The sequence below is a fragment of the Enterobacter sp. MGH 37 genome (genome assembly GCF_000534515.1).
GTDB lineage: Bacteria > Pseudomonadota > Gammaproteobacteria > Enterobacterales > Enterobacteriaceae > Enterobacter > Enterobacter kobei.
Map to the genome: position 1 here is coordinate 57,672 of NZ_KI973205.1, position 55,941 is coordinate 113,612.

The window sequence follows — 55,941 nt, forward strand, 5'->3', positions numbered from 1 at the left end:
ACGCAGCGTAAAGCATAAAAAAAGGCCCGCATGTGCGGGCCTTCTTCGTAAACCGTGCCGATTACAGGCTGGATACGTTCTCAGACAGGTATTTTGCTACGCCGTCTGGGGAAGCAGCCATACCTTCTTTACCTTTTTCCCACTGAGCCGGGCACACTTCGCCGTGCTCTTCGTGGAACTGCAGCGCGTCAACCATGCGCAGCATTTCGTCGATGTTACGACCCAGCGGCAGATCGTTCACTACCTGGTGACGAACGATGCCGTTTGCGTCGATCAGGAAAGAACCGCGCAGTGCAACGCCAGCGTCCGGATGTTCGATACCGTAAGCCTGCTGGATTTCGCGTTTGATGTCCGCAACCATTGCGTATTTCACCGCACCGATGCCGCCTTTGTCGACAGGGGTGTTACGCCATGCGTTGTGTACAAATTCAGAGTCGAAGGAGACGCCAACCACTTCCACGCCACGCTTCTGGAATTCTTCATAACGTTTGTCGAAGGCGATCAGCTCAGACGGGCAAACGAAGGTGAAGTCCATTGGCCAGAAGAACAGAACGGTCGCTTTACCGTTGGTGTGCTGTTTGAAGTTGAAGTTTTCAACGATTTCACCGTTGCCCAGAACTGCTGCAGCTGTAAAATCCGGAGCCGGACGAGTTACCAGAACCATATGATTCTCCTGTAGATACTAAGGTTATTTGGAACGCAACGCGAGCCAGTATAGAGAGTGTTCATGGATAAGACAAAGAGGTGGTGACAATCGTTCCGCCAGCTTTTACCTATCAATGTAAATCTGTCACAGCTGTTTGTTTTTCGCTTGCGCCATCATGCGCGGATAGAACTGCCAGAATTGCGTCTCCAGCGCGTCATAGTGTGCATCCAGGTCATACCAGGAGTCACGCAGCGCATCCAGACGCGGCCGGCGGCTGGCCATGCCATTCAGGACGTTCTGGATAAAATCCATCTCACAATAGCGCTCCAGCCAGCGTTCTGACCACAAATAGTTGTTCAGATTAACAAAGCGCGGCGGTGAGTCGGGCAAAATGACCGACACCTGTGCATGGGCGTAGCGCACAAACTCTGGCAACGGTAGCGACGGGGAGAGCTGTTCCCAGTGGCGAGACAGGAAATGGTCCCACATCACATCCAGCGTGATCGGCGCAACGCGGCGCGTCTCAGGGCGGAACCACGCTTTGGCTTCCGTGACCTCGGGCAGGTTATCGGTGATGACATCAATGCGGCGGTGCATAAAGATGCCGTCGACAACCTCAGGGGAATAGTCTTCTGCAGGGGTGCCGCGCACGAAATCGGCCAGCAGATTGCCGGAAAGGGAGCTGTCAGCGAGGTGAGCGAGATGCAGGTGAGCGAGAAAATTCATGCGTTTTATTTGTCCGGGGGCGGCTAATTGTTGCAGCAAAAGGGTGTGAGCACTAGACTATGCCGCCTGTTTTTAAGTCACGAGTATACGTCATGCGCGTCGCCGATTTCTCCTTTGAACTACCTGAATCCCTGATTGCTCACTATCCCATGCCTGAGCGTAGCAGCTGTCGCTTACTGTCGCTGGATGGGCCAACGGGCGAGCTGACGCACGGTACTTTCACCGATTTGCTCGACAAGCTCAACCCTGGCGATCTGCTGGTCTTTAACAACACCCGCGTGATCCCGGCGCGTCTGTTTGGCCGTAAGGCCAGCGGCGGCAAGATTGAAGTGCTGGTCGAACGTATGCTCGATGATAAACGTATTCTGGCACATATTCGCGCCTCTAAAGCGCCGAAGCCGGGCGCAGAACTGCTGCTGGGCGATGACGAGAGCATTAAAGCGACCATGACCGCGCGTCACGACGCGCTGTTTGAGGTGGAATTCCAGGACGAGCGCACGGTCCTCGATATCCTTAACGCCATTGGCCATATGCCGCTGCCGCCGTATATTGAACGCCCGGACGAAGAGGCCGATCGCGAGCTGTACCAGACCGTCTACAGCCAGAAACCTGGCGCGGTCGCGGCGCCGACGGCGGGCCTGCACTTTGATGAACCGCTGCTGGAAAAACTGCGCGCGAAGGGCGTTGAGATGGCGTTCGTGACGCTGCACGTCGGCGCGGGTACGTTCCAGCCGGTGCGCGTAGACAGCATTGAAGACCACATCATGCACTCTGAGTATGCCGAAGTGCCTCAGGAGGTGGTGGACGCGGTGCTGGCGGCGAAAGCGCGCGGAAACCGCGTGGTTGCGGTAGGCACGACTTCAGTCCGTTCGCTGGAGAGCGCTGCACAGGCCGCGAAAACGGGTCTCATCGAGCCGTTCTTTGGCGATACGCAGATCTTTATCTACCCGGGCTACCAGTACAAAGTCATTGATGCGCTGGTGACCAACTTCCATCTGCCTGAATCGACGCTGATTATGCTGGTTTCCGCGTTTGCGGGTTATCAGCATACGATGAATGCTTACAAGTCTGCGGTAGAACAAAAATATCGCTTTTTTAGCTACGGGGACGCGATGTTTATCACGTACAATCCGCAGGCTTTGAATGAGCGTGTCGGGGAATAAGTCCGCGGCACCGTATGACAACGTTGGACTGTTTTTCTGACGTCGGAGAAAAAATGAAATTTGAACTCGATACCACCGATGGCCGCGCGCGTCGCGGTCGTCTGGTGTTTGATCGCGGCGTGGTGGAAACCCCCGCATTTATGCCTGTGGGTACGTACGGCACCGTAAAAGGGATGACGCCGGAAGAAGTTGAAGCCACTGGCGCACAGATTATCCTCGGTAACACCTTCCACCTGTGGCTGCGCCCGGGTCAGGAGATCATGAAGCTGCACGGTGACCTGCACGACTTCATGCAGTGGAAAGGCCCAATCCTGACCGATTCCGGCGGTTTCCAGGTCTTCAGCCTGGGGGATATCCGCAAGATCACCGAGCAGGGCGTTCACTTCCGTAACCCGATCAACGGCGATCCGATTTTCCTCGATCCAGAAAAGTCGATGGAGATTCAGTACGATCTCGGTTCTGACATCGTGATGATCTTCGACGAATGTACGCCATACCCGGCTGACTGGGACTACGCGAAACGCTCTATGGAGATGTCTCTGCGTTGGGCGAAGCGTAGCCGCGACCGTTTTGACTCCCTGCAGAACAAAAATGCGCTGTTCGGCATTATCCAGGGCAGCGTTTACGAAGATTTACGCGATATCTCCGTTAAAGGTCTGGTAGAGATAGGTTTTGATGGCTACGCTGTCGGCGGTTTGGCTGTGGGTGAGCCGAAGGAAGATATGCACCGCATTCTGGAGCATGTCTGCCCGCAAATCCCGGCGGATAAACCACGATACCTGATGGGTGTGGGTAAACCAGAAGATCTGGTGGAAGGCGTACGTCGCGGCATCGATATGTTCGACTGCGTCATGCCAACCCGTAACGCACGTAACGGTCATCTGTTCGTGACTGACGGCGTGGTGAAAATCCGTAACGCGAAGCATAAGAGTGACACCAGCCCGCTCGATTCCGAGTGCGATTGCTATACCTGTCGCAATTATTCCCGCGCGTATCTGCATCATCTCGATCGTTGCAACGAGATTTTGGGCGCGCGTCTCAATACCATTCATAATCTTCGTTATTATCAGCGCTTAATGGCTGGTTTACGTAAGGCTATCGAAGAGGGTAAATTAGAGAGCTTCGTGACCGATTTCTACCAACGTCAGGGGCGGGATGTTCCACCGTTGAACGTTGATTAATTTTAATAATGAGGGAATTTGAATGAGCTTTTTTATTTCTGATGCGGTAGCGGCAACAGGTGCTCCGGCGCAGGGCAGCCCGATGTCTCTGATCCTGATGCTGGTTGTGTTCGGTCTGATCTTCTACTTCATGATCCTCCGCCCACAGCAGAAGCGTACCAAAGAGCACAAAAAGCTGATGGACTCCATCGCGAAAGGCGATGAAGTGCTGACCAACGGTGGTCTGGTCGGTCGCGTAACCAAAGTGGCTGAAAGTGGCTACATTGCAATCGCCCTGAACGACACCACTGAAGTGGTTATCAAACGTGACTTCGTAGCTGCCGTTCTGCCGAAAGGCACCATGAAGGCGCTGTAATCCCAACTTTTCCCAAAGGGAACTGCCGTGTTAAACCGTTATCCTTTGTGGAAGTACATCATGCTGGTCGTCGTGATTCTCGTCGGCCTGCTGTACGCGCTTCCCAACCTGTATGGTGAGGATCCGGCCGTTCAAATCACTGGCGCGCGCGGTGTCGCCGCCAGTGAGCAAACGCTGATCCAGGTCCAGAAAACGTTACAAGAAGAAAAAATTACCGCTAAGTCTGTGGCTCTGGAAGAGGGTGCAATTCTTGCTCGCTTCGACACCACCGACACGCAGCTCCGCGCTCGCGAAGCGCTGATGGGCGTGCTGGGTGACAAATATGTCGTGGCGCTTAACCTTGCTCCTGCAACCCCGCGCTGGCTGGCTGCAATGAATGCAGAGCCAATGAAACTGGGTCTTGACCTGCGTGGTGGCGTTCACTTCCTGATGGAAGTGGATATGGATACCGCGCTCGGCAAGCTGCAGGAACAGAATATCGACAGCCTGCGCAGCGATCTGCGCGACAAAGGCATCCCGTACACTACCGTGCGTAAAGAAGATAACTACGGCATGAGCATCACGTTCCGCGACAGCGCGGCGCGCGATCAGGCTGTAGATTACCTGACCCAGCGTCACCGTGACCTGGTGATCACCTCTCAGGGCAGCAACCAGCTGCGCGCGGTGATGACCGATGCACGTCTGAAAGAAGCGCGTGAATATGCCGTTCAGCAGAACATCAACATTCTGCGTAACCGTGTAAACCAACTGGGCGTGGCTGAGCCGCTGGTACAGCGTCAGGGTGCTGACCGTATCGTGGTTGAACTGCCGGGTATCCAGGACACTGCGCGTGCGAAAGAGATTCTGGGTGCGACCGCAACGCTGGAATTCCGTCTGGTTAACGCTAACGTCGATCAGTCCGCTGCCGCAGCAGGCCGTATTCCGGGTGACTCCGAAGTGAAGCAGACCCGCGAAGGTCAGCCTGTTGTGCTGTACAAACGCGTCATTCTGACCGGTGACCATATTACCGACTCCACTTCCAGCCAGGACGAATACAACCAGCCGCAGGTTAACATCTCGCTGGATAGCGCGGGTGGTAACATCATGTCTAACTTCACCAAGGACAACATCGGTAAACCGATGGCCACCCTGTTCGTGGAGTACAAAGACAGCGGTAAGAAAGATGCCAACGGTCGTGCTGTGCTGGTGAAAGAGGAAGAGGTGATTAACATCGCCAATATCCAGTCTCGTCTGGGTAACAGCTTCCGTATTACCGGTATTAGCAACCCGAACGAAGCGCGTCAGCTCTCTCTGCTGCTGCGTGCCGGTGCGCTGATTGCGCCAATTCAGATTGTCGAAGAACGTACCATTGGTCCAACGCTGGGTATGCAGAATATCCAACAGGGTCTGGAAGCGTGTCTGGCCGGTCTGGTGGTCTCTATCCTCTTCATGATCTTCTTCTATAAGAAGTTTGGTCTGATTGCGACCAGTGCGCTGGTCGCCAACCTGGTGCTGATCATCGGCATTATGTCCCTGCTGCCAGGGGCGACGCTGACCATGCCGGGGATTGCGGGTATCGTTCTGACCCTTGCGGTGGCGGTCGACGCCAACGTACTGATTAACGAACGTATCAAAGAAGAGTTGAGCAACGGTCGCTCTGTTCAGCAGGCGATTGACGAAGGTTATAAAGGCGCGTTCAGCTCTATTTTCGATGCGAACGTAACAACACTGATTAAGGTTCTTATCCTGTATGCAGTGGGTACTGGCGCGATCAAAGGCTTTGCGATTACTACCGGTATCGGTGTCGCAACGTCAATGTTTACCGCTATTGTCGGCACCCGTGCCATCGTGAACCTGCTGTACGGCGGCAAGCGCGTCAAAAAGCTGTCTATCTGAGGAGTGCGTTGTGGCACAGGAATATACTGTTGAACAATTGAACCATGGCCGTAAAGTCTGGGACTTTATGCGCTGGGACTACTGGGCCTTCGGCATTTCAGGTTTACTGCTGATTTTGTCCATCGTCGTTATGGGCGTGAAAGGCTTTAACTGGGGTCTGGATTTCACCGGTGGTACGGTTATCGAGATCTCCCTGGAAAAACCGGTCGATATGGACCAGATGCGTCTGTCTCTGCAGAAAGCCGGCTTTGAAGAGCCGCTGCTGCAGAACTTCGGCAGCAGCCGTGACATCATGGTGCGTATGCCGCCGGTACACGATGCTAACGGCAGCCAGGAGCTGGGCAGTAAGGTTGTTAACGTGATTAACGAAACAACCAGCCAGAACGCGGCGGTCAAGCGTATTGAGTTTGTCGGCCCGAGCGTGGGTGCGGACCTGGCGCAGACTGGTGCAATGGCGCTGCTGGTGGCGCTGATCTCCATCCTGGTGTACGTCGGTTTCCGCTTCGAGTGGCGACTGGCGGCCGGGGTGGTTATCGCCCTGGCGCACGACGTGGTGATCACCATGGGGGTTCTGTCGCTGTTCCACATTGAGGTTGACCTGACCATCGTGGCATCCCTGATGTCCGTTATCGGTTACTCACTGAACGACAGTATCGTGGTATCTGACCGTATCCGTGAAAACTTCCGTAAGATCCGTCGCGGTACGCCGTACGAAATCTTTAACGTGTCGTTGACCCAGACGCTGCACCGTACCCTGATCACCTCCGGTACCACTTTGATGGTGATCCTGATGCTGTTCCTGTTCGGTGGCCCGGTACTGGAAGGCTTCTCGCTGACCATGCTGATTGGTGTCTCCATCGGTACGGCGTCGTCTATCTACGTCGCATCCGCACTGGCACTGAAACTCGGCATGAAGCGCGAGCACCTGCTCCAGCAGAAGGTTGAGAAAGAAGGGGCGGATCAGCCGTCCATTCTGCCGTAAGGCGTCGAATAGCGTGTTATCGAAATCCCGGTCGGTTGACCGGGATTTTTTTTATCTGCTCCTGACAAACACTCCTGACAGTATGCTGTCAGGAGCCCTGTCGTAGACTCTTTTCGAACCCAAACAACAGTCAGGAGGATGTATGAAAAGTGTGATTAACTGGTTTGAAATTCCCGTGGTAGATATGGATCGCGCCATCAAATTTTATGAGCCAGTCATGCAGGTCCAGCTGAGACGTGAGAAAATGGACATGGCAGAGCTCGCGGTATTCCCGCATGACGATCCGGCCACCGGCGGCGCGCTGGCAAAATTTGAGGGCGTTTCGCCGTCGCAGCAGGGCGCTATTATCTATCTGCATACGGATAACCTGACGGCTACGCTCGATCGCATTGCCTCCGCGGGCGGCGAGTGCGTGTTTGGCCCGCTGGAACTGCCGGATGGTATTGGCACCATTGCTTTGTTTATCGACAGCGAAGGTAACCGCGTCGGCCTCCATCAACCTGCCTGAGAGCGTAATACGATATGACCCGACGCGCTGACCGTTTGTTTCAGATTGTGCAGATCCTGCGGGGCAGGCGTCTGACGACGGCAGCGCATCTGGCGGACAGGCTTGGCGTCTCCGAGCGCACGGTCTACCGCGATATCCGCGATCTGTCGCTCTCCGGCGTGCCGGTGGAAGGCGAAGCGGGAAGCGGATACCGGCTGATGTCGGGTTTTGATCTGCCGCCTCTGATGCTGACAAATAAGGAGTCTGAGGCGCTGATCGTCGCAATTCGCCTGCTCAAGACCTGGGGAGGAGAATCGCTGTCGCGCGAGCTGGAGTCGGCCCAGGAGAAAGTGCTGGCGATCCTGCCTGAGGAGAGTCGTCGAAAGGCGGAGCAGACGCGGATTTATGCCCCGGATTTCTGCATGCAAAGCCACTCCCGCAGCGATTTTGACATGATTCATCAGGCAATTTCCGCCCAGCACGTGCTGGCGTTGCATTACCGTGATGAAGCCGGGCAGCTTTCAAAGCGTGAGGTTCAGCCGCTGGGCTTGTTCTTCTGGGGAGAGCGTTGGCTGCTGGCGGCGTGGTGTGAACGGCGCGATGACTATCGCTGTTTCCGGCTCGACAGATGTCTCAATATCGTGCAGACGGAGAGACGGTTTAGCGAAAGTGCGGACAGGTCTCTGGCGGATTTTTTGCGCAAGGTTAAGCAATAAAAAGCCAGCTCTTGGGCTGGCTTTTTTGCCCGGCGGCGAGGTAAAAGCAAAACGGCAACGTATGTTGCCGTTTTTAGTATTTGTTCCCTCTCCCTGTGGGAGAGGGGCAGGGTGAGGGCATCAGCCCGCACAGTCCCGCACGGGTTAGAAGTTGTAACCCACGACCAGGTAACCACCCCAACCGGTAGAACGCACGCTGAAATCGCCGTTGCCGAAGTTCAGGCTGGCATCGTCGTTCCACTGACCACCGTTGTGCCAGTAACGCGCAACCACGGAATAGTGCCAGTGATCGTAGTTCAGCGCCAGGATGTGGCTGGACGCGATAGAATCATTGGTACGTGCTTTCTTACCGTTCAGATCGCGGAAGTCGTTATCGCCCAGGTCTGAGCCCCAGTCAAAGTTGGTGAAGCCGATATAGCTCAGGTTGCCGCCCCACAGCTGAGTGATTGGCACAAAGTATTTCACTTTGAAACGGTAGCCGTCCCACTCGTTTTCGTTTGCCGCACCGTAGTTCTGCCACTGGTACTTAGCATATACGTTCAGGGACAGGCTCATTGGCAGGCCAGTATCGATGTCCGTACCCAGACCCATGTACCAGGTGCTCTGACGACCGGACTTGTTGCGGCCCATATCGTAGATGTAGTTGTTTGCGAAGTACCACTCTTTGAACGGACCAAAGCTCAGATCGGTACCGGTCAGCTTGTCGATAGAGAAGCGTGGTTCGATTTCCATAAACAGCGGAGAACCGTGGTTCCAGATACCTTTTGCATCGGTGTTACCGCCGAAGAAGACCGGAGCATCCATGTAGCCGTAGAAATCAAACCAGTCTTTCTTGGCGAATGCTTCGTATTCCAGGTAGGTATCGTTGCGGATCTGTGGTCCGAAACGGGTGTGATAGCTACCAACCACGTTAACGCTCTGGTGCCACCAGTCGGAGAGATATTGTGGTTTGTCGTTTTCCGCTGCGTTAACAGTGAAAGAGGAGGACAGTGCCAGCACGGCGCCAGCTGCGAGTAATGTTTTTTTCATAATCATGCCACTGATTGAAATTCCCTTCCGGGAGTGAAAAATGCGCGAATTGCGTTTCTAAATATTTCGTGTTTCTGCGGAGCCTATTATAGGAATCCTTGCTCACAAAAATATGTGTTGTTTCACATATCTCTCACACACGTAATCGATTGCGTTCACGTTTGCGTACTTTAAACGGCCGGGATTGTAGCGGCAATCATTTATGTTGCCAATCCATACGAAATGTAAATGTTAGCGGAGTGACATTTCACTCCGCTCAGAAGGAAGGGTTTACTGCGCGGCAGGTTGGATGTCGTGAATGCGGATAAAGCCTAACTGTTCTGGCGTAAGGCCGCTTAACTGCAGCGGAATATCCACATCACTGGGCGCTAAAACGCTGGCCGGGGCGGTGAAGAGCTGGTTCTTCACGTTCACTTCCTGGTAATTCTCCGTCGTGCCCTGGATCTGTCCCCACTCAACGGTGCCGCTAAAAGCGGGCAGCGGATCGTTGGATTCTCCCTGAATGCGCAATGTTGCGCGCGTACCATCTGCATTCGCTGCCACATTGACCAGCGACATTTTCAGCGTGCCAATCTGGCTATTCAGCCGCGCAGGTGTGTTCGCGCCAGGCAGCAGGTATACCCCGCTGCTGGATTTGGCGTTCAGCGCGTTTTGCTGGGTGATCTTCACCGTTTCTTTGTTCAGTTTGTCCATCGCCGTATTAAGTGTATTCACACTCTGTTTCATCTGACGGACTTCGGTTTGCTGTGCACAGGCACTGAGAGTGAAAAGGCTCCCCACCAGTAAAATTCTCAGGTAACGTCTTGTCATAGCGTTTATTTCCTTGAAATAACGGATCACCCTTATGGTAGCCAGCAACGTGCCGTCAGACATAGATCCTTTGTCTCAAAAAGCTCTTCCTTTGTTGTCAGGCCAGATCAGGGTAAAATGAAACTCAGTTAACCGGATAACAGGGATACCGTATGCATTGCCCATTCTGCTCCGCTGTGGATACCAAAGTCATCGACTCGCGTCTTGTAGGCGAAGGGTCATCCGTACGCCGTCGTCGGCAATGTCTGGTGTGCAACGAGCGTTTTACGACCTTTGAGGTTGCTGAGCTGGTAATGCCGCGCGTGGTAAAAAGTAACGATGTGCGCGAGCCGTTTAACGAAGAGAAGCTGCGTAGCGGGATGCTGAAGGCCCTGGAAAAACGTCCCGTCAGCGCGGATGACGTCGAAATGGCGTTAAACCACATAAAATCTTATCTTCGTGGTCTGGGCGAGCGCGAGGTGCCAAGCAAGATGATCGGCAACCTGGTGATGGAGCAGCTGAAAAAGCTCGATAAGGTCGCCTATATCCGCTTCGCCTCTGTCTACCGCAGTTTTGAAGATATCAAAGAGTTTGGCGAAGAGATCGCCCGCTTACAGGATTAAGCTCATGCAGGATGAGATTTACATGGCGCGAGCCATGAAGCTGGCGCAGCGCGGGCGTTTTACTACCCATCCCAATCCGAACGTCGGGTGCGTGATCGTTAAAGATGGCGAGATCGTGGGGGAGGGGTTCCACTATCGTGCCGGCGAGCCGCACGCCGAGGTCCATGCGTTGCGGATGGCAGGCGAGAAGGCACGCGGTGCCACCGCCTACGTGACGCTGGAGCCCTGCAGCCACCACGGGCGTACCCCACCGTGCTGCGACGCGCTGATTGCTGCGGGGGTTTCCCGCGTGGTGGCATCGATGCAGGATCCGAATCCGCAGGTTGCCGGACGCGGTCTGTATCGCCTGCAGCAGGAAGGCATTGACGTCAGTCATGGGCTGATGATGCAGGACGCCGAAGCGATCAACAAAGGCTTTCTGAAGCGCATGCGCACCGGGTTCCCGTATATCCAGCTTAAGCTGGGCACCTCGCTGGACGGTCGTACGGCGATGGCAAACGGTGAAAGCCAGTGGATCACCTCGCCCCAGGCAAGGCGCGATGTGCAACGTCTTCGCGCGCAAAGCCATGCTATCCTCACCAGCAGTGAAACCGTTCTGGCTGACGATCCGGCTATGACCGTGCGCTGGGACGAACTGAATGCCGATACTCAGGCGCTTTACCCGCAGGAGAACCTGCGTCAGCCGCTGCGTATTGTCATTGATAGCCAGAACCGCATAACGCCGGAACATCGCATCGTGCAGCAGCCGGGTGAAACCTGGATTGCCCGTACCAAAGAAGATACGCGCGAATGGCCAGAGGGCGTGCGTAGCATTATGGTACCTGAGCACAACGGTCGCCTCGACTTAGTGGTGCTGATGATGCTGCTCGGCAAGCAGCAGGTGAACAGCATCTGGGTAGAAGCGGGACCCACGCTCGCGGGTGCGCTGTTGCAGGCCGGGCTGGTGGATGAACTGATTGTATACGTTGCGCCTAAACTGTTAGGCCACGACGCGCGCGGCCTGTTTGTGCTGCCTGGCCTTGAAAAACTGGCCGACGCACCGCAACTCACATTCAGCGAGATTCGTCCTGTAGGCCCGGATGTCTGCCTCCATTTAACGACAGCGTAATTGCTCCTGAAATAGGGAAGCAGTGCGCAAAGTATTATGATAAAATCCGCCCCCCTGCGGGGCCAAATGAACCCGTAAAGGAAGAGTATGAACATTATTGAAGCTGCTGTAGCTACCCCGGACGCTCGCGTCGCCATCACCATTGCGCGTTTCAACAACTTCATCAACGACAGCCTGCTGGAAGGTGCGATTGACGCCCTGAAACGTATCGGTCAGGTGAAAGATGAGAACATTACCGTTGTTTGGGTTCCAGGCGCTTACGAGCTGCCACTGGCAGCGGGCGCGCTGGCGAAAACCGGTAAATACGACGCGGTGATCGCGCTGGGTACTGTTATTCGTGGCGGCACTGCGCACTTCGAATACGTTGCGGGCGGTGCAAGCAATGGTCTGGCACACGTTGCGCAGGATGCTGAAATTCCTGTCGCGTTCGGCGTGCTGACCACCGAAAGTATTGAACAAGCCATCGAACGTGCTGGCACCAAAGCCGGTAACAAAGGTGCAGAAGCTGCACTGACCGCGCTTGAAATGATCAATGTATTGAAAGCCATCAAGGCCTGATTTTTTTGTAAGGGGAATTCCGTGAAACCTGCTGCTCGTCGCCGCGCCCGTGAATGTGCCGTTCAGGCACTTTACTCCTGGCAGTTGTCCCACAACGACATCGCCGATGTTGAGTACCAGTTCCTGTCAGAACAGGACGTGAAAGACGTCGATGTTCTGTACTTCCGTGAACTGCTGTCGGGAGTGGCGACTAATAGCGCGTATCTCGATGGTCTGATGAAGCCATACCTGTCCCGTCTGCTCGAAGAGCTGGGTCAGGTGGAAAAAGCAGTGTTGCGTATCGCGCTGTTTGAGCTGTCTAAACGAGATGATGTGCCGTACAAAGTGGCCATCAACGAAGCGATCGAACTGGCAAAAACCTTCGGCGCTGAAGACAGCCACAAATTTGTTAACGGCGTTCTTGATAAAGCTGCACCTGCGATCCGTCCCCACAAAAAGTGATCCGCAAACCGGAGTCCTGCATTGCCTGACGGGCAGTGCGGCTCCGGTTTTTTCTTTTATTTGCTGAGGCATAACGTATGGCATGCGGCGAATTCTCCCTGATTGCCCGTTATTTCGACCGTGTCAGAACCTCTCGTCTTGATGTTGAAACCGGCATTGGCGATGACTGTGCACTTCTCAATATTCCCGAAAAACAGACGCTGGCAATCAGCACCGACACCTTAGTGTGCGAACGTCATTTTTTACCCGATATCGATCCTGCCGATCTGGCGTATAAAGCGCTGGCGGTCAACGTCAGCGATCTGGCCGCGATGGGTGCCGATCCGGCATGGCTAACGCTGGCCCTGACGCTGCCCGAGGTCGATGAAACCTGGCTTGAAGCCTTTAGCGATGCGCTGTTTGAACAGCTGAACTACTACGATATGCAGCTGATTGGCGGTGATACTACTGCCGGGCCGCTGTCGATGACGCTGGCGATCCATGGCTATGTGCCCCTCGGTCGGGCGCTCAAACGCTCGGGCGCAAAACCAGGTGACTGGATCTACGTCACCGGTACACCGGGAGACAGCGCTGCGGGGCTGGCTATTCTTCAGGATCGCTTGACCGTGAAGGATGCTGACGACGCGGCGTATCTGGTGAAACGCCATCTGCGACCCACCCCGCGTATTCTGCATGGGCAGGCGCTACGGGAACGGGCAAGCTCGGCTATCGATCTCTCCGACGGGCTGATCTCCGATCTTGGCCATATTTTGAAGGCCAGCGGCGTGGGCGCGCGCATCGACCTGGATCTGTTCCCGCTATCAGAGCAACTGCTTCGCCACGTGGAGCCTGAGCAGGCCCTGCGTTGGGCGCTTTCCGGTGGTGAGGATTACGAACTGTGCTTCACGGTACCTGAGCTGAACCGTGGCACGCTGGACGTGGCGTTAGCGCATCTCGGCGCGAAATTTACCTGCATCGGGCAGATCATGCCGGAGAGCGAAGGGCTGAAGTTTGTGCAGGACGGTGCCCCGGTCACGCTCGACTGGAAAGGGTACGATCACTTCGGTTAATTTTGTGCGATCTGTATTGCCGGGTGGCGGCTCCGCCTTACCCGGCCTACGGATTTCGTTCCCTCTCCCATTTTTAAGCAGCAATAAGGTTATTTAAGAACGATGTAAGGCTTTCAGCGATGCTCTGGTCCGGCTGTAAATCGCTGAGGCGTTTCCGTAAGGCCGGGGCGAGGCGCATGGATGCGCCGAGAGGGCGGGCTTTACAGGGACGTTACCTCCGCCCGTACCCGATAGGCCGGAAGGAATAAGCCGAAGGCACCGCGAAGCGGCGATTTACCGCCGGGAGCCCGGGTTGCCAGGGTGGTGGCGATTGAGCCACCCTGGCACGTTCACTGGTCATGTCGTTACAGAGTAGCAAGGAACATAAAGTGAACGGAATGACCACCACAGCCGTATGTTCCCCCTCACCCCAGCCCTTTGGGACAGGGTTAGAATGAGGGCTTATTTAAACCCCACCACCGGATGCTGCTGATACGGCGTTTCGAGCTCGGCAATCTGCTCCGGCGTCAGGGATAAATCCACTGCACTCAGCAGTTCATCCAGCTGTTCTTCCCTGGACGTCCCGATAATCGGTGCCGCGACCCCGCGCTTACTCAGCAGCCACGCCAGCGCCACCTGTGCGCGGGTGGCTCCCGTATCGTCGGCAATCCCGGCTAAGCGTTCGGCAATTAACGCATCGCTGGCTTCTGTACCGTCGTAGAGATTTTTTCCGACTTCATCTGAGACCAGACGAGCCGTGGTTTCTCCCCATGGACGGGTTAAACGTCCGCGCGCCAGCGGGCTCCACGGGATCACCGCCACGCCCTCCTGATAGCACAGTGGCAGCATCTCACGTTCTTCTTCACGATAGATCAGGTTGTAGTGATCCTGCATGGTGACAAAACGCGCCCAGCCGTGCTGCGCCTGGAGATCCAGCGCCTGTGCAAACTGCGACGCATGCATAGACGACGCGCCGATATAGCGAGCTTTACCGGCTTTCACCACCTCGTTGAGCGCTTCAAGCGTCTCCTCGATCGGCGTGTTGTAATCCCAGCGGTGAATTTGCAGCAGGTCGACGTAATCCATGTTCAGGCGTCTAAGGCTGTCATCAATAGAGCGCAGGATCTGCGCGCGAGAAAGGCCCTGAGTCAGGTCACCTGACGGGTAGTACACCTTGGTGGCGACCACAATGTCATCCCGACGCGCAAAGTCACGCAGGGCACGACCGACAATCTCCTCGCTGCTGCCGTCGGAGTAGCTGTTGGCGGTGTCGAAGAAGTTAATGCCGCCCTCGATAGCGCGTTTAATAATCGGACGGCTACTCTCTTCCGGCAACGTCCAGGCGTGGTTCCCTCGTTCGGGCTCGCCAAAAGTCATACAGCCCAGGCAAAGCCGGGAAACCTTAAGGTCGGTTTTTCCTAATGTGGTGTATTGCATGGTTCCGCTCCTGCTGTTTAAACAATACGTTTAAGCATAGCAGGAGCGAAAAAGGGGAGGGATTAGTCCAGCCAGGCGCGGATTTTGGCTTCAATACCGGCGGCGTCCAGGCCAATAGCCGCACGGGCTTCATCCTGGGTACCCTGAGGAATGAAATGATCCGGCAGGCCGAGGTTCAACACCGGCACGACGTTGCGGTTTGCCATCAGCACCTCGTTCACGCCGCTTCCCGCACCGCCCATGATGGCGTTTTCTTCCAGGGTGACCAGCACGTCATGCGTCTCGGCCAAATTCAAAATCAGAGATTCGTCGAGCGGCTTCACGAAGCGCATATCCACCAGGGTAGCGTTTAGCGTTTCAGCGACCTTCGCAGCTTCTGGCATCAGCGTACCGAAGTTCAGGATCGCCACTTTCTCACCGCGACGTTTCACCAGACCTTTACCGATCGTCAGTTTTTCCAGGGGTTTCAGCTCAACGCCCAACGCATTGCCGCGTGGGTAGCGCACCGCACTAGGGCCATCCTGATAGTGATAGCCGGTAAACAGCATCTGACGACATTCGTTTTCGTCGCTTGGCGTCATGATGACCATATCCGGAATACAGCGCAGGAACGACAGATCGAATGCGCCCTGGTGCGTCTGACCGTCAGCGCCGACGATGCCCGCACGGTCGATCGCAAACAGCACCGGCAGCTTCTGGATGGCCACGTCATGAATCACCTGATCGTAGGCGCGCTGCAGGAAGGTAGAATAGATAGCGACCACCGGCTTGTAACCGCCAATGGCCAGGCCCGCTGCGAACGTCACCGCATGCTGCTCGGCAATCGCCACGTCAAAATACTGGTCAGGGTATTTTCTGGAGAACTCCACCATGCCGGAGCCTTCACGCATGGCCGGGGTGATCGCCATCAGCTTGTTGTCTTTCGCGGCGGTTTCACACAGCCAGTCGCCGAAGATTTTGGAATAGCTCGGCATACCGCCGCTGCTTTTTGGCAGACAGCCGCTGGACGGGTCGAATTTTGGTACCGCGTGGAAGGTGATCGGATCTTTTTCCGCCGGTTCGTAGCCACGCCCTTTTTTGGTCATGATATGCAGGAACTGCGGGCCTTTCAGGTCGCGCATGTTCTTGAGGGTGGTGACCAGGCCCAGCACGTCATGGCCGTCAACCGGGCCAATATAGTTAAAGCCCAGCTCTTCAAACAGCGTACCCGGCACGACCATGCCTTTGATGTGTTCTTCGGTGCGCTTGAGCAGCTCTTTAATCGGCGGTACGCCGGAAAAGACTTTTTTACCGCCTTCACGCAGCGAGGAGTAAAGCTTACCGGAAAGCAGCTGCGCCAGATGGTTGTTCAGCGCACCGACGTTCTCGGAAATCGACATTTCGTTATCGTTGAGGATAACCAGCATGTCCGGTTTGATATCACCCGCATGGTTCATGGCCTCAAAGGCCATCCCGGCGGTGATAGCACCGTCACCAATCACGCAGACGGTGCGGCGCTGTTTATTCTCTTTTTCGGCGGCAACGGCAATACCGATGCCCGCAGAAATGGAGGTGGAGGAGTGGCCGACGCTCAGCACGTCATACTCGCTCTCACCGCGCCACGGGAACGGATGCAGGCCACCTTTCTGACGAATGGTGCCAATTTTATCGCGACGTCCGGTCAGAATTTTGTGCGGATAGGCCTGGTGGCCCACGTCCCAGATAAGCTGATCGAACGGCGTGTTATAGACATAGTGCAGCGCCACGGTCAGTTCTACCGTGCCAAGCCCGGAGGCGAAATGGCCGCTTGAGCGGCTTACGCTGTCGAGCAGGTAGCGACGCAGCTCGTCGCACAGCTTCGGCAGGCTCTCTTTCGGCAACAGACGCAACTCCTGGGTGGAGTCAACTAACGCCAGTGTCGGGTATTTGGCAATATCAAAACTCATCAAAGGCTCATCGAGATATATAGTTTATTTATCACGCTGGATTATATAGTCCGCTAGCGCTTCCAGTGCCGAGGTATCCAGCGATTGTGCGGCCAGTACATTTAGCGACTGGCGGGCATCGTCAATCAGATCCCGGGCTTTACGTTGGGCTTGCTCAAGACCCAGCAGGGCGGGGTAGGTACTTTTGCCAAGCTGCTGGTCCGCACCCTGACGTTTACCCAATGTTGCAGTATCGCCCACCACATCCAGAATGTCATCCTGAACCTGGAATGCCAGACCGATACTTTCTGCGTATCTGTCCAGCGTCGGCAAGGCTTTGCGCCCTTGTTCACCCGCGCTCAGCGCGCCCAGGCGAACGGCAGAACGAATCAATGCCCCGGTTTTGTGGCGATGAATACGCTCCAGCTGTTCCAGATTAACCTGACGTCCTTCCGCTTCAAGATCCAGCGCTTGTCCGCCGCACATGCCGGCCACGCCGCTGGCCATCGCCAGTTCGGAAATCATTGCCAGGCGGTCACGGTCAGCCACTTCCGCCATCGGCGCATCGCTCAAAATAGAGAACGCCAGCGTTTGCAGGGCATCGCCCGCCAGAATGGCATTCGCTTCGCCAAACTTGATATGGCAGGTAGGTTGACCGCGACGCAGGTCGTCGTCGTCCATCGCCGGTAAATCATCGTGGATCAGCGAATAGGCATGGATGCACTCAACGGCGGCAGCCGGGGCGTCCAGCGTGTTATCGCTGATACCAAACATATTGCCTGTGGCGTACACCAGGAACGGGCGCAGGCGCTTTCCACCCAAGAGTGCGCCATAGTGCATGGCCTCAACCAGAGGAGTGTTCTGAAAAGGCTGTGGTGCAATAAAACGGCGCAGGGCGTCGTTGGCGCGAACTACACGCGCCTGAAGCTCGTTGGCAAAATCCATTTACTCGGCGTCCGGTGTGAAAGGCGTAGTTTTCGCGTCTTCGCTGTCGGAAAGCAGGATCTGCACGCGCTGCTCGGCCTGCTGCAGTTTGACCTGCCCCTGTCGCGCCAGCTGCACGCCACGTTCGAATTCGTTGAGCGCCTCTTCCAGCGGGAGATCGCCGCTCTCAAGACGGGTAACGATTTGCTCCAGTTCACTCAGCGCAGTTTCGAAACTGGCCGGTGCGTCGTTCTTCTTCGGCATAGTGAATTGACTCTTATATTCTTCGCCCCGACATGGTAACGGACTCGGGCGGATAAGCAAATAACGCGCAATGTGCACAGGAGCGGCGCGATGGTGGTATACTTGCGCGCCTGGATGCAGCCACGGGTGTGGGCTGCTGTACTCTTTTCCATTACAAGCCTTAATACGCTTGCCTAAGAAACATTGCCGCCATGAAGTTTATCATTAAATTGTTCCCTGAAATCACCATCAAAAGCCAATCTGTGCGTTTGCGCTTTATTAAAATTCTCACCGGGAACATTCGTAACGTATTAAAGCACTACGACGAAACGCTCGCCGTGGTGCGCCACTGGGACCACGTTGAAGTCCGTGCGAAAGACGAAAACAAACGTCAGGATATTCGCGACGCGCTGACCCGTATTCCGGGGATCCACCATATTCTGGAAGTGGAAGACGTCCCGTTCAGCGATATGCACGATATCTTCGAGAAAGCGCTGGTTCAGTACCGCGATCAGATCGAAGGCAAAACCTTCTGCGTACGCGTGAAACGTCGCGGCAAGCACGAATTCAGCTCCATTGAAGTGGAACGTTACGTTGGCGGCGGTTTGAACCAGCACGTCGAGTCTGCGCGCGTGCGTCTGACGCACCCGGACGTGACGGTTAACCTGGAGATCGAAAACGATCGCCTGCTGCTGGTGAAAGGTCGTTATGAAGGTATCGGCGGTTTCCCGATCGGCACCCAGGAAGATGTCTTGTCTCTGATCTCCGGCGGCTTCGACTCCGGCGTTTCCAGCTATATGCTGATGCGCCGCGGCTGTCGCGTCCATTACTGCTTCTTTAACCTGGGCGGTGCGGCGCATGAAATCGGCGTTCGCCAGGTCGCGCATTACCTGTGGAACCGCTTCGGCAGCTCCCACCGCGTGCGTTTTGTGGCGATCAACTTCGAGCCGGTAGTGGGCGAAATTCTTGAGAAAGTGGACGACGGCCAGATGGGCGTTATCCTGAAGCGCATGATGGTACGTGCGGCATCCAAAGTGGCTGAGCGCTACGGCGTGCAGGCGCTGGTCACCGGCGAAGCGCTGGGGCAGGTCTCCAGCCAGACGCTGACCAACCTGCGTCTGATCGACAACGTCTCTGATACGCTGATCCTGCGTCCGCTGATCTCCCACGATAAAGAGCACATCATCGATCTGGCACGTGAAATCGGCACCGAAGATTTTGCCCGTACCATGCCGGAATACTGCGGTGTGATCTCAAAAAGCCCGACCGTCAAAGCGGTGAAGGCGAAGATCGAAGCCGAAGAAGAGCACTTCGATTTCAGCATCCTGGATAAAGTGGTGGCGGAAGCGTCCAATATTGATATCCGCGAAATCGCCCAGCAGACCGAGCAGGACGTCGTCGAAGTGGAAACCGTAAGCGGTTTCGGCGCTAACGATGCGATTCTGGATATCCGCTCTATTGATGAGCAGGACGACAAGCCGCTGCAGGTGGAAGGCGTTGAAGTGGTGTCGCTGCCGTTCTACAAGCTGAGCACCAAATTTGGCGATCTCGACCAGAGCAAAACGTATCTGCTGTGGTGTGAGCGTGGGGTGATGAGCCGCCTGCAGGCACTGTATCTGCGCGAGCAGGGCTTTGCGAATGTGAAGGTGTATCGCCCGTAGTTTTTTGCCCGGGAATGCGGCCTGATGCCCTCACCCCGGCCCTCTCCCGCGGGGAGAGGGAGAAAACATAAAAAACGGCAACCTTTGGTTGCCGTTTTGCTTTAACCTGGCGCCACCCGGCTTTTTTACGCACTACTCTTCATAGTAGTTATAAATTCCCGCCGGCATCACCAGCGATGATGCCACCTCGTACGCTTTTTCGCGCCCGACCAGCAGGTCAATAATCTTCAAACCAAAATCAATCGCGGTGCCGGGGCCCTGGCTGGTCAGCAGGTTGACGCGTGGATCCCACACGACGCGTTTGTCCACCCACTGGTCTTCCGGGATGGTCTGCTTCAGACCGGGGTAGCCGGTCATATTGCCGATAGGGAAAATATCGTGCGGAACCAGCACTGTTCCGGCGGCGGCACAGATGGCGGCGACGATACGACCCGATAAGTGGAACTGACGCACGGTCTCGACCAGCAGCGGGCTGTCGCGAAAATATTCCGCACCCTTCAGGCCACCGGGCAGGACGATGATGTCGTAATCCCCGTCGGCCACCTGCACAAGCGGCGCATCCGCAAGCAGTTTCACGCCGCGCGAGCAGGTCACCGCCAGACTGCCATCGCTGGCAACGCTGGCGACCGTCACCTCAATACCGCCGCGCACCATCAAATCAATGGTGGTGACCGCTTCTGTCTCTTCGCTACCAGGGGCGAGGCAGATCAGTGCCGACGCGCTCATATTCACTCTCCTTACGTTTAACCAGGTCATACAAACGGGCGTTTTCCGGCACGGCGATGCCATGTGCTCGGGCACGTTTTAGCAGATAGCCGGTAATGTAGTCGATTTCTGTGTGGCGTAATGCCCGGACATCCTGCAACATTGAGGAGATATTTTCTGCCGTACTCTCAATAACCTGCTCGACATAACCGCGCAAATCCTCTGCCGAGGTATGCAGACCTTCCCGCTCAATGACCGACGCGACTTCAGCACACAGTGATGCAACCTCCTGCGGATGGTTTTTCAGCTCCCCATTCGGGCAGTTCCACAGTGCCGTCAGCGGATTGATCACGCAGTTCACGGCAAGCTTGCGCCAGAGTTGAGGGCGAATAGTGTTATGCCAGGCGACGTCCGGCAACACCTTCTGCAGCACATCGGCAAGATAACTGTAGTCGCCATCCTGTGTTCTGGCCGGTCCCATATGGGTCACGCCGCTGGCGACGTGCACGATGATGTTGCCGTCGCGACGGGCTGCTTGCGTGGTTGTCGCCATCAGCAGGGGCTGCGGGACGCTTTTCAGCTCATCAATGGTCCCCATGCCGTTATGCAGCAGCAGTATAGGGGAAGTGGAGGGGAGTTGCGCAGCCAGCGTCTTCACCGCGTCTGAGACCTGCCACGCTTTAAGCGTCACCAGTAACAGGTCACTTTGCGCCAGGAAATCGGGATCGTTCGCGGTGAGGGATTCGTTAAAGATGCTTCCGTCTTCACCAATCAGGTTTACACTGCAATAGGGCTGGGGCACGCGCAGCCAGCCCTGAACCTCATGTCCGTGCTTGCACAGCGCGGTCAGCCATAGCTGACCAAGCGCTCCGCATCCGAGCACTGTAATTTTCATTGTTCCTCCTCACCTGCAACTGCGCCAGGTGTTACAGCTTAATTATACAGCTAAGCTTCTGTTGAGTTATGCCTCGTAGCGGGTATTATGCAACGCAACAAAAGTGAAGGGAGAAGAAAAGATGCCATCTTTCGATATTGTTTCCGAAGTTGATATCCAGGAAGTTCGCAACGGCGTTGAGAACGCAACCCGCGAAGTTGAGTCACGTTTCGATTTTCGTGGCGTTGAGGCGTCGTTTGAGCTGAACGACGCAAATAAGACCATTAAGGTGCTGAGCGAGTCTGATTTCCAGGTGAATCAGCTGCTCGACATTTTGCGCGCCAAGCTGTTAAAACGCGGCATTGAAGGGGCCTCTCTGGATGTGCCGGAAGAGTTTGTGCACAGCGGTAAAACCTGGTTCGTTGAAGCTAAACTGAAGCAGGGCATTGAAAGCGCGGTGCAGAAGAAGATCGTGAAGCTCATTAAAGACAGCAAGCTGAAGGTGCAGGCGCAGATCCAGGGTGAAGAGATTCGCGTCACCGGCAAGTCCCGCGATGACCTGCAGTCCGTGATGGCGCTGGTGCGTGGCAGCGATCTGGGACAACCGTTCCAGTTTAAAAACTTCCGCGATTAATACCAAAAAGCCCGGTTCAACCGGGCTTTTTTCATGCTTTCAGGGCCTGCTCCACTTCGAAGCGGTTGGTCATTTTGCTGTCTATCTTGACGTAAGCGCTGCGCTCTTCCGGGACAATCAGGACCTCCGTCACACCCTCTTTTGCTTCCAGACGCTGTTTCAGCGCGTCGCTAATCTGAACATCATCCGGGATTTCTACCCGCAGGCTGCTCACGTAGCGCGGCTCTTTCATGGTACTGGCGACCAGCAGCCAGACTGTCGCCAGCAGTGCGCCCGCGAGAAACACGGTTTGAGAGTCAAACAGACCGTCCACCCAGCCGCCAAGCGAGCCGCCAATGGCCACGCCGAGGAACTGGCTGGTGGAGTAGATGCCCATCGCCGTGCCTTTGTAACCGGCAGGGGACTCTTTGCTGATCAGCGACGGCAGCAGGGCTTCCATCAGGTTAAACGCCAGGAAGAACAGCTGCACGCCGGCAATCAGCTCCCAAAAGTGCGGGCCGGCACCCCAGAGCACAATCTCAGCTATCAGCAACAGTGCTACGCAGCCAATAAAGACGCGCTTCATCTTGCGCTTCACTTCAGCGTAGATGATGAATGGCACGACGGAGACAAAGGAAATCAGCATCGTGACCAGATAGATTTTCCAGTGCTCGGCTGCCGGGAAGCCCGCAGCGGCCAGCTGGCCGGGAAGGGCGACAAAGGTCGACATCAGGAGGATGTGCAGACACATAATGCCGAAGTTAAGCTTCAGCAGGCGTGGCTCAACCAGCACTTTGCTGAAGCAGCCCTTTACCATTCCCGATTCACGGTTGAGGACGTGGTTTTTGCTGTCCGGGACGACCCACAGGGTTAAGGCAATACCGAGGGTTGCCAGCACGGCAATCATCCAGAACAGCGCGTGCAGGCCAAGCGCATGGGTGATTATCGGGCCCAGTACCATCGCAATGGCGAAGGTGACGCCAAAGCTAACGCCGATGAACGCCATCGCTTTAGTCCGGTTCTGTTCGCGGGTGAGATCGGACAACAGCGCCATCACGGCGGCAGCAATCGCGCCGGAGCCCTGAAGGGCGCGGCCAAGAATAATCCCCCAGATGGAGTGGGAGAGGGCGGCAATCACACTGCCCAGAACAAAAATAAGCAGGCCACCGACAATCAGTGGCTTGCGGCCAACCCGGTCAGAGAGCAGGCCAAACGGGATCTGGAAGACCGCCTGGGCCAGACCGTAAATGCCAATGGCCAGGCCAATCAATGCCTCGCTCGCCCCCTGCAGCGCCATGCCGTAGGTGGTCAGAACAGGCAGGACCATAAACATGCCGAGCATCCGTAGCGAGAAGACAGTCCCTAAGCCCCAGGTCGCGCGTAGCTCGCCTGGCGTCATTTTATAATCGTTCATTACCACCTCAGTTCAAAAGCAGGCCATAGTGTAGTGCGGGGAAGGGGCGGGGTAAATAAGGGCTTATTTAACAAATATTACATGCGTTATTAATTGATTTTGTGAATAAAAAAGGGTGCCGAAGCACCCTTTTATTGACCTGTTGTCGCTTACCAGACGTAAGTCAGCAGGTTGTGCGAATCTGGCACCATGAAATCCACGGACATCATCACGGACAGAGAAGTGATGGCGACAATGGAGAACACAAACAGCTTACGTGCCCAGACTTTGTCATCTTCCACTTTGTATCCGCGCAGCGCCATGCCAAGCCACCAGACGCTCACCGCAGCCGCTACCGCCAGATATTTATACCCGGCGTAACCACCCAGAGAGAGCATCAGCGTTGCCACGGCAAAGGCGATGATGTAAAGCGTGATGTGGTTCTTGGCAACCGAAATGCCCTTCACGACCGGCAGAACCGGGATGTTCGCTGCCTGATAATCCTTAAAGCGGAAAATCGCGATGGCATAGGAGTGCGGCATCTGCCACAGGCTAAAGATAGCCAGCAGGATCAGCGCACCGCTGTCGAACTCGTTCGTGACGGCGCAGTAGCCAATCACCGGCGGCGCAGCGCCGGAGAGAGAACCAATCAGCGTGCCGTAGACGGAGTGACGTTTCATATACAGGCTGTAGACGCCCACATAGACCACGAACCCCATCACCCCCAGCCAGCAGGCCAGTGGGTTAGCACCAAACCACAGCAGCATAAAGCCAGCAATACCCAGCAAGGTGGCGTACACCAGCGAGACGGAAGGGGCGATCAGGCCTTTCACCAGCACCCGATTTTTGGTCCTTTCCATCTTCTTGTCGATATCCATGTCGATGTAGTTGTTAAATACACAACCGGACGCAACAACCAGTGACACACCGACCAGCGTGTAAATAAAGAGGGCGTAATCAATGCTGCCTTTAGAGGCCAGCAGGAACCCTCCGATCACGGAGATCAGGTTGCCAAAGATGATGCCTGGTTTCGTTACTTGCAGGTATTGCTTAAACATACTCGCCGCTCTTAGTGAACCATCATGTTGTAGTTGAGGTTCCACATAATCCAGATGGAACCGACTACCAGGATAGCGATGATAATCACGGTAAAGATAAAGGCCGTCATGTTCCAGCCTTCATCGGACTTGGTGTTCATGTGCAGGAAGCAAACCAGATGCACCAGAATCTGAATCACCGCGGTCACCAGGATTGCTCCCAGGATAACCGGTTTAGACGCAGAACCGCTCATCACCATCCAGAACGGGATCACCGTCAGGATGATCGACAGGATGAAACCTGTCATGTAGGTTTTTACGCTGCCATGGGAAGCGCCATGATCGTTAGAATGACTCATTACATCGCCCCCATCAGATAGACAACAGAGAACACACAGATCCACACCACGTCCAGGAAGTGCCAGAACAGGCTCAGGCACAGGATACGGGTACGGTTAGTGCTGGTCAGGCCGCGACGGGAGATCTGGAACATCAGTACTGCCATCCAGATCAGACCCGAGGTCACGTGCAGACCGTGGGTACCGACCAGCGCGAAGAACGCGGACAGGAAGCCACTGCGATCCGGACCAAAGCCTTCCATAATCAGGTGATGGAATTCATAGATTTCCATCCCGATAAATCCAGCACCAAACAGCCAGGTCAACGCCAGCCAGGAGACAACCTGGCTCTTGTTGTTTTTGTACATGGCGATAGCCGCCATGCCGTAGGTGATAGAGCTGAATAACAGCAGTGCGGTTTCAACCAGAACGAACGGCAGTTCAAAGATGTCCTTGCCGGTCGGGCCGCCCGCTGTGCCGTTCACCAGAACGGCATAGGTCGCGAACAGACAGCAGAACAGAATGCAGTCGCTCATCAGGTAGATCCAGAAACCGAAGACTTTGGTCGGTCCTGTATCGTGGTGCGCATGTTCATGCGCGTGGGCAGTTGAGTGCGCCAGAGTATCAGTTGCCATTTTTCAGCCCCGCTTTAGAAATCTCGTCGAAATGCTGATTTTCCAGCTTTTCAACTTCACGGACTGGTACGTAGTAGTCCACGTCCTCGTCAAAGCTCTTCACAATCCAGCTGATTACGATGCCAGCGAAGCCAACAATCGCCATCCACCAGATGTGCCAGATCATTGCGAAACCAAATACCGTAGCGAAGGCGGCAATGACAATGCCCGCACCGCTGTTTTTCGGCATATGGATCTCTTCGTAATGAGCAGGTTGCTTGTACGCTTCACCTTTTTCTTTCATTTCCCAGAATGCGTCGCGTTCATGAACCTGCGGCACGATGGCAAAGTTATAGAAAGGCGGTGGAGAAGAGGTCGCCCACTCCAGCGTACGGCCACCCCATGGGTCACCGGTCAGGTCACGGTTCTGATCGCGGTCGCGAATAGACACGTAGAACTGAATCAGCTGAGACGCGATACCGCAGGCAATCAGCACCGCACCGCCCGCAGCAACCATCAGCATTGGGTGGAACTGCGGATCGATCTGCTGGCTCAGACGACGGGTCATACCCATGAAGCCCAGCACGTACAGCGGCATAAATGCCACGAAGAAGCCGATGATCCAGAACCAGAACGCGCGTTTACCCCATTTCTCGTTCAGCGTGAAGCCGAACGCTTTTGGCCACCAGTAGGTTACGCCAGCGAAGCAGCCGAAGACCACGCCACCGATGATAACGTTATGGAAGTGCGCAATCAGGAACAGACTGTTGTGCAGAACGAAGTCAGCACCTGGTACCGCCAGCAGTACACCGGTCATCCCACCTACGGAGAAGGTCACGATGAAGCCGATGGTCCACAGCATCGCTGAGTGGAACACGATACGGCCCTGGTACATGGTGAACAGCCAGTTGAAGATCTTCACCCCGGTCGGGATGGCGATAATCATGGTGGTGATACCGAAGAAGGCGTTTACGTTCGCGCCCGCACCCATGGTGAAGAAGTGGTGCAGCCAAACGATGAACGACAGAACGGTAATACACACGGTTGCCCACACCAGAGAGGTGTAACCAAACAGACGTTTACGCGAGAAGGTTGCTGCGATTTCGGAGAACACACCGAAGACAGGCAGAACCAGGATGTACACTTCCGGGTGACCCCAGGCCCAAATCAGGTTGATGTACATCATCATGTTGCCACCCATATCATTCGTGAAGAAATGGGTGCCCAGGTAGCGGTCCAGGGTCAGCAGCGCGATGGTGACGGTCAGAATTGGGAAAGAGGCAATAATCAGGATGTTGGCGCACAGAGATGCCCAGGTAAATACCGGCATCTTGAACATGGTCATGCCAGGGGCACGCATCTTGATAATGGTCACGAAGAAGTTGATGCCGGTCAGGGTGGTACCGACACCGGAGAGCTGAAGCGCCCAGATCCAGTAGTCAACGCCAACGCCCGGACTGTACTCAATTCCTGATAGCGGCGGGTATGCCAGCCAGCCGGTCTGCGCGAATTCGCCCACACCCAGTGACAGGTTAACCAGGATAACGCCGACAACCGTGAACCAGAAGCTCAGGTTGTTCAGGAACGGGAACGCCACGTCGCGCGCGCCGATTTGCAGCGGAACGACCACGTTCATCAGACCGATAACCAGCGGCATCGCTACGAAGAAGATCATGATAACGCCGTGGGCGGTAAAGATCTGATCGTAGTGGTGCGGCGGCAGGAAGCCGGCTTCACCCGCAGAAGCGAGTGCCTGCTGGCTACGCATCATGATCGCATCCGCAAAGCCACGAATTAACATGACGATACCGACGATGCAGTACATGATACCGAGTTTTTTGTGGTCAACCGAAGTCAGCCACTCGTTCCACAGGTAGCTCCACTTACCGAAGTAAGTGATCAGGGCCAGTAAGGCCGCGCCACCAATGATAATTGCAGCCACCGTAACCACGATAATCGGTTCATGGTAGGGCACTGCATCCAGTGTCAATTTTCCGAACATTTTCTTCCTCGGCCCCTTAGTGAGCGGTTTCCGCGTGGCTCATGTCCATGCCTTCCATACCTTCATGCGCGCTGTGCTCGCCTTCAGGCTGGGTCATGTCCATGCTCTTGCCGTGATCCATAAATTTGCCAATGACATCTTTGAACAAATCAGGTTTCACATTAGAGAAGTACTCCACCTTGTTGTATTCGCTAGGTGCAGCCACTTTTTCGAACGCCGCCATGTCAGACATGGTGTTTGGAGACTGCTTCGCTTTTTCAACCCACTGGTCGAAAGCGGCACGGTCTGGCGTTGCAATAGCTTTGAACTTCATACCTGAGAAGCCCGGGCCGCTATAGCTGGCGGAGATACCATCATAGGTGCCTGCTTCATTCGCGATCAGATGCAGGTTAGTCTGCATACCGGCCATCGCGTAGATCTGGCTACCCAGACGTGGGATGAAGAAGGAGTTCATTACGGAGTTGGAGGTCACTTTGAACTGAACCGGAGTGTTCGCCGGGAAGGCGATTTCATTCACGGTAGCAATACCCTGCTCTGGATAGATGAAGAACCATTTCCAGTCCATGGAGACCACTTCAATGGTAATAGGTTTCTCATCGTGAACCAGTGGTTTGCTTGGCTCAAGTGCGTGAGTGGTTTTCCAGGTCAGTACGGCAAGGAACAGGATGATCAGAATAGGTACCGTCCAGACCACAGCTTCCACTTTATTGGAGTGTGACCAGTTAGGGCTATACTTCGCATCTTTATTGCTCGCACGATACTTCCAGGCGAAACCAACAGCCATCAAAATGGCAGGAATAACCACAATCAACATCAGGCCAAAAGCCGTCAGTATCAGTGAACGTTGTTCCAGTCCAATCTGTCCTTTGGGGTCTAGTAGTGCAGAATCGCAGCCACTGAGTAATACAGTGCCCGCGAATAATGACAACCATCCCAAACTTTTATTGTATTTCCCGAGTCTCATTTAACGACCTCAATTCCACGGAGTCTGGTGGCGTTTAAAGTGTGGGGGCATTTTACGGGAAGGTTACATTACTGTAAACATCATTAGGCCTGTGTCAGGAAGGTGTTACCGGGTTCTGCCGCACGTGTCACAAGTGTTGCAAATTATGTCGGTTTTTATGACAGAAGCCGCATGGCGTGGGCTTTATAACGAAAGGACCCCCAAGCATACCCTAAAAGGGACAATTGGTATAACCATTGTTAAAAATAAACAAAAAATTAACAATTAATTATCAATAAAAAGACATCTAAAAAACGAAAAATCAAACTATCGGATGCTGAATCGTTTAATGAAAAATAGCGTTTTGGAACTGGAGCCAATAATTTCCAAATCCTATCCCGCACAAAACAACAAATATTTTTTTGGGGGGGCGCTGGCTATTTCGCCGTTATAATTTCGGTTAGTGATTACAACGGGAAATAACCTTTCGCATTTTTCTTCAGGTCATCTGCGTTTTACGCAACGCCATGAAATCGAGCAGACCCCCGGTCAGGATCCCGGCAATAGCCAGCAGGGCGCCCGCGTCCAGAAGAAGAGCTTCGAACGGGAGTGCCAGTGACGTGCTGGCGTTAATAATCAGCACCACAAGCCAGAGTGCCAGAGCAACGCAGCCCACCATTAACAGACGTAACGCAAAACGGTAGGCGGTATGATATTCGGTGCGCGGCATAAAGTGTTCGGTCCGCTGCGTATATTCCAGCGTCTGACGGCAGACCAGCAGCAATAAAATTCCCGGCACGGCAGCCACGACAGAGAAGAGATAAAACGTTGGCCAGCCGTGGGCTTCCACGAACCAGCCCGCAATCGGTCCAACGTACACGCGACCCACGGCAGAGAGCGCCGAGAGCAACGCAAACTGCGTAGCGGAAAATGATTTATTGCAAAGCGTCATCAACAGGGCAACAAATGCCGCGGTGCCCATGCCGCCGCAGAGGTTCTCGAAGAATACCGCCGCGGCCATGCTGATCATATGTTTATCGGTAATCGACAGCAGCCAGTAGCCCGCGTTAGAGGCTCCCTGAAGGATGCCGAAAATCAGCAGTGCGCGAAACAGGGTCAGGCGCTGCATCAGCACGCCGCCATACAGCGCGCCCACAATCGTCGCAAACAGTCCCAGCGTTTTGTTTACCACACCCACTTCACCGGCATCAAAACCGACACCGCGTATCAGGAAGGTGGTGGTCAGGCTCATGGCGAACGCATCCCCCAGCTTATAAAGGACGATGAGCAGCAGGATCAGCCAGGCATTGTTGCGACCAAAAAAGTCGCGCAGCGGTTCGGCCACGGCCTGCTCCAGCGAGCGGGGGACCGGAATGACATCGCTCGGTTCGGGAGCAAAGATCGTCGCGATAATGCACGGGATAAGCAGGGCGGCCATCAGCCAGTACATACCCTGCCAGCCGAGGTAACGGTCAGCCAGCCACAGTGCCAGTCCCCCGGAGACCAGCATCCCGAGGCGATAGCCCAGCACGCTGATCGCGGCACCGGCGCCGCGCTCTTCCGCAGGCAAAACGTCCGTCTTCCAGGCGTCAAAGACAATATCCTGGGAAGCGGAACAGAAGGCAATCACGACCGCAAGTGCGGCCATCCAGCGAAGCTGTGTGGTCGGCTCAAGAAAACCCATCGCCGCAATGGCCAGCAGCAGCAAGACTTGCGTCATCACTAACCAGCCGCGACGACGTCCCAGGAAAGGTGGCGTGTAGCGATCCATGACCGGAGACCACAGGAACTTAAAGACATAGGCCTGACCGACAAGCGAGAAGAAACCGATGGTTTTAAGGTCAATATTTTCGACCGTCATCCACGCCTGAAGCGTGCCGGAGGTGAGCGCGAGAGGTAAACCCGAGGCAAAGCCGAGGATCAGCAGAATCGCTGATTTCGGTTGCTGGAAAATGCGTAAGTAATGGCTGGACATGTTCTTATGAACTGACCCGGTGAAGCACCGGGTCAGTCGGCAGGATTAACGTGCGTTCTGCTTGATGAAGTCGTGGATGCTGGTGTCCTGCGCCATGTCGGAAATGGTATCCGTCAGCACGCTGTTAACCGCATCAGCAATATTTTTATTCGATGCCTGGAACGCGCCTTCGACAGAGTAGCTCGCACGGTAGTTTTTGGTCATCTTATTACCGTTTTTCGCGGTAGCAATGATGGCGATATCCGCTTTGGTCGCGATGTTGTAACGCACGTTGCCCTGAGACACGTCTGCGTACAGGTTGTTAACGATGATCTGCAGATCAACCGCACCGCTTGGGCCAATCATATAGCCACGAGCGGTCATTTGCTTCTCGAGCACTTCCTGCAGCAGGAAACGCAGGTCGCGGGACGCGGTCAGGGTTACCTGCTGGTTATCGCGGGTCACTTTTGCCAGAGCCTGGTCCTGACGCTGATCGGCACCGTTAATGCTCACGGTGACGCCCATCAGGCTTGGATCCTGTTGAGGCAGCGTAATTTTTGGTGAGACATCAATGGTGGTAGGCGGGGTTGCACAGCCTGCCAGCATAAAAAGGGCTACCAACGGAAAGAAGAGTTTTTTTAACATTTTCGGGTTCTCAACGAATCGTAAGCATATAAAGAGAAAAATTGCCGTCATCATAACATCGCCAACGGCGAGGGGAAGTGGTCAACGCATGTAAATTCATCGCCTTGTCCGAAAACTGACCAGCATACCCAATTTCCCCTCTCGCGAATGATGAAAGGTATGAGTCTCGCAGTGAACTTCATTCGTTTGAATGAGAAAATCAGACGAAAGCTAAATATTTGTTGTCAAGGTGTAATGGAAACGGTAAAAGCGGCTAACATTTAAAGGGATGGGTGACATCCTGGCGTTGTCGGAGGAGTAATTTCATGATGATACGTGAGCAGATAGAAGATAAATTAAGGGCAGCGTTCAACCCTGTGTTCCTCGAAGTCGTCGACGAGAGCTATCGTCATAACGTGCCGGCAGGTTCTGAAAGCCACTTTAAAGTGGTTCTGGTTAGCGATCGCTTCACGGGAGAACGTTTCCTGAACCGACACCGCTTGATCTACAGCACCTTGACGGAAGAACTCTCCACCACCGTGCATGCGCTGGCACTGCATACCTACACCATTAAGGAATGGGAAGGCTTGCAGGATACGGTTTTCGCATCACCGCCGTGTCGCGGTGCAGGCACCATCGCCTGATAAATCGGATTTGCAACGGCTGGAGCTTTTCCAGTATGTTGCTTACAGATTTCCTCAAAACGGCCTCCGGGCCGTTTTGTTTTGTCTGAGTTTTGAGCGGATGGAGCGATTTTAAGGCTAAAAATAGCCTTAAAGTGTGAAAAAAGCCGCAGCAACATGCCCCAACCGTTCTCGACTCACCTAAGTGATGCCGCTATAATGCCGCGTCTTATTGAATGTCTTCGGGATGATTCTGGCGACAGGGAATGTGAATCTGCACTAAGAGAGCATCCCGGTATAACAGACAGATTCAGAGTTGACCGAGCACTGTGATTTTTTTGAGGTAACAAGATGCAAGTTTCAGTTGAAACCACTCAAGGCCTTGGCCGCCGTGTAACGATTACTATCGCTGCTGACAGCATCGAAACTGCTGTGAAAAGCGAGCTGGTCAACGTAGCAAAAAAAGTACGTATTGACGGCTTCCGTAAGGGCAAAGTTCCAATGAATGTTGTTGCTCAGCGTTATGGCGCCTCTGTGCGTCAGGATGTGCTGGGTGAACTGATGAGCCGCAACTTTATTGATGCGATCATCAAAGAAAAAATCAATCCGGCCGGCGCGCCAAACTACGTTCCAGGCGAATACAAACTGGGCGAAGACTTCACTTACTCCGTCGAGTTCGAAGTGTACCCGGAAGTTGAGCTGAAAGGTCTGGAATCTATCGAAGTTGAAAAACCGATTGTCTCCGTGACTGACGAAGATGTTGACGGCATGCTGGACACCCTGCGCAAGCAGCAGGCGAACTGGAAAGAGAAAGAAGGCGCTGTTGACGCGGAAGACCGTGTGACCATCGACTTCACCGGTTCTGTAGACGGCGAAGAGTTCGAAGGCGGCAAAGCGTCTGACTTCGTACTGGCAATGGGCCAGGGTCGTATGATCCCAGGCTTCGAAGACGGTATCAAAGGCCACAAGGCTGGCGAAGAGTTCACTATCGACGTGACCTTCCCTGAAGAATACCACGCTGAAAACCTGAAAGGTAAAGCAGCGAAGTTCGTGATCAACCTGAAGAAAGTGGAAGAGCGCGAACTGCCAGAACTGACTGAAGAATTCATCAAGCGTTTCGGCGTGGAAGATGGTTCAGTTGCTGGCCTGCGTACCGAAGTGCGTAAAAACATGGAGCGCGAGCTGAACGGTGCTGTGCGTAACCGTGTGAAATCTCAGGCGATTGAAGGTCTGGTGAAAGCGAACGACATCGACGTTCCTGCAGCCCTGATCGACAGCGAAATCGATGTGCTGCGCCGTCAGGCTGCACAGCGTTTCGGTGGCAACCAGCAGCAAGCGATGGAACTGCCACGCGAGCTGTTTGAAGAGCAAGCGAAACGTCGCGTTGTTGTTGGCCTGCTGCTGGGCGAAGTGATTCGTACCCACGAGCTGAAAGCTGACGAAGAGCGCGTGAAAGGCCTGATCGAAGAGATGGCTTCCGCATACGAAGATCCATCAGAAGTGATCGAGTTCTACGGTAAGAACAAAGAGCTGATGGACAACATGCGCAACGTCGCACTGGAAGAGCAGGCTGTTGAAGCGGTTCTGGCGAAAGCGAAAGTGACCGAAAAAGCGACCTCTTTCAACGAACTGATGAACCAGCAGGCGTAATAACGCCCTAACGGTTTAAAGTTTGACCAAAAAACCCGTTGCCCTCCGGCGACGGGTTTTTTTTATCGCAGCTTTAGTCCTGGAAGGGTGCTAAAACGCCCTTTCAGTGTTAGCGTTACAACAAAAGGTTGTTATGCTTGAAATAGGGCGTGGCGAACCCCATAAGTATGTAATCACGATGATTGAGACTGGCTGATAATCCGTCCATAAGGTTACAATCAGTACAGCAGGTGTTTTCAATTTTGAACCAGGAGACGGAAATGTCATACAGTGGCGAACGAGATAACTTTGCACCCCATATGGCGCTGGTGCCAATGGTTATTGAACAGACCTCACGTGGTGAGCGTTCTTTCGATATCTATTCCCGTCTGCTCAAGGAACGCGTTATCTTTCTGACCGGCCAGGTAGAAGACCATATGGCTAACCTGATCGTAGCGCAGATGCTGTTCCTGGAAGCGGAAAACCCGGAAAAAGACATTTACCTGTACATCAACTCGCCAGGCGGTGTGATTACGGCGGGTATGTCCATTTATGACACCATGCAATTCATCAAGCCAGATGTCAGCACGATCTGTATGGGTCAGGCTGCATCCATGGGTGCCTTCCTGTTAACCGCAGGGGCGAAAGGTAAGCGTTTCTGCCTGCCTAACTCCCGTGTGATGATTCACCAGCCGCTGGGTGGTTACCAGGGGCAGGCGACGGATATCGAAATCCACGCCCGCGAAATTCTGAAAGTAAAAGCGCGCATGAATGAACTTATGGCGCAGCATACAGGTCAATCTCTCGAGCAGATCGAGCGCGATACCGAGCGCGATCGCTTCCTCTCTGCTCCAGAGGCAGTTGAGTACGGCTTAGTCGACTCCGTATTGACCCATCGTAATTGATGCCCGCGACGCGAGTGTGCCGCTATACTAAGGTAGGGCGGCACGCTGCTTTAAGCAGTACGCGTCTTAGAATGGCATTTGCGTCGTCATGTGCGGCACAAAGAACTTAAAAAGAGGTTTGGACTCATGACAGATAAACGCAAAGATGGTTCGGGCAAACTGCTGTACTGCTCTTTTTGCGGCAAAAGCCAGCATGAAGTGCGTAAACTGATTGCCGGGCCGTCCGTGTATATCTGCGACGAATGTGTTGATTTATGTAACGACATCATTCGCGAAGAGATTAAAGAAGTTGCGCCGCACCGTGAGCGTAGCGCATTGCCAACGCCGCATGAAATTCGTCATCACCTTGACGACTATGTCATCGGACAAGAGCAGGCGAAGAAAGTGCTGGCGGTAGCGGTATATAACCACTACAAACGTCTGCGTAACGGCGACACCAGTAATGGCGTAGAACTGGGTAAAAGTAACATCCTGCTGATCGGACCGACGGGTTCCGGTAAAACGTTGCTGGCGGAAACCCTGGCGCGCCTGCTGGATGTTCCGTTTACCATGGCCGATGCCACCACCCTGACCGAAGCCGGTTATGTGGGTGAAGACGTTGAGAACATCATTCAGAAACTGCTGCAGAAGTGCGATTACGACGTACAGAAAGCACAGCGCGGCATTGTTTATATTGATGAGATCGACAAGATCTCCCGTAAATCAGACAACCCGTCCATCACCCGTGACGTATCGGGTGAAGGCGTGCAGCAGGCGCTGCTGAAGCTGATCGAAGGTACGGTTGCCGCCGTTCCACCGCAGGGGGGGCGTAAGCATCCTCAGCAGGAGTTCCTGCAGGTTGATACCTCCAAGATCCTGTTCATCTGTGGCGGTGCGTTTGCCGGTCTGGATAAAGTCATTTCCCACCGTGTTGAAACCGGCTCCGGCATTGGTTTCGGCGCGACGGTAAAAGCCTCGTCCGAAAAACCGAACGAAGGTGAACTGCTTTCGCAGGTTGAACCTGAAGATCTGATCAAATTCGGTCTGATTCCTGAGTTCATTGGCCGTTTGCCCGTTGTGGCAACGCTGAATGAGCTGAGTGAAGAGGCGCTGATTCAGATCCTGAAAGAGCCGAAAAATGCGCTGACCAAGCAGTACCAGGCGCTGTTCAATCTGGAAGGGGTTGACCTGGAATTCCGTGACGAAGCGCTTGATGCGATTGCTAAGAAAGCGATGATCCGTAAAACCGGTGCGCGTGGTCTGCGTTCAATCGTTGAAGCGGCGCTGCTCGACACCATGTACGATCTGCCGTCGATGGAAGATGTTGAGAAAGTGGTTATCGACGAGTCCGTAATCAGCGGCCAAACCAAGCCGCTGCTGATTTACGGTAAACCGGAAGCCCAGCAGGCATCTGGCGAATAATTCACCAAATCATACAAGCAGTTAATTAAAAAGGGGGGATTTTATCTCCCCTTTACTTTTTCCGTATTCATAGCGTTGAATGTGTGGGAAACATCCCCATATACTGGATACATGTTAATGGTTATGTGAAGTACAGTGACATGACCAGCTTACCTGGCGGACACTAAACTAAGAGAGAGCTCTATGAATCCTGAGCGTTCTGAACGCATTGAAATCCCCGTATTGCCGTTGCGCGATGTGGTGGTTTATCCGCACATGGTCATACCCTTGTTTGTAGGGCGGGAAAAATCTATCCGTTGCCTCGAAGCCGCCATGGATCATGATAAAAAAATCATGCTGGTGGCACAGAAAGAAGCATCGACGGATGAGCCGGGTGTAAACGATCTTTTCACCGTCGGGACCGTGGCCTCTATTTTGCAGATGCTGAAGCTGCCTGACGGCACCGTGAAGGTGCTGGTCGAAGGGCTGCAGCGTGCGCGTATTACCACTCTGTCAGATGACGGCGAACACTTCTCTGCCAAGGCAGAGTACCTTGATTCGCCTGAGCTTGATGAGCGCGAGCAGGAAGTGCTGGTGCGCACCGCAATTAGCCAGTTTGAAGGCTATATCAAGCTGAATAAAAAAATCCCACCAGAAGTGCTGACGTCGCTGAACAGCATCGACGATCCTGCGCGTCTGGCGGACACCATCGCAGCACACATGCCGCTGAAGCTGGCTGACAAACAGTCCGTGCTGGAAATGTCCGACGTTAACGAACGTCTGGAATACCTGATGGCGATGATGGAGTCTGAAATCGATCTGCTGCAGGTTGAGAAACGTATTCGCAACCGCGTCAAAAAGCAGATGGAGAAATCTCAGCGTGAGTACTATCTGAATGAGCAAATGAAAGCGATTCAGAAAGAGCTCGGCGAGATGGACGACGCGCCGGACGAAAACGAAGCGCTGAAGCGTAAAATCGACGCGGCGAAGATGCCGAAAGAGGCGAAAGAGAAAGCCGAAGCAGAACTGCAGAAGCTGAAAATGATGTCTCCAATGTCGGCTGAAGCAACCGTCGTACGCGGCTACATTGAGTGGATGGTGCAGGTTCCGTGGAACGCCCGCAGCAAGGTCAAAAAAGACCTGCGTCAGGCGCAGGAGATCCTGGATACCGACCACTACGGCCTGGAACGCGTGAAAGACCGCATTCTTGAGTACCTCGCGGTACAAAGCCGTGTAAACAAAATCAAAGGGCCAATTCTGTGTCTGGTAGGACCGCCGGGGGTGGGTAAAACCTCTCTGGGACAGTCCATCGCCAAAGCGACCGGACGTAAGTATATCCGTATGGCGCTGGGTGGCGTACGCGATGAAGCGGAAATCCGCGGTCACCGTCGTACCTACATCGGTTCTATGCCGGGTAAACTGATCCAGAAGATGGCGAAAGTGGGCGTTAAAAACCCGCTGTTCCTGCTTGATGAGATCGACAAAATGTCTTCGGACATGCGTGGCGATCCGGCCTCTGCGCTGCTGGAAGTGCTTGATCCTGAACAGAACGTGGCGTTCAGCGATCACTACCTGGAAGTGGACTACGACCTGAGCGATGTGATGTTCGTGGCAACCTCCAACTCCATGAACATACCGGCCCCGCTGCTGGACCGTATGGAAGTGATCCGCCTCTCCGGTTACACCGAAGACGAGAAGCTGAATATCGCGAAACAGCACCTGCTGCCGAAACAGATTGAGCGTAACGCACTGAAAGCCAACGAACTGACCGTCGAGGACAGCGCGATTATCGGCATCATTCGCTATTACACCCGTGAAGCGGGCGTGCGTAGCCTTGAGCGAGAAATCTCTAAACTGTGCCGCAAGGCGGTGAAACAGCTGCTGCTGGATAAGAGCCTGAAACACATTGTGATCAACGGCGACAATCTGCATGCCTACCTGGGCGTTCAGCGCTTTGACTATGGTCGTGCGGATAACGAAAACCGCGTAGGCCAGGTGACCGGTCTGGCATGGACGGAAGTGGGCGGCGATCTGCTGACCATCGAAACCGCCTGTGTGCCGGGTAAAGGCAAGCTGACCTACACCGGCTCGCTGGGTGAAGTGATGCAGGAGTCCATTCAGGCGGCGCTGACCGTGGTGCGCGCGCGCGCGGAAAAACTGGGTATTAACCCGGATTTCTACGAAAAACGCGACATCCACGTTCACGTCCCGGAAGGGGCGACGCCGAAAGATGGTCCAAGCGCGGGTATTGCCATGTGTACGGCGCTGGTCTCCTGTCTGACAGGCAACCCGGTACGCGCTGATGTGGCAATGACCGGTGAAATCACCCTGCGTGGTCAGGTTCTGCCTATCGGCGGGTTAAAAGAAAAACTGCTGGCGGCACACCGTGGTGGGATCAAAACCGTATTGATTCCTTACGAGAATAAACGCGATCTGGAAGAGATTCCGGACAACGTAATTGCCGATCTGCAGATTCATCCTGTTAAGCGAATTGAGGAAGTTCTTACTCTCGCATTGCAGAATGAGCCGTCCGGAATGCAGGTTGTAACCGCAAAATAGTGACCTCGCGCAAAGAGCGTCAATAAAAACAAGGCTGGTAAGGCATTTCGCACTTGCCAGCCTTTTTTTGTATAGCTAATTTAGATTGCTGATTAGGTCAGCCATCAACAACGGGTGTTGTAAGGTCATGGCAGGCCTGATATAACTGCTGCGCGGTCGCGTTGTGAAGGACTCAGGCGCGATATAAATTATAAAGAGAGGAAGAGAACAGTGAATAAATCTCAACTGATTGACAAAATTGCTGCTGGTGCTGATATTTCTAAAGCTGCAGCTGGACGTGCGTTAGATGCATTAATTGCTTCTGTTACTGAATCTCTGCAGGCTGGAGACGACGTTGCACTGGTAGGCTTCGGTACTTTTGCTGTTAAAGAGCGTGCTGCCCGTACTGGCCGCAACCCTCAGACCGGTAAAGAGATCACCATTGCTGCTGCTAAAGTGCCGGGTTTCCGTGCAGGTAAAGCGCTGAAAGACGCAGTAAATTGATTGCTTTCCCGTTTCAGGGAAGCCGGAAAGTACAAGGGCGCATCATTTGATGTGCCTTTTTTGTTTGTCCAGACCTGATTTGTGCGAGTTTATGCGAGTTGTGGGCTGACAATCGCCCCGTTTTCTTGTCACAATACGCCTTTACGCGCGACGGGCAGGATTTTCCGTCAGCGTCAGGTAACCAGTCACCTACAGCGGAGTGTTGTTACACCATGATGGACAGCTTACGCACGGCTGCTAACAGTCTCGTGCTCAAGATTATTTTCGGTATCATTATCGTGTCGTTCATATTGACCGGCGTGAGCAGTTACCTTATTGGCGGTGGCGCGAACTATGCCGCAAAAGTGAATGGCCAGGAGATTAGCCGTGGTCAGTTCGAGAATGCTTTTGCCGGTGAACGTAACCGTATGCAGCAACAGCTGGGCGACCAATTCTCTGAACTGGCGGCGAATGAAGGGTATATGAAGACCCTGCGCCAACAGACGCTGAACCGTCTTATCGACGAAGCGTTACTGGATCAGTATGCCAAAAAGCTGGGTCTTGGCATCAGCGATGAGCAGGTGAAAAAAGCGATCTTCGCCACTCAGGCATTCCAGTCAAACGGTAAATTCGACAACGCACGTTACAATAGCATCGTCAACCAGATGGGTATGACGGCTGACCAATACGCTCAGGCGTTGCGTAACCAACTGACAACTCAGCAGCTTATCAATGCCGTTGTGGGCACCGATTTCATGCTCAAAGGTGAGACGGAAGAGCTGGCCGCGCTGGTGGCGCAGCAGCGCGTTGTCCGTGAAGCGACCATTGATGTTAACGCCCTGGCGGCCAAACAGCAGGTCAGCGACGCGGAACTGAACGCCTGGTACGAGCAGAACAAAAATACCTTCGTTTCTCCAGAGCAGTTCCGCGTGAGCTACATCAAGCTGGATGCTGCCGGGCTGCAGGAAACGGCGTCTGATACAGAAATTCAGTCTTACTACGATCAGCATCAGGATCAGTTCACTCAGCCGCAGCGTAACCGCTACAGCGTGATTCAGACTAAAACTGAGGCTGACGCCAAAGCGGTACTGGATGAGCTGAATAAAGGGGCTGATTTCGCCACCCTCGCGAAAGCAAAATCCACCGATATTATCTCTGCCAAAAATGGCGGTGATATGGGCTGGCTGGAAGACGCAACCACGCCGGACGAACTGAAAAATGCGGGTCTGAAAGAGAAAGGCCAGCTTTCTGGTGTCATTAAGTCTTCCGTTGGTTTCCTGGTCGCGCGTCTGGACGACATCACCGCGGCGAAAACCAAGCCGCTGGCTGACGTTCGTGATGATATCGCGGCGAAAGTGAAACAGGAAAAAGCGCTGGATGCCTACTACGCACTTCAACAGAAGGTGAGCGATGCCGCCAGCAACGACAACGAATCGCTGGCGGGTGCAGAGCAGGCTGCTGGGGTGAAAGCGGTTGAGACGGGCTGGTTTGGTCGTGACAACCTGCCGGAAGAGCTGAACTTTAAACCGGTTTCAGACGCCATCTTTAACGGTGGTCTGGTGGGCGAGAACGGCACGCCAGGCAGCAACTCTGACATCATTACCGTCGACGGTGACCGTGCGTTCGTGCTGCGCGTCAGCGAGCACAAGCCGGAAGCGGTCAAACCGCTGGCAGAAGTGAAGGATCAGGTTGCCGCTCAGGTTAAGCACAACAAAGCGGAACAGCAGGCGAAACTGGATGCTGAGAAGATTCTGGCTGATCTGAAAGCGGGCAAAGACGATGCGCTGAAAGCAGCAGGCCTGAGCTTCGGTGAAGCGAAAACGCTGAGCCGTACCGGTCAGGACCCCATCAGCCAGGCTGCGTTTGGCCTGACTCTGCCTGCGAAGGACAAACCAAGCTTCGGCACCACCACCGATATGCAGGGTAACGTTGTTCTGCTGGCGCTGGACGAAGTAAAAGCCGGTACCCTGCCAGAAGCGCAGAAGAAGGCGATGGTTCAGGGCATTACCCAGAACAATGCTCAGATTGCTTTCGAAGCCATGATGAGCAACCTGCGTAAAGATGCCAAAATCAAGCTGGGCGATGTGATGACTCAGCAGCAATAATTACGTCTCTGCTCGCAGATTTTCGTAACGCTCTGCAAAAACTAAAGGCCGCTTTCGCGGCCTTTTCCATTTCTGCAATCTGCCGTTTGTAGCTGTTTTTCCGGGCGGCTATCGTGACGTGGCTGTCAACAAACAAGGAGAAAACAGCATGAAATGTGGAATCAAATCACTGTTAATTGCGCTGGCTATTGCCACCACCGGGATGACCACGAGTGCGCTGGCCGCGACGCCCGCAGCCAAAGCACAGACGGTACAGAGCAAGTCTGACGCCTCAGCGTCAGTGCAAGGGCAATCCAAAGCGGCTGATGCCGGCAAAACGGCGGATGATGACGGTTCGCGGGTCAGTATCAATTCGGCCTCTGCGGAAGATCTCGCCCGCGCAATGAACGGTGTCGGCCTGAAAAAAGCACAGGCCATCGTCAGCTACCGCGAAGAGTATGGTCCTTTCAAAACTGTCGACGACCTCAAACAGGTGCCGGGCATGGGCAGCGCGCTGGTGGAGCGTAACCTCTCACACCTGACGTTGTAATCTCACAATTACTTGCACTGCGGCGATAATTTGCCAGGATAAAGAGGTCATACCAGTTATGACCTCTGATCCTATAACAACAGTAAAGGCTATTGCGCTATGCAGACAAAAATCAAAGTACGTGGTTACCACCTTGATGTTTACCAGCACGTTAACAACGCCCGCTATCTTGAGTTCCTTGAAGAAGCGCGCTGGGATGGGCTGGAAAACAGCGAAAGCTTTCAGTGGTTGACCGCGCATAACATCGCGTTCGTGGTCGTCAATATCAACATCAACTACCGCCGCCCGGCCGTGCTGGGTGATGTACTCACGGTGACCAGTCAGGTGCAACAGCTCAACGGCAAGAGTGGTGTATTAAGCCAGGTGGTGACGCTTGATCCTGAAGGGCAGGTGGTGGCTGATGCACTGATCACCTTTGTCTGTATCGATCTGAAAACTCAGAAGGCTCTGCCGCTGGAAGGGGCATTGCGGGAGAAGCTGGAGTTGATGATCGTTTAGAAATTTTGTCTTTTATAAAAGACAAAACGTTTTTCCAGGGATAGAATCATGGACAGGGACTACGTTATTGAACGCTACCGTACCCGTGACGGAAAAGTGCCATTTGAGGAGTGGGTAGCGAAGATGAAGCGAAAGGATCCGGATGTTGTTTTCCGGATCCTTGTACGGGTTAACCGTGCGATAAAACGTAATTTTGGCGATTACAGATATCTCAGGGAAGGTATCTGGGAGATGCGCATCGACAGTGGTCCCGGCTACAGGATCTATTTTGCGGTAGAAAATCGGCAGGTTTTATTGTTACTTGTGGGTGGTGACAAAAAGAGCCAGAAAGCAGATATTCAACTGGCGATAGACTTCTGGAACGATCATCAATCAAAAGGATAATCAGATGAGTGCCGCTGAACGAAAATATTCAAGTTCTGTTAGTCACCATGATGCTGTTGTGAAAATGCTGCGGGAGGATCCCTCCTGTGCTCAGCTTTATCTGCAAACAGCCCTGGAGGAGATCTATGAAGACCAGGGGATCCCTGCCTATCTCATTGCACTCCGTCAGGTCATCGAAGCCCGAGGTGGCATAGGTGAAATCTCCGCCAAATCCGGTCTGTCCCGCCAACAGTTATACCGAACCTTATCTGACAACGGCAACCCAACGCTGACGACGCTAATGAAAGTGACCCGTGCTGCCGGCGTAAAACTGTTCGACAGCACGGTTAAGTAGCGTTATTTAAGCCCGGTCTTTTGCTTCATTGCGGCCATCACGCCAACTTTATCGGCCAGATAGTGGTTCAGCCCGTTAGCGCGAAGATTACAGGCCGCGCACTGGCCGCAACCGTCGCCTTTGATGCCGTTATAGCAGGTGAGGGTTTCACTGCGAACCAGATCCAGCTTGCCCCAGTAGTCCGCCAGGGCCCAGGTTTCGGCTTTATCCAGCCACATCAACGGCGTCTCAAAGCGCGTCTCTTTCGCCATGCCCAGATTGACGGCGTGGTTTAATGCTTTCACGAATTCGTCACGGCAGTCAGGGTAGCCGGAGAAGTCTGTTTCGCATACGCCGGTGATTACCGCTTCGGCTTTCACCTGGTAGGCGTAGATCGCCGTCAGGGTCAGAAACAGAATATTGCGGCCCGGTACGAAGGTATTCGGAATGCCGCTGGCATCGGGTTCATAATCCGGTACAGGAATGCTGTCGCGGGTGAGGCTACTGACAGCCAGTTCATTTAACAGCGTAACGTCCAGCACCTTGTGCGCGCGTGCCCCCAGTTTGAGGGCCAGTTCACGGGCAACGTCGATTTCAGCGCGGTGGCGCTGACCATAATCGAAGGTCACACAGTGAACTTCATCATACTGATGAAGGGCCTGAACCAGGCAAGTAGTAGAGTCTTGTCCTCCGCTGAACACGACGACGGCACGTTTCATAAATCATCTCAACAGTTACGGTAAAAACGTTATGTTACCGCCTGGCTACGGCGGCGACCAGCTTCTTCACGATTTGGGGGCAGGCAGCCAGGCTTCGGTAAAATCAAACCAGCCGCGGGTGTTAAGGCGTATCCCGTTTACGCCTGGCGGCGCGCTGATTTGATACTGATAATTAAAGAGCGGCGTCAACACCGCGTTCTCCATTAAGCGGCTGAAAATGGCTTGCAGCCCCGCGTGTCGGTCCCGGGACTCGGCTTGGGCCTGCACCGCATCCAGCGTGGCTTGCAAATGGGCGTAAGCCGGTGCGCTTAACACATGCGGCCAAAGCGCATCACAGCGTAGCCACTGCTCAAGCGTATACGCTGGCGCTTCGCCAATCAGCTTATCTCCCATCATGATGTCTGCATCGGCAAGCTGCTGGCATCCATCCCACGTCTTCGCGTCGTGAAAGATGACGGTCAATTCACAACCCTGCAGGGCGAGGTACTCCTTCAACTGGCTGGCCATGGTGTGAAGCTCAACGGGCAGATGATAAACCAGCGTCAACGCCTCAGGGAGGGCAATGTCCGTCAAATCAGGCCATTCCGGGATTGTCCAGCCGGGAAGCAGTTCATGAGTTGGCGTGATGAGCCCTTCGTTGAGCGGAAGCGTGTGCAGAAGCCTGGAGAGATGAATGATATTAATCAGCCGCTTTGCCTGGATCTCACTCAGCCGCGCGCTCTGTTTCAGCGTGAGATAACAGAAGCCCAGGCTGGTGCTGCTGCTCACCAGCCGCAGGCTTTCGAGCTCATCGGCCTCGCCAATGGCGATTTGCACCGGGTGGCGACAGCTGGTACCCAGCCTGTAATCAAAAAGCTGGGGAGTGATCCAGTACTCGATGGCCTTAAGCAGCGGATGACTCAGGTGGTACTGCTCATGGCTTTCCAGGCGTACCAGGTCGGGCTCAAAGAGGGTCAGCCGGAAGGGACCACTGCCGACGACCGGGCGATCGGGATGCGCCAGACGGCTACAGTAGGTTGCCAGCCTGTGCGCCAGCCAGTAGTCCGGTTGATGTAAAACAAACGTCAGACATTGCGGATGTGTGGTTTCGACAGACAAGACGCTCTGAAAAAGCGTGCGCATAATGGGCTGCGCTAACAACGCCGTCAGGCTTCGCTGGAGTTGCGCCGTTTCTATTTTATCGCCGTCATGCCAGTGCAGCGTGGAGCGAATATAGAAATGCCAGCGCAGCCCGTCAGCAGAGACCTCCCAGTGATGCGCCAGATCGCCGGTGGGTTCACTGCTGTTACCGTTAAATCGCGTCAAGCCTGAGAACACCTGTCCTGCCAGATGTTGCTCGGCCCGGCCCGGTAAAAAACCCGGCTGAAGGGGTTCCAGCGAGCGATAGTAGGGGATGCGCAGCGTCGGCGTGTCGTTTTGCCATTGCCCACCCAAAAACGGATGCAGTAACGAACGCAGCTCGTCAGGCGCAAGCTGGGCCAGCTCCAGCGCGTTATGCTGCTGTCCGCTCTTCAGCGCTTCTTCCATCATCATATTGCGCAGCGACTCAGGGGTGGCATGGAACGTCAGTTCGCCGCGCTTGCCGCGACCAGACTGCGCGCGCCAGCTCAGCCAGCCCGCCTCCTGAGCCTGACGCAGCAGCGTTCGGACATGCCGCTCGCTACAAAAACAGCGGGCTGCCAGCTCGCTGATAGTGACCTGCTGCGTCGCACCTTCGGACGGCTGCCATAAACGGTGATACTGGTTAAGACGGTTAAGCTGGCGCATAGAAACCCGGAACAATAATTATCATCTATTCACTATTACTTCCGTATATCTCACCTGATACTGATGCACAAGCTAATCGCATCACATTTCAGGAGTCATCATGGCCCGCCTCGCTGCATTTGATATGGACGGTACGCTGTTAATGCCGGATCACCGTCTGGGAGAGAAAACGCTGAGTGCCCTGAAGCGCCTGCGCGAGCGAGATGTCACTCTGACATTTGCCACCGGCCGACATGTTCTGGAGATGCGCCATTTACTGGGCGCGTTTTCTCTTGATGCTTTTCTGATCACCGGAAACGGAACGCGCATTCACACCGTCGAAGGGGAGGTACTGCACCGTCAGGATCTTAACCCGGAAGTGGCGGATATCGTCCTGCACAGCACCTGGGACACACAGGCCAGTGTCCACGTTTTTAACGATCAAGGCTGGTTTACCGGAAGCGAAATCCCCGAGTTACTGCATGCGCATGTCTATAGCGGTTTTAAATATCAGCTTATCGATCTGCGCCGGATCCCCGCCCACGCGGTGACCAAGATCTGCTTCTGTGGCGATCACGACGATCTGCGACGCCTGCGCATCCAGTTAAATGAGGCGCTCGGCAACCGGGCGCATCTGACCTTCTCGGCGGTAGATTGTCTGGAAGTATTACCCGTGGGCTGTAACAAAGGTTCCGCCCTGGCGGTACTGAGCGACCATCTGGGCTTAACGCTGCAGGATTGTATGGCATTTGGCGACGCCATGAATGACCGAGAGATGCTGGGCAGCGTGGGGCGCGGCTTGATTATGGGGAATGCGATGCCGCAGCTGATTGCCGAGCTTCCTCATCTGCCCGTTATCGGACACTGCGGTAACGAAGCGGTGTCCCATTTTTTGACTCATTGGCTGGACAACAACAACCTCCCTTATTCCCCCGAATAGCGAGCGCCTTCCAGCAAGCCAGACGTCGGTCTGGCTTTTTTTTATTTCAGCAGCTGTGCAATCTGCACTTTCCACGGCGTGATGTCGCCGATGTTAGCCTGTACCCATTCTGCATTGTAGTAGGTCTCAAGGTAGCGCTCGCCGCTGTCGCACAGCAGCGTGACGATGGAGCCGGTACGCCCTTCCTCACGCATGCGTGCCGCCAGCTGCAGTGCGCCCCACATATTGGTGCCTGTCGATGCCCCGACTTTGCGGCCAAGCTGGGTTTCCAGCCAGTGTGCGGTTGCCACGCTGGCGGCATCCGGCACGCGAAGCATTTCATCCACTACATCCGGGATGAATGACGGTTCCACGCGCGGGCGGCCAATTCCTTCAATTTTACTGCCTGACGGGCTGCGAAGATCGGCATCGCGGCTCTGCCAGTAGTCGAGGAACACCGAGTTTTGCGGGTCAACCACCATCAGTTGGGTATCGTAGCCCTGACAGCGAATGTAGCGTCCTATGGTGGCTGAGGTACCACCGGTACCGGCGCTCATCACAATGTACGACGGCACGGGGTGCGGCTCGTGGGTCATCTGGCGGAAAATACTGTCAGCGATGTTGTTATTGCCGCGCCAGTCCGTTGCGCGTTCGGCGAAGGTAAACTGGTCCATATAGTGGCCGTTGAGCTCACGGGCCAGCATTTCAGAGGCGGCGTAGATTTCGCAGGCACTCTCAACGAAGTGGCAGCGACCACCGTAAAATTCGATCTGCTCGATTTTGCGTTTTGCAGTGCAGGAGGGCATCACCGCGATAAATGGCAGGCCCAGCAGGCGGGCAAAATAGGCTTCGGACACGGCGGTTGAACCGGACGAGGATTCAATAATGGTAGTGCCTTCTTTGATCCAGCCGTTACATAAACCGTATAAAAACAGTGAGCGCGCCAGGCGATGCTTCAGGCTGCCGGTCGGATGGGTGCTTTCATCCTTCAGATAGAGCTGAATACCGTCAAATCCCGGCAGGGAAAGGCGGATCAGGTGGGTATCCGCCGAGCGCTGGTAGTCGGCATTGATTTCGCTGATGGCATGTTTAACCCAGGTGCTATTCATCGTAATTATCCGTTTGTCATTTTGTGCCCAGCATAGCGAAAAGCACAGAAAAAATTGTTGCTATCTGGCCTTTAAAATAGAATGAAGGGAGAAAAATTTTCTCTGTGAGGTGGGTATGCTAGATAAAATTGACCGTAAGCTCCTTTCCTTGCTGCAAAGTGACTGTACCCTCTCTTTGCAGGCGCTGGCAGATGCCGTTAATCTGACCACCACACCGTGCTGGAAGCGCCTTAAGAAGCTCGAAGATGATGGCATTTTGCTGGGGCGCGTCGCGCTGCTCGATCCCGAAAAACTGGGGCTTGGGTTGACGGCATTTGTGCTGATTAAAACCCAGCACCACAGCAGCGAGTGGTATTGCCGCTTTGTTACTCAGGTCTCTGAGATGCCCGAGGTGCTCGGTTTCTGGCGAATGGCCGGCGAGTACGATTACCTGATGCGCGTCCAGGTGGCAGACATGAAGCGCTATGATGACTTCTACAAGCGGCTGGTGAACAGCGTTCCGGGCTTATCAGACGTCACCTCAAGCTTCGCCATGGAACAGATTAAGTACACCACAGCCTTACCCATTGAATAACTTCGTAAAAAACCTTCAGGAACAAACCGCGTGCGATTATTTGCCCAATTAAGCTGGTACTTTCGTCGGGAGTGGCAACGCTACCTCGGTGCAGTGGCCCTGCTTATTATCATTGCCATTCTGCAGCTGATCCCGCCGAAAGTGGTGGGGTACGTCGTGGATGGCGTCACCGAACAGCATTACACCACCGCACGGGTGTTGATGTGGGTCGGCACGCTGGTGCTGACGGCCGTCATTGTTTATCTCCTGCGCTACGTCTGGCGCGTGCTGCTGTTTGGTGCGTCCTATCAGTTGGCCGTTGAGCTGCGTGAAGATTTTTACCGCCAGCTGAGCCGACAGCATCCCGAATTTTATCTGCGCCATCGCACCGGGGACCTCATCGCCCGTGCCACGAACGATGTCGATCGCGTGGTCTTCGCCGCCGGAGAAGGGGTATTAACGCTGGTGGACTCGCTGGTGATGGGCTGTGCGGTATTGATTGTCATGTCCACGCAGATCAGCTGGCAGTTGACCCTTCTGGCGCTGCTGCCGATGCCGCTGATGGCATTGGCGATCAATCGCTACGGCGAACAGCTGCACGAGCGCTTCAAACTGGCGCAGGCGGCATTTTCGTCTCTGAACGATCGCACCCAGGAGAGCATGACCAGCATTCGCATGATCAAAGCCTTTGGTCTGGAGGACCGGCAGTCCGCGCTGTTTGCCGCCGATGCGGCAGACACGGGGGCGAAGAACATGCGCGTCGCGCGCATTGACGCCCGTTTTGACCCGACAATCTATGTTGCGATTGGCATGGCCAACCTGCTGGCTATCGGAGGCGGTAGCTGGATGGTGGTACAGGGGACGTTAACCCTGGGACAATTGACCAGTTTTGCGATGTATCTCGGGCTGATGATCTGGCCGATGCTGGCTTTAGCCTGGATGTTCAACATTGTGGAGCGGGGCAGCGCCGCCTACAGCCGCATTCGCGCCATGCTGGCCGAAGCGCCGGTGGTGACTGACGGCAGCGAAGCGGTCCCGGAAGGGCGCGGCGTGACGAAGGTCGACGTCCGTCAATTTGTCTATCCGCAGACGGCGCATCCGGTACTGGAGAACGTCAGCTTTACGCTTCAGCCCGGCCAGATGTTGGGTATTTGTGGTCCGACGGGGGCCGGAAAAAGTACCGTCCTCTCTCTGCTCCAGCGCCACTTTGACGTCACCGAAGGGGATATTCGTTTCCATGATATCCCCCTGAAGAACCTGCTGCTGGATGAGTGGCGTGGCCGCCTGGCGGTGGTCAGCCAGACGCCGTTTTTATTTTCGGACACCGTGGCGAATAACATCGCCCTCGGATGCCCTGCGGCGACGCAGGAGGAGATCGAGCATGTGGCGCGTTTAGCCAGCGTGCATGATGATATTTTGCGTCTGCCGCAGGGGTACGAAACGGAAGTCGGGGAGCGTGGCGTCATGCTGTCCGGCGGGCAGAAACAGCGTATTTCGATTGCCCGTGCGCTGCTGCTGAATGCCGAAATCCTGATCCTGGATGATGCGCTCTCCGCTGTGGATGGCCGTACCGAGCACCAGATCCTGCATAACCTGCGTCAGTGGGGTGACGGTCGCACGGTGATTATCAGCGCTCACCGTTTGTCGGCGCTGACCGAAGCCAGCGAAATTCTGGTATTGCAGCACGGGCACATTGCCCAGCGCGGGCAGCATGAAAATCTTGTTGAGCAACCGGGCTGGTATCGCGATATGTATCGCTATCAACAGCTTGAAGCGGCGCTGGACGATGCCCCCGAACAGAATGAGGAGGCCGCTAATGCGTAAGCTCGGAACGATGTGGCCGACGCTCAAACGTCTGCTGGCCTACGGCTCGCCGTGGCGTAAACCGCTGTCCGTGGCCGTGCTTTTACTCTGGATAGCGGCGATTGCAGAAGTGAGCGGGCCGCTGCTCATCAGTTACTTTATCGACAATATGGTCGCCAAAAGCTACCTGCCCCTGGGGCTGGTGGCGGGTTTAGGCGTCGCTTACGTTGGGTTACAGCTGACGGCTGCAGGGCTGCACTATGCGCAGTCGCTGCTGTTTAACCGCGCAGCCGTCGGTGTCGTTCAGCAGCTGCGCACGGATGTAATGGACGCCGCGCTTCGCCAGCCGCTCAGCGAGTTTGATATTCAGCCGGTCGGGCAGGTTATCTCCCGGGTAACCAACGATACCGAGGTGATCCGCGATCTGTACGTCACCGTGGTGGCGACGGTGCTCCGCAGCGCGGCGCTGATTGGTGCGATGCTGGTGGCAATGTTCAGTCTCGACTGGCGCATGGCGCTGGTGGCGATCACGATCTTCCCGGCGGTGCTGATCGTCATGGTCATCTACCAGCGCTACAGCACGCCAATCGTGCGTCGTGTACGAGCCTATCTGGCCGACATCAACGATGGCTTCAACGAAGTCATCAACGGCATGAGCGTTATCCAGCAGTTCCGCCAGCAGGCGCGCTTTGGTGAACGGATGGGCGAAGCCAGCCGCTCGCACTATATGGCACGCATGCAGACGCTGCGGCTTGACGGTTTTCTGCTGCGTCCGCTGCTGAGCCTTTTCTCTGCGCTGGTGCTTTGCGGTCTCCTGATGCTGTTTGGACTGAGCGCTAACGGTACGATTGAAGTGGGGGTGCTGTACGCCTTTATTAGCTATCTGGGGCGCCTTAACGAACCGCTGATCGAGCTCACCACCCAGCAGTCTATGCTGCAACAGGCGGTGGTCGCCGGTGAGCGTGTGTTCGAGCTGATGGACAGGCCGCGACAGGCCTACGGCAACGATGAGCGACCTTTGCTAAGCGGTGCCATTGATTTTGATAATGTCTCGTTTGCCTATCGCGAAGACCGGCTGGTGTTACAGGATATCTCACTTGATGTTCCGTCGCGTGGTTTCGTGGCGCTGGTGGGCCATACGGGAAGCGGTAAGAGTACCCTCGCCAGCCTGTTAATGGGGTACTACCCGGTTACGCACGGTGAAATCCGGATCGACGGACGTCCGCTCGCGTCTCTTAGCCACAACGTGTTGCGTAAAGGCGTCGCGATGGTGCAGCAGGATCCGGTCGTCCTGGCCGATACCTTCTATGCGAACGTGACCCTGGGGCGGGACTACACGCAGGAGCAGGTCTGGGAGGTACTGGAAAAAGTGCAGCTGGCGGATCTGGCGCGCGGGTTTAGTGAGGGGATCAATACGAAGCTGGGCGAGCAGGGGAACAACCTCTCCGTCGGGCAAAAACAGCTCCTCGCCCTGGCGCGGGTGCTGATTGAAACGCCGCAGGTTCTGATTCTGGATGAAGCGACAGCCAGTATTGACTCCGGTACCGAGCAGGCCATTCAGCAGGCGCTGTCGGCCGTGCGTGACCATACGACGCTGGTGGTGATTGCCCACCGTCTTTCCACCATCGTTGATGCCGATACCATTCTGGTGCTACATCGCGGCCAGGCCGTTGAACGGGGTACGCACCGTGAACTGCTGGAAGCCAAGGGACGTTACTGGCAGATGTATCAGCTTCAGCTGGCAGGCGAAGAGCTGGCGGCCAGCGTGCGTGAGGAAGAATCGCTGAGCGCCTGATGCACCAAAATGAGGCGACGCGCTAACAGTCATTCCTGTTGGTGCAAAACGGAAACGCACCCTGCACCGGCATGGTGCGTTTTTTTTCACCGGTTCGTTTATCAAGGCCGTGTAGCGCTCTTTGCACCGCAGTTCCTTCTGGTTTTCATTTCTGGCACACCCCTTGCAATACCTTCTGCGTAAGCTGCGGCCATTACCGAATTCTGACTGGAGGGGATCTATGAAGCTGGTTACGGTTGTAATCAAACCATTCAAACTCGAAGACGTGCGTGAAGCGTTGTCTTCCATGGGTATTCAGGGACTGACTGTCACCGAAGTGAAAGGCTTTGGTCGTCAGAAGGGTCATGCCGAGCTTTACCGCGGGGCGGAATACAGCGTTAACTTTCTGCCAAAAGTAAAAATTGATGTCGCGATTGCTGACGATCAGCTTGATGAAGTCATTGATGTCATTAGCAAAGCGGCCTATACAGGCAAAATTGGCGACGGCAAAATTTTCGTTGCCGAACTGCAGCGCGTCATTCGCATTCGTACCGGCGAATCTGACGAAGCGGCACTGTAAGTAACTCCTGGCACACAGTGATAGGGATCGAGAAAATGAAGATAGCAACACTTAAAACGGGTCTGGGTTCGCTGGCACTGCTGCCGGGCCTCGCGCTGGCTGCCCCTGCGGTGGCAGATAAAGCCGATAACGCCTTTATGATGATCAGCACCGCGCTGGTGCTGTTCATGTCAATTCCGGGGATTGCCCTGTTCTACGGCGGTCTGATCCGTGGCAAAAACGTTCTCTCCATGCTGACCCAGGTAGCCGTGACCTTCGCACTGGTCTGCGTGCTGTGGGTGGTTTACGGTTACTCGCTGGCCTTTGGCACCGGCAACGCCTTCTTCGGTAACTTTGACTGGGTGATGCTGAAAAATATTGAGCTGACCGCGCTGATGGGCAGCTTCTACCAGTATATTCACGTTGCGTTCCAGGGCTCGTTCGCCTGCATCACCGTCGGGCTGATTGTAGGCGCGCTGGCCGAGCGTATTCGTTTCTCTGCCGTTCTGATCTTTGTGGTGGTCTGGCTGACGCTCTCCTATGTGCCGATTGCGCACATGGTCTGGGGCGGCGGTCTGCTGGCAACGCACGGCGCGCTGGACTTCGCGGGCGGTACCGTCGTACATATCAACGCCGCGGTAGCGGGTCTGGTTGGCGCATACCTGATCGGCAAACGCGTGGGCTTCGGTAAAGAAGCGTTCAAACCGCACAACCTGCCGATGGTCTTTACCGGTACCGCGATCCTCTACTTTGGCTGGTTTGGCTTCAACGCCGGGTCTGCAAGCGCAGCAAACGAAATCGCCGCGCTGGCCTTCGTGAACACCGTCGTGGCCACAGCCGGTGCGATCCTCTCCTGGGTCTTCGGTGAGTGGGCGGTGCGCGGTAAACCTTCCCTGCTGGGTGCCTGTTCTGGCGCAATCGCGGGCCTGGTCGGTATCACGCCTGCCTGTGGTTATGTGGGTGTCGGTGGTGCGCTGCTGGTAGGTTTGGTTGCAGGTCTTGCAGGTCTGTGGGGCGTTACGGCACTGAAACGCGTGCTGCGCGTTGATGACCCTTGCGATGTATTTGGTGTGCACGGTGTGTGCGGCATCGTCGGCTGTATCATGACCGGTATCTTCGCCGCGAAATCGCTGGGTGGCGTGGGCTATGCAGAAGGTGTCACTATGGCTCATCAGGTACTGGTGCAGCTGGAAAGTATTGCTATCACTGTGGTGTGGTCTGCCGTTGTCGCTTTTATTGGCTACAAGCTGGCGGACATGACTGTGGGTCTGCGCGTACCGGAAGAGCAGGAGCGCGAAGGTCTGGATGTGAACAGCCACGGTGAGAATGCGTATAACGCATAACCAACAGCAAAACGGCAATCTCGATTGCCGTTTTTAATGTTTATTCCCTCTCCCTGTGGGAGAGGGCCAGGGTGAGGGCATCAGGCCGCACGTTATTAACCGCGATTACGCATTACCCCTTCCTGCACCGTTGAAGCGACCAGCACGCCGTCCTGCGTATAAAACTCTCCACGCACAAACCCGCGAGCGCTCGATGCCGACGTACTCTCCACGCTGTAAAGCAGCCACTCATTCATGTTGAAGGGACGGTGGAACCACATGGAGTGGTCGATGGTCGCGACCTGCATCCCTTTTTCGAGGAACCCGACGCCGTGCGGCTGCAGTGCCACCGGCAGAAAGTTAAAATCTGACGCATACCCGAGCAGATACTGATGCACGCGGAAATCTTCCGGCACGGTACCGTTGGCGCGGATCCAGACCTGGCGCTTCGGCTCGGCGGTGTGACCCTTCATCGGGTTATGGAACTCGACGGGGCGGATCTCCAGCGGTTTATCGCACAGAAATTTCTCTTTGACCTGTGGCGGAAGCAGATGCGCCAGCGCACGGGCGATATCGGTCTCTGATTTGAGCGTGTCTGGCGACGGTGCCGGCGGCATCGTTTTCTGATGCTCGTATCCCGGTTCCGGTGCCTGGAACGAGGCGGTCATATAGAAGATGGGCTTACCGTTCTGAATGGCCGCCACGCGGCGGGCACTGAAACTATTACCGTCACGCAGAACTTCAACATCATACACAATCGGTTTTGCGCTATCGCCAGGGCGTAAGAAATAGCTGTGGAACGAATGCACCAGACGGTCTGCCGGGACGGTCTCCTTTGCCGCGTACAGCGCTTGTCCAACGACTTGCCCACCGAAGACCTGGCGCAAGCCTAAATCTTCACTCTGTCCGCGAAAGAGTCCTTCCTCAATTTTTTCCAGATTCAGTAATGTCAGCAGATTGTTCAGTGCCTGACTCATAGTTGTCCTCAATAAACGCCGTAGCGAAAGATAGGCAGAGTATAACGCAGAAATGTAAGTGGTCCGATGGGTAGAATAATCTTAATATCGGCACGTTTTCAGGCATTAATCGGTGATCTGTGCCACACTTGAATACGTTATGTGATTGAAACGACATCGGATGGGATCGATCCCGCTGGTGCATTGATGATAAGGAGACTTCAATGAAACTCGTGCCTATGCTAAGTGGTGTAGCTATTGCGGTGGCGTTGTCCGCCTGTGCCGGTAAGAGCGCCCAGGTGCCGGTACCTGCAGCCGATCCGAACGGGATTAATACCCTTTCACAGCAATCCATTCAGCAGCCTAATGTTTCCGGTACCATCTGGATCAAACAGAGAGTCGCTTTGCCGCCGGATGCGGTATTAACGGTAACGCTGTCTGATGCTTCTCTGGCCGACGCGCCGTCGAAAGTCCTGGCTCAGCGTGCGGTTCGTACTGAAGGTAAGCAGGCGCCATTTAGCTTCGTCCTGCCATATAACCCGTCAGACGTGCAGCCGAATGCCCGTATCCTGCTGAGTGCCGCGGTAACGATCAACGATAAGCTGGTCTTTATTACCGATACGGTTCAGGAAGCCATTAACCACGGTGGGACTAAAGTCGACCTGAATCTGGTTCCCGTACAGCAAACCGAAGTGCCGGTTGCTCCACAGACCAATCAGCCGTCCCTGCCAACCCCACCGACCCAGATGTAATTGTTGCTATCACCCTCTCCTTCGGGGGAGGGGTTAGTACACCCAGCGGTACTTTTGCAAATCAATCTGTCCCGATCCCGATACCTGCACACCCTCTGACAGTAATGCCTGGCGCTGACGCTGGAGATCCGGTCCGGTCAGCGAGATGGCACCATGACGATTCACCACGCGATGCCAGGGCAGCGTGCTTCCTTCCGGCAGCCGTTTAAGAACGCCGCCTACCTGTCGCGCCGCGCGCGGTGAACCGGCCAGCTGTGCGACATCACCATAGGTTGTGACGTAGCCTTCCGGGATTGAGGCCACAATTTGCCATACGCGCTGGGGAAAGGAGTCGTGTTCGTCCATACCTGCACCTGCGGGGATCATCTGAACAGCCATGTTAAACGAAGATAGCCCTGATTGCTGCGTCTGTTTGCGCAATAAACCAGCATCCGGTTCCGGGTCGCTTGCAATTGGGTCTTCGCACAGGGATAATGCGCCAGCGCGTTGGTTATCAACGCTCTCAATGGGGGCTCTGTTGGTTCTCCCGCAACGCTACTCTGTTCACCAGGTCAGGTCCGGAAGGAAGCAGCCAGGGCAGACGACGTGGGTGCCGGGATGTAGCTGGCAGGGCCCCCACCCATTTACGGCCTCGTACAAACCTTCCTGCGTTACCTCTCTCTGTAGTCATTATTCCACAATACTATAACGCCTAGACGCTGTAATATATATTTCATCGTGCTGAAATATTATTGTCATAAACCTGTAATAATAGACTGGCATTTTATAATTGGACGTCTATTTAACACCAAAATTCAAAAAAATATAAATCTGGATAACAGTGTTAACTTCGTGTATTACATAAAGTACTTATTCCGAAGGGAAGTGACAAACATGGCTACTGCGGTTTTAAATGTTAAAATTGACGACGCGCTAAAAGAAAGGCTTCGCCACTATGCGGAAGTGAATAACGAGAATTTAAGCGTGACCACAGAGAAACTGCTGCTGCTGGCGTTTGAAGCAGTAGAAGAGGCGGGAGTATCGGAAGAAGATATTGATAATCAGCATACGGAAGAAGAGAGTGTTTCTCCTTTTACTCCTAAAGAAATCAAAGCACTACGTAAACTTCTGAAGAAGAGAAAATGAAACAACAACTGTCAACTGCCAGTGACTACAACGAGGCCTGCGATCTCTTGCGCTCAGGCTATGTGAAGCATGTACGTCTTGGCTGGAATGTTGGAAGCGATGAGTTCTTTCGTATTGCGTCTGACTGGTGTGATACCGGTGCAAAAATAAAGAAAGACGGTGATAACTTCGTTATTTCGCTGAAAGGTTTCCCTATTCCTCCGCAACATTAATTGTTGTCCAGTGAAAACTGCTGACTGCATAT

At 54.6% G+C, this 55,941-nt stretch carries 58 protein-coding genes and 1 other RNA gene (1 of these 59 cut by a window edge); 36 read left to right on the forward strand and 23 right to left on the reverse strand.

Annotated features, from left to right (window positions below; genetic code table 11):
* A protein-coding gene (locus L383_RS23330; protein ID WP_023332223.1) for a DUF3999 family protein crosses the window boundary here: on the forward strand, positions 1–18 show its 3' portion. The gene continues 1,368 nt to the left of window position 1, outside the view; the window shows 18 of its 1,386 coding nt (coding positions 1,369–1,386); its start codon lies beyond the left edge, outside the window; the stop codon is at positions 16–18.
* 43 nt (positions 19–61) lie between these two features.
* Here the strand turns inward: L383_RS23330 and L383_RS23325 are convergent, their stop codons facing one another.
* Together L383_RS23325 and acpH are read right to left on the reverse strand one after the other, a co-directional pair.
* Positions 62–664: a peroxiredoxin gene (locus tag L383_RS23325; protein WP_008503347.1), complete on the reverse strand. Its 603-nt coding sequence runs from the start codon at positions 662–664 to the stop codon at positions 62–64.
* Between the two features lie 126 nt (positions 665–790).
* Positions 791–1,372, reverse strand: coding sequence for an ACP phosphodiesterase (acpH, locus tag L383_RS23320; RefSeq protein WP_023332224.1), 582 nt, complete (start codon positions 1,370–1,372; stop codon positions 791–793).
* A gap of 92 nt (positions 1,373–1,464) precedes the next feature.
* On the opposite strand from acpH, the gene queA reads away from it, so the two are divergent.
* The 7 genes from queA (at position 1,465) to L383_RS23285 (ending at position 8,131) form a co-directional block, all read left to right on the forward strand.
* Positions 1,465–2,535, forward strand: a complete 1,071-nt coding sequence (gene queA / locus L383_RS23315) for a tRNA preQ1(34) S-adenosylmethionine ribosyltransferase-isomerase QueA (RefSeq protein WP_014882750.1) — start codon at positions 1,465–1,467, stop codon at positions 2,533–2,535.
* 53 nt (positions 2,536–2,588) lie between these two features.
* A complete protein-coding gene (gene tgt, locus L383_RS23310) occupies positions 2,589–3,716 on the forward strand; it encodes a tRNA guanosine(34) transglycosylase Tgt (protein ID WP_003859110.1) in 1,128 nt (375 codons plus the stop codon).
* 22 nt (positions 3,717–3,738) lie between these two features.
* A complete protein-coding gene (gene yajC / locus L383_RS23305; protein WP_000007630.1) occupies positions 3,739–4,071 on the forward strand; it encodes a preprotein translocase subunit YajC in 333 nt (110 codons plus the stop codon).
* A gap of 27 nt (positions 4,072–4,098) precedes the next feature.
* Positions 4,099–5,946, forward strand: coding sequence for a protein translocase subunit SecD (secD, locus tag L383_RS23300; protein ID WP_071852618.1), 1,848 nt, complete (start codon positions 4,099–4,101; stop codon positions 5,944–5,946).
* 10 nt (positions 5,947–5,956) lie between these two features.
* On the forward strand, positions 5,957–6,928 hold the full coding sequence (gene secF, locus L383_RS23295) for a protein translocase subunit SecF (protein WP_014882752.1): 972 nt from the start codon (positions 5,957–5,959) through the stop codon (positions 6,926–6,928).
* 142 nt (positions 6,929–7,070) lie between these two features.
* Complete coding sequence (locus L383_RS23290) at positions 7,071–7,436, forward strand: VOC family protein (RefSeq protein WP_014882753.1); 366 nt, start codon at positions 7,071–7,073, stop codon at positions 7,434–7,436.
* A 14-nt stretch (positions 7,437–7,450) separates the two neighbouring features.
* Complete coding sequence (locus tag L383_RS23285) at positions 7,451–8,131, forward strand: helix-turn-helix transcriptional regulator (protein ID WP_014882754.1); 681 nt, start codon at positions 7,451–7,453, stop codon at positions 8,129–8,131.
* Positions 8,132–8,275: 144 nt separating this feature from the next.
* On the opposite strand, the gene L383_RS23280 is transcribed toward L383_RS23285, so the two are convergent.
* Both L383_RS23280 and L383_RS23275 read right to left on the reverse strand, forming a co-directional pair.
* Positions 8,276–9,160: a nucleoside-specific channel-forming protein Tsx gene (locus L383_RS23280; protein ID WP_014882755.1), complete on the reverse strand. Its 885-nt coding sequence runs from the start codon at positions 9,158–9,160 to the stop codon at positions 8,276–8,278.
* Between the two features lie 270 nt (positions 9,161–9,430).
* Positions 9,431–9,970, reverse strand: a complete 540-nt coding sequence (locus L383_RS23275; RefSeq protein WP_014882756.1) for a SadB/YajI family lipoprotein — start codon at positions 9,968–9,970, stop codon at positions 9,431–9,433.
* A gap of 152 nt (positions 9,971–10,122) precedes the next feature.
* On the opposite strand from L383_RS23275, the gene nrdR reads away from it, so the two are divergent.
* The 5 genes from nrdR to thiL all read left to right on the forward strand — a co-directional run bounded on the left by nrdR (position 10,123) and on the right by thiL (position 13,728).
* On the forward strand, positions 10,123–10,572 hold the full coding sequence (gene nrdR, locus L383_RS23270) for a transcriptional regulator NrdR (protein WP_008503337.1): 450 nt from the start codon (positions 10,123–10,125) through the stop codon (positions 10,570–10,572).
* Between the two features lie 4 nt (positions 10,573–10,576).
* Positions 10,577–11,680: a bifunctional diaminohydroxyphosphoribosylaminopyrimidine deaminase/5-amino-6-(5-phosphoribosylamino)uracil reductase RibD gene (gene ribD, locus L383_RS23265; RefSeq protein WP_023332227.1), complete on the forward strand. Its 1,104-nt coding sequence runs from the start codon at positions 10,577–10,579 to the stop codon at positions 11,678–11,680.
* 87 nt (positions 11,681–11,767) lie between these two features.
* Complete coding sequence (ribE, locus tag L383_RS23260; protein WP_014882758.1) at positions 11,768–12,238, forward strand: 6,7-dimethyl-8-ribityllumazine synthase; 471 nt, start codon at positions 11,768–11,770, stop codon at positions 12,236–12,238.
* Positions 12,239–12,259: 21 nt separating this feature from the next.
* Positions 12,260–12,679: a transcription antitermination factor NusB gene (gene nusB / locus L383_RS23255; protein ID WP_014882759.1), complete on the forward strand. Its 420-nt coding sequence runs from the start codon at positions 12,260–12,262 to the stop codon at positions 12,677–12,679.
* A 77-nt stretch (positions 12,680–12,756) separates the two neighbouring features.
* Entirely contained in the window at positions 12,757–13,728 is a 972-nt protein-coding gene (gene thiL, locus L383_RS23250) for a thiamine-phosphate kinase (RefSeq protein ID WP_023332228.1), read from the forward strand.
* A gap of 441 nt (positions 13,729–14,169) precedes the next feature.
* Here the strand turns inward: thiL and L383_RS23245 are convergent, their stop codons facing one another.
* The 4 genes from L383_RS23245 to xseB form a co-directional block, all read right to left on the reverse strand.
* On the reverse strand, positions 14,170–15,144 hold the full coding sequence (locus tag L383_RS23245) for an aldo/keto reductase (protein ID WP_014882761.1): 975 nt from the start codon (positions 15,142–15,144) through the stop codon (positions 14,170–14,172).
* A 62-nt stretch (positions 15,145–15,206) separates the two neighbouring features.
* The gene (gene dxs / locus L383_RS23240) at positions 15,207–17,069 is read right to left on the reverse strand and encodes a 1-deoxy-D-xylulose-5-phosphate synthase (protein WP_023332229.1); all 1,863 of its coding nucleotides are present in this window, start codon (positions 17,067–17,069) and stop codon (positions 15,207–15,209) included.
* 24 nt (positions 17,070–17,093) lie between these two features.
* Entirely contained in the window at positions 17,094–17,993 is a 900-nt protein-coding gene (gene ispA / locus L383_RS23235) for a (2E,6E)-farnesyl diphosphate synthase (protein WP_014882763.1), read from the reverse strand.
* Positions 17,994–18,236, reverse strand: coding sequence for an exodeoxyribonuclease VII small subunit (xseB, locus tag L383_RS23230; RefSeq protein ID WP_008503331.1), 243 nt, complete (start codon positions 18,234–18,236; stop codon positions 17,994–17,996).
* 191 nt (positions 18,237–18,427) lie between these two features.
* Between xseB and thiI the strand changes: the two genes are divergently transcribed.
* Positions 18,428–19,876, forward strand: coding sequence for a tRNA uracil 4-sulfurtransferase ThiI (gene thiI, locus L383_RS23225; protein ID WP_014882764.1), 1,449 nt, complete (start codon positions 18,428–18,430; stop codon positions 19,874–19,876).
* A gap of 132 nt (positions 19,877–20,008) precedes the next feature.
* Here thiI and yajL read toward each other — a convergent pair whose 3' ends face one another.
* Together yajL and panE are read right to left on the reverse strand one after the other, a co-directional pair.
* Positions 20,009–20,602, reverse strand: a complete 594-nt coding sequence (yajL, locus tag L383_RS23220) for a protein deglycase YajL (RefSeq protein WP_014882765.1) — start codon at positions 20,600–20,602, stop codon at positions 20,009–20,011.
* Positions 20,565–21,476, reverse strand: a complete 912-nt coding sequence (gene panE, locus L383_RS23215; protein ID WP_023332230.1) for a 2-dehydropantoate 2-reductase — start codon at positions 21,474–21,476, stop codon at positions 20,565–20,567. Before panE ends, yajL begins: the two co-directional genes overlap by 38 nt.
* Positions 21,477–21,597: 121 nt before the next feature.
* Between panE and L383_RS23210 the strand changes: the two genes are divergently transcribed.
* Positions 21,598–22,089 carry a YajQ family cyclic di-GMP-binding protein gene (locus tag L383_RS23210; protein WP_023332231.1) on the forward strand — a complete coding sequence of 164 codons (492 nt, stop codon included), beginning with the start codon at positions 21,598–21,600 and terminating at the stop codon, positions 22,087–22,089.
* 31 nt (positions 22,090–22,120) lie between these two features.
* Here the strand turns inward: L383_RS23210 and L383_RS23205 are convergent, their stop codons facing one another.
* From L383_RS23205 to L383_RS23170, 8 genes are all read right to left on the reverse strand, one after another.
* Complete coding sequence (locus L383_RS23205; RefSeq protein WP_023332232.1) at positions 22,121–23,482, reverse strand: MFS transporter; 1,362 nt, start codon at positions 23,480–23,482, stop codon at positions 22,121–22,123.
* 149 nt (positions 23,483–23,631) lie between these two features.
* The gene (cyoE, locus tag L383_RS23200; protein WP_014882769.1) at positions 23,632–24,519 is read right to left on the reverse strand and encodes a heme o synthase; all 888 of its coding nucleotides are present in this window, start codon (positions 24,517–24,519) and stop codon (positions 23,632–23,634) included.
* Between the two features lie 11 nt (positions 24,520–24,530).
* Complete coding sequence (locus L383_RS23195; RefSeq protein ID WP_006176899.1) at positions 24,531–24,857, reverse strand: cytochrome o ubiquinol oxidase subunit IV; 327 nt, start codon at positions 24,855–24,857, stop codon at positions 24,531–24,533.
* Positions 24,857–25,471, reverse strand: a complete 615-nt coding sequence (locus L383_RS23190; protein WP_008503324.1) for a cytochrome o ubiquinol oxidase subunit III — start codon at positions 25,469–25,471, stop codon at positions 24,857–24,859. The genes L383_RS23195 and L383_RS23190 overlap by 1 nt, the downstream gene beginning before the upstream one ends.
* A complete protein-coding gene (cyoB, locus tag L383_RS23185; RefSeq protein ID WP_014168864.1) occupies positions 25,461–27,452 on the reverse strand; it encodes a cytochrome o ubiquinol oxidase subunit I in 1,992 nt (663 codons plus the stop codon). The genes L383_RS23190 and cyoB overlap by 11 nt, the downstream gene beginning before the upstream one ends.
* 16 nt (positions 27,453–27,468) lie before the next feature.
* Complete coding sequence (gene cyoA / locus L383_RS23180) at positions 27,469–28,416, reverse strand: cytochrome o ubiquinol oxidase subunit II (RefSeq protein WP_014882770.1); 948 nt, start codon at positions 28,414–28,416, stop codon at positions 27,469–27,471.
* Between the two features lie 478 nt (positions 28,417–28,894).
* Positions 28,895–30,370, reverse strand: coding sequence for a muropeptide MFS transporter AmpG (ampG, locus tag L383_RS23175; RefSeq protein ID WP_023332233.1), 1,476 nt, complete (start codon positions 30,368–30,370; stop codon positions 28,895–28,897).
* Between the two features lie 45 nt (positions 30,371–30,415).
* Positions 30,416–30,994 (reverse strand): lipoprotein, encoded by a 579-nt coding sequence (locus tag L383_RS23170; protein WP_014882772.1) that lies wholly within the window; start codon positions 30,992–30,994, stop codon positions 30,416–30,418.
* 305 nt (positions 30,995–31,299) lie between these two features.
* On the opposite strand from L383_RS23170, the gene bolA reads away from it, so the two are divergent.
* The 11 genes from bolA (at position 31,300) to L383_RS23115 (ending at position 42,381) form a co-directional block, all read left to right on the forward strand.
* The gene (gene bolA, locus L383_RS23165; RefSeq protein WP_013095855.1) at positions 31,300–31,617 is read left to right on the forward strand and encodes a transcriptional regulator BolA; all 318 of its coding nucleotides are present in this window, start codon (positions 31,300–31,302) and stop codon (positions 31,615–31,617) included.
* Between the two features lie 330 nt (positions 31,618–31,947).
* Positions 31,948–33,246: a trigger factor gene (gene tig, locus L383_RS23160; RefSeq protein WP_014882773.1), complete on the forward strand. Its 1,299-nt coding sequence runs from the start codon at positions 31,948–31,950 to the stop codon at positions 33,244–33,246.
* Between the two features lie 260 nt (positions 33,247–33,506).
* On the forward strand, positions 33,507–34,130 hold the full coding sequence (gene clpP, locus L383_RS23155; protein ID WP_014069126.1) for an ATP-dependent Clp endopeptidase proteolytic subunit ClpP: 624 nt from the start codon (positions 33,507–33,509) through the stop codon (positions 34,128–34,130).
* A gap of 126 nt (positions 34,131–34,256) precedes the next feature.
* The gene (gene clpX, locus L383_RS23150; RefSeq protein WP_014882774.1) at positions 34,257–35,531 is read left to right on the forward strand and encodes an ATP-dependent protease ATP-binding subunit ClpX; all 1,275 of its coding nucleotides are present in this window, start codon (positions 34,257–34,259) and stop codon (positions 35,529–35,531) included.
* Positions 35,532–35,714: 183 nt separating this feature from the next.
* Complete coding sequence (gene lon, locus L383_RS23145) at positions 35,715–38,069, forward strand: endopeptidase La (protein ID WP_014882775.1); 2,355 nt, start codon at positions 35,715–35,717, stop codon at positions 38,067–38,069.
* Positions 38,070–38,279: 210 nt separating this feature from the next.
* Complete coding sequence (gene hupB / locus L383_RS23140) at positions 38,280–38,552, forward strand: nucleoid-associated protein HU-beta (RefSeq protein ID WP_002444653.1); 273 nt, start codon at positions 38,280–38,282, stop codon at positions 38,550–38,552.
* 212 nt (positions 38,553–38,764) lie between these two features.
* Complete coding sequence (ppiD, locus tag L383_RS23135) at positions 38,765–40,636, forward strand: peptidylprolyl isomerase (protein WP_023332234.1); 1,872 nt, start codon at positions 38,765–38,767, stop codon at positions 40,634–40,636.
* 148 nt (positions 40,637–40,784) lie between these two features.
* On the forward strand, positions 40,785–41,165 hold the full coding sequence (locus L383_RS23130; protein ID WP_023332235.1) for a helix-hairpin-helix domain-containing protein: 381 nt from the start codon (positions 40,785–40,787) through the stop codon (positions 41,163–41,165).
* 99 nt (positions 41,166–41,264) lie between these two features.
* Positions 41,265–41,663 (forward strand): YbgC/FadM family acyl-CoA thioesterase, encoded by a 399-nt coding sequence (locus L383_RS23125; protein WP_014882778.1) that lies wholly within the window; start codon positions 41,265–41,267, stop codon positions 41,661–41,663.
* A gap of 48 nt (positions 41,664–41,711) precedes the next feature.
* Positions 41,712–42,047, forward strand: coding sequence for a type II toxin-antitoxin system RelE/ParE family toxin (locus L383_RS23120; protein WP_023332236.1), 336 nt, complete (start codon positions 41,712–41,714; stop codon positions 42,045–42,047).
* A gap of 4 nt (positions 42,048–42,051) precedes the next feature.
* Positions 42,052–42,381, forward strand: coding sequence for an addiction module antidote protein (locus L383_RS23115; protein ID WP_023332237.1), 330 nt, complete (start codon positions 42,052–42,054; stop codon positions 42,379–42,381).
* Positions 42,382–42,383: 2 nt separating this feature from the next.
* Here L383_RS23115 and queC read toward each other — a convergent pair whose 3' ends face one another.
* Both queC and L383_RS23105 read right to left on the reverse strand, forming a co-directional pair.
* Complete coding sequence (gene queC, locus L383_RS23110; protein WP_023332238.1) at positions 42,384–43,079, reverse strand: 7-cyano-7-deazaguanine synthase QueC; 696 nt, start codon at positions 43,077–43,079, stop codon at positions 42,384–42,386.
* A 66-nt stretch (positions 43,080–43,145) separates the two neighbouring features.
* On the reverse strand, positions 43,146–44,846 hold the full coding sequence (locus L383_RS23105; protein WP_014882782.1) for an SgrR family transcriptional regulator: 1,701 nt from the start codon (positions 44,844–44,846) through the stop codon (positions 43,146–43,148).
* Between the two features lie 100 nt (positions 44,847–44,946).
* Between L383_RS23105 and cof the strand changes: the two genes are divergently transcribed.
* On the forward strand, positions 44,947–45,765 hold the full coding sequence (gene cof, locus L383_RS23100; protein WP_014882783.1) for an HMP-PP phosphatase: 819 nt from the start codon (positions 44,947–44,949) through the stop codon (positions 45,763–45,765).
* 41 nt (positions 45,766–45,806) lie between these two features.
* Here cof and L383_RS23095 read toward each other — a convergent pair whose 3' ends face one another.
* Positions 45,807–46,853, reverse strand: coding sequence for a PLP-dependent cysteine synthase family protein (locus L383_RS23095; RefSeq protein ID WP_023332239.1), 1,047 nt, complete (start codon positions 46,851–46,853; stop codon positions 45,807–45,809).
* 115 nt (positions 46,854–46,968) lie between these two features.
* On the opposite strand from L383_RS23095, the gene L383_RS23090 reads away from it, so the two are divergent.
* The 5 genes from L383_RS23090 to amtB all read left to right on the forward strand — a co-directional run bounded on the left by L383_RS23090 (position 46,969) and on the right by amtB (position 52,885).
* Positions 46,969–47,427 (forward strand): Lrp/AsnC family transcriptional regulator, encoded by a 459-nt coding sequence (locus L383_RS23090; protein ID WP_008503307.1) that lies wholly within the window; start codon positions 46,969–46,971, stop codon positions 47,425–47,427.
* 30 nt (positions 47,428–47,457) lie between these two features.
* Positions 47,458–49,230, forward strand: coding sequence for a SmdA family multidrug ABC transporter permease/ATP-binding protein (locus L383_RS23085; RefSeq protein ID WP_014882785.1), 1,773 nt, complete (start codon positions 47,458–47,460; stop codon positions 49,228–49,230).
* Entirely contained in the window at positions 49,223–51,004 is a 1,782-nt protein-coding gene (locus L383_RS23080; RefSeq protein WP_023332240.1) for a SmdB family multidrug efflux ABC transporter permease/ATP-binding protein, read from the forward strand. The genes L383_RS23085 and L383_RS23080 overlap by 8 nt, the downstream gene beginning before the upstream one ends.
* A gap of 220 nt (positions 51,005–51,224) precedes the next feature.
* Positions 51,225–51,563 (forward strand): P-II family nitrogen regulator, encoded by a 339-nt coding sequence (glnK, locus tag L383_RS23075; protein WP_008503304.1) that lies wholly within the window; start codon positions 51,225–51,227, stop codon positions 51,561–51,563.
* A gap of 35 nt (positions 51,564–51,598) precedes the next feature.
* The gene (amtB, locus tag L383_RS23070; protein ID WP_023332241.1) at positions 51,599–52,885 is read left to right on the forward strand and encodes an ammonium transporter AmtB; all 1,287 of its coding nucleotides are present in this window, start codon (positions 51,599–51,601) and stop codon (positions 52,883–52,885) included.
* Positions 52,886–52,980: 95 nt separating this feature from the next.
* On the opposite strand, the gene tesB is transcribed toward amtB, so the two are convergent.
* The gene (gene tesB, locus L383_RS23065; protein WP_014882788.1) at positions 52,981–53,841 is read right to left on the reverse strand and encodes an acyl-CoA thioesterase II; all 861 of its coding nucleotides are present in this window, start codon (positions 53,839–53,841) and stop codon (positions 52,981–52,983) included.
* Between the two features lie 203 nt (positions 53,842–54,044).
* Between tesB and L383_RS23060 the strand changes: the two genes are divergently transcribed.
* Positions 54,045–54,572, forward strand: a complete 528-nt coding sequence (locus L383_RS23060) for a YbaY family lipoprotein (RefSeq protein WP_014882789.1) — start codon at positions 54,045–54,047, stop codon at positions 54,570–54,572.
* Positions 54,573–54,605: 33 nt separating this feature from the next.
* On the opposite strand, the gene L383_RS23055 is transcribed toward L383_RS23060, so the two are convergent.
* Positions 54,606–54,917, reverse strand: coding sequence for an MGMT family protein (locus L383_RS23055; protein ID WP_014882790.1), 312 nt, complete (start codon positions 54,915–54,917; stop codon positions 54,606–54,608).
* A gap of 170 nt (positions 54,918–55,087) precedes the next feature.
* On the opposite strand from L383_RS23055, the gene ffs reads away from it, so the two are divergent.
* From ffs to L383_RS23045, 3 genes are all read left to right on the forward strand, one after another.
* Positions 55,088–55,184: signal recognition particle sRNA small type (ffs, locus tag L383_RS24620), an RNA gene on the forward strand.
* A 261-nt stretch (positions 55,185–55,445) separates the two neighbouring features.
* On the forward strand, positions 55,446–55,697 hold the full coding sequence (locus L383_RS23050) for a hypothetical protein (protein ID WP_023310587.1): 252 nt from the start codon (positions 55,446–55,448) through the stop codon (positions 55,695–55,697).
* Entirely contained in the window at positions 55,694–55,909 is a 216-nt protein-coding gene (locus tag L383_RS23045; protein WP_023310588.1) for a hypothetical protein, read from the forward strand. The genes L383_RS23050 and L383_RS23045 overlap by 4 nt, the downstream gene beginning before the upstream one ends.
* Positions 55,910–55,941: the final 32 nt, after the last annotated feature.

What these genes read in the sequence shown, in the direction of transcription:
- yajL (WP_014882765.1), bottom strand. Translation starts at nt 20,602, where the DNA reads ATGAGCGCGTCGGCACTGATCTGCCTCGCCCCTGGTAGCGAAGAGACA.
- cyoE (WP_014882769.1), bottom strand. Translation starts at nt 24,519, where the DNA reads ATGTTTAAGCAATACCTGCAAGTAACGAAACCAGGCATCATCTTTGGC.
- L383_RS23125 (WP_014882778.1), top strand. Translation starts at nt 41,265, where the DNA reads ATGCAGACAAAAATCAAAGTACGTGGTTACCACCTTGATGTTTACCAG.
- L383_RS23045 (WP_023310588.1), top strand. Translation starts at nt 55,694, where the DNA reads ATGAAACAACAACTGTCAACTGCCAGTGACTACAACGAGGCCTGCGAT.
- ribE (WP_014882758.1), top strand. Translation starts at nt 11,768, where the DNA reads ATGAACATTATTGAAGCTGCTGTAGCTACCCCGGACGCTCGCGTCGCC.
- xseB (WP_008503331.1), bottom strand. Translation starts at nt 18,236, where the DNA reads ATGCCGAAGAAGAACGACGCACCGGCCAGTTTCGAAACTGCGCTGAGT.
- ppiD (WP_023332234.1), top strand. Translation starts at nt 38,765, where the DNA reads ATGATGGACAGCTTACGCACGGCTGCTAACAGTCTCGTGCTCAAGATT.
- L383_RS23245 (WP_014882761.1), bottom strand. Translation starts at nt 15,144, where the DNA reads ATGCAATACACCACATTAGGAAAAACCGACCTTAAGGTTTCCCGGCTT.
- L383_RS23290 (WP_014882753.1), top strand. Translation starts at nt 7,071, where the DNA reads ATGAAAAGTGTGATTAACTGGTTTGAAATTCCCGTGGTAGATATGGAT.
- acpH (WP_023332224.1), bottom strand. Translation starts at nt 1,372, where the DNA reads ATGAATTTTCTCGCTCACCTGCATCTCGCTCACCTCGCTGACAGCTCC.
- amtB (WP_023332241.1), top strand. Translation starts at nt 51,599, where the DNA reads ATGAAGATAGCAACACTTAAAACGGGTCTGGGTTCGCTGGCACTGCTG.
- dxs (WP_023332229.1), bottom strand. Translation starts at nt 17,069, where the DNA reads ATGAGTTTTGATATTGCCAAATACCCGACACTGGCGTTAGTTGACTCC.
- L383_RS23170 (WP_014882772.1), bottom strand. Translation starts at nt 30,994, where the DNA reads ATGTTAAAAAAACTCTTCTTTCCGTTGGTAGCCCTTTTTATGCTGGCA.
- tgt (WP_003859110.1), top strand. Translation starts at nt 2,589, where the DNA reads ATGAAATTTGAACTCGATACCACCGATGGCCGCGCGCGTCGCGGTCGT.
- L383_RS23205 (WP_023332232.1), bottom strand. Translation starts at nt 23,482, where the DNA reads ATGAACGATTATAAAATGACGCCAGGCGAGCTACGCGCGACCTGGGGC.
- queC (WP_023332238.1), bottom strand. Translation starts at nt 43,079, where the DNA reads ATGAAACGTGCCGTCGTCGTGTTCAGCGGAGGACAAGACTCTACTACT.
- L383_RS23105 (WP_014882782.1), bottom strand. Translation starts at nt 44,846, where the DNA reads ATGCGCCAGCTTAACCGTCTTAACCAGTATCACCGTTTATGGCAGCCG.
- yajC (WP_000007630.1), top strand. Translation starts at nt 3,739, where the DNA reads ATGAGCTTTTTTATTTCTGATGCGGTAGCGGCAACAGGTGCTCCGGCG.
- L383_RS23195 (WP_006176899.1), bottom strand. Translation starts at nt 24,857, where the DNA reads ATGAGTCATTCTAACGATCATGGCGCTTCCCATGGCAGCGTAAAAACC.
- cyoB (WP_014168864.1), bottom strand. Translation starts at nt 27,452, where the DNA reads ATGTTCGGAAAATTGACACTGGATGCAGTGCCCTACCATGAACCGATT.
- L383_RS23115 (WP_023332237.1), top strand. Translation starts at nt 42,052, where the DNA reads ATGAGTGCCGCTGAACGAAAATATTCAAGTTCTGTTAGTCACCATGAT.
- ispA (WP_014882763.1), bottom strand. Translation starts at nt 17,993, where the DNA reads ATGGATTTTGCCAACGAGCTTCAGGCGCGTGTAGTTCGCGCCAACGAC.
- bolA (WP_013095855.1), top strand. Translation starts at nt 31,300, where the DNA reads ATGATGATACGTGAGCAGATAGAAGATAAATTAAGGGCAGCGTTCAAC.
- L383_RS23325 (WP_008503347.1), bottom strand. Translation starts at nt 664, where the DNA reads ATGGTTCTGGTAACTCGTCCGGCTCCGGATTTTACAGCTGCAGCAGTT.
- L383_RS23060 (WP_014882789.1), top strand. Translation starts at nt 54,045, where the DNA reads ATGAAACTCGTGCCTATGCTAAGTGGTGTAGCTATTGCGGTGGCGTTG.
- L383_RS23120 (WP_023332236.1), top strand. Translation starts at nt 41,712, where the DNA reads ATGGACAGGGACTACGTTATTGAACGCTACCGTACCCGTGACGGAAAA.
- L383_RS23190 (WP_008503324.1), bottom strand. Translation starts at nt 25,471, where the DNA reads ATGGCAACTGATACTCTGGCGCACTCAACTGCCCACGCGCATGAACAT.
- tig (WP_014882773.1), top strand. Translation starts at nt 31,948, where the DNA reads ATGCAAGTTTCAGTTGAAACCACTCAAGGCCTTGGCCGCCGTGTAACG.
- nrdR (WP_008503337.1), top strand. Translation starts at nt 10,123, where the DNA reads ATGCATTGCCCATTCTGCTCCGCTGTGGATACCAAAGTCATCGACTCG.
- tesB (WP_014882788.1), bottom strand. Translation starts at nt 53,841, where the DNA reads ATGAGTCAGGCACTGAACAATCTGCTGACATTACTGAATCTGGAAAAA.
- L383_RS23090 (WP_008503307.1), top strand. Translation starts at nt 46,969, where the DNA reads ATGCTAGATAAAATTGACCGTAAGCTCCTTTCCTTGCTGCAAAGTGAC.
- ribD (WP_023332227.1), top strand. Translation starts at nt 10,577, where the DNA reads ATGCAGGATGAGATTTACATGGCGCGAGCCATGAAGCTGGCGCAGCGC.
- L383_RS23280 (WP_014882755.1), bottom strand. Translation starts at nt 9,160, where the DNA reads ATGAAAAAAACATTACTCGCAGCTGGCGCCGTGCTGGCACTGTCCTCC.
- thiI (WP_014882764.1), top strand. Translation starts at nt 18,428, where the DNA reads ATGAAGTTTATCATTAAATTGTTCCCTGAAATCACCATCAAAAGCCAA.
- glnK (WP_008503304.1), top strand. Translation starts at nt 51,225, where the DNA reads ATGAAGCTGGTTACGGTTGTAATCAAACCATTCAAACTCGAAGACGTG.
- L383_RS23285 (WP_014882754.1), top strand. Translation starts at nt 7,451, where the DNA reads ATGACCCGACGCGCTGACCGTTTGTTTCAGATTGTGCAGATCCTGCGG.
- L383_RS23130 (WP_023332235.1), top strand. Translation starts at nt 40,785, where the DNA reads ATGAAATGTGGAATCAAATCACTGTTAATTGCGCTGGCTATTGCCACC.
- queA (WP_014882750.1), top strand. Translation starts at nt 1,465, where the DNA reads ATGCGCGTCGCCGATTTCTCCTTTGAACTACCTGAATCCCTGATTGCT.
- L383_RS23095 (WP_023332239.1), bottom strand. Translation starts at nt 46,853, where the DNA reads ATGAATAGCACCTGGGTTAAACATGCCATCAGCGAAATCAATGCCGAC.
- lon (WP_014882775.1), top strand. Translation starts at nt 35,715, where the DNA reads ATGAATCCTGAGCGTTCTGAACGCATTGAAATCCCCGTATTGCCGTTG.
- clpX (WP_014882774.1), top strand. Translation starts at nt 34,257, where the DNA reads ATGACAGATAAACGCAAAGATGGTTCGGGCAAACTGCTGTACTGCTCT.
- L383_RS23275 (WP_014882756.1), bottom strand. Translation starts at nt 9,970, where the DNA reads ATGACAAGACGTTACCTGAGAATTTTACTGGTGGGGAGCCTTTTCACT.
- clpP (WP_014069126.1), top strand. Translation starts at nt 33,507, where the DNA reads ATGTCATACAGTGGCGAACGAGATAACTTTGCACCCCATATGGCGCTG.
- cof (WP_014882783.1), top strand. Translation starts at nt 44,947, where the DNA reads ATGGCCCGCCTCGCTGCATTTGATATGGACGGTACGCTGTTAATGCCG.
- ampG (WP_023332233.1), bottom strand. Translation starts at nt 30,370, where the DNA reads ATGTCCAGCCATTACTTACGCATTTTCCAGCAACCGAAATCAGCGATT.
- L383_RS23080 (WP_023332240.1), top strand. Translation starts at nt 49,223, where the DNA reads ATGCGTAAGCTCGGAACGATGTGGCCGACGCTCAAACGTCTGCTGGCC.
- L383_RS23055 (WP_014882790.1), bottom strand. Translation starts at nt 54,917, where the DNA reads ATGGACGAACACGACTCCTTTCCCCAGCGCGTATGGCAAATTGTGGCC.
- L383_RS23210 (WP_023332231.1), top strand. Translation starts at nt 21,598, where the DNA reads ATGCCATCTTTCGATATTGTTTCCGAAGTTGATATCCAGGAAGTTCGC.
- L383_RS23050 (WP_023310587.1), top strand. Translation starts at nt 55,446, where the DNA reads ATGGCTACTGCGGTTTTAAATGTTAAAATTGACGACGCGCTAAAAGAA.
- thiL (WP_023332228.1), top strand. Translation starts at nt 12,757, where the DNA reads ATGGCATGCGGCGAATTCTCCCTGATTGCCCGTTATTTCGACCGTGTC.
- panE (WP_023332230.1), bottom strand. Translation starts at nt 21,476, where the DNA reads ATGAAAATTACAGTGCTCGGATGCGGAGCGCTTGGTCAGCTATGGCTG.
- cyoA (WP_014882770.1), bottom strand. Translation starts at nt 28,416, where the DNA reads ATGAGACTCGGGAAATACAATAAAAGTTTGGGATGGTTGTCATTATTC.